55 protein-coding genes and 1 pseudogene (1 of these 56 running past the window's edge) are annotated in these 54,914 nt (G+C 73.1%); 26 read left to right on the top strand and 30 right to left on the bottom strand.

Annotated elements, in window-relative coordinates; all coding sequences use genetic code 11:
- From ACWEV0_RS19035 to ACWEV0_RS19025, 3 genes are all read left to right on the top strand, one after another.
- A protein-coding gene (locus ACWEV0_RS19035; protein WP_453150453.1) for a class I tRNA ligase family protein crosses the window boundary here: on the top strand, positions 1–1,100 show its 3' portion. 466 nt of this gene lie to the left of the window's left edge; only the last 1,100 of its 1,566 coding nucleotides appear in the window; its start codon lies beyond the left edge, outside the window; the stop codon is at positions 1,098–1,100.
- Positions 1,101–1,290: 190 nt separating this feature from the next.
- Entirely contained in the window at positions 1,291–2,568 is a 1,278-nt protein-coding gene (gene mshA, locus ACWEV0_RS19030; RefSeq protein WP_453150463.1) for a D-inositol-3-phosphate glycosyltransferase, read from the top strand.
- A 221-nt stretch (positions 2,569–2,789) separates the two neighbouring features.
- Positions 2,790–2,987 carry a hypothetical protein gene (locus ACWEV0_RS19025; RefSeq protein WP_403799511.1) on the top strand — a complete coding sequence of 66 codons (198 nt, stop codon included), beginning with the start codon at positions 2,790–2,792 and terminating at the stop codon, positions 2,985–2,987.
- Between the two features lie 121 nt (positions 2,988–3,108).
- Here ACWEV0_RS19025 and ACWEV0_RS19020 read toward each other — a convergent pair whose 3' ends face one another.
- The 7 genes from ACWEV0_RS19020 to ACWEV0_RS18990 all read right to left on the bottom strand — a co-directional run bounded on the left by ACWEV0_RS19020 (position 3,109) and on the right by ACWEV0_RS18990 (position 9,132).
- Entirely contained in the window at positions 3,109–4,164 is a 1,056-nt protein-coding gene (locus ACWEV0_RS19020; protein ID WP_453150452.1) for a LuxR C-terminal-related transcriptional regulator, read from the bottom strand.
- Positions 4,165–4,287: 123 nt separating this feature from the next.
- On the bottom strand, positions 4,288–5,328 hold the full coding sequence (locus ACWEV0_RS19015; RefSeq protein ID WP_453150451.1) for a response regulator transcription factor: 1,041 nt from the start codon (positions 5,326–5,328) through the stop codon (positions 4,288–4,290).
- Positions 5,329–5,425: 97 nt separating this feature from the next.
- Positions 5,426–5,866, bottom strand: a complete 441-nt coding sequence (locus ACWEV0_RS19010; RefSeq protein ID WP_453150450.1) for a Fur family transcriptional regulator — start codon at positions 5,864–5,866, stop codon at positions 5,426–5,428.
- 96 nt (positions 5,867–5,962) lie between these two features.
- On the bottom strand, positions 5,963–6,916 hold the full coding sequence (locus ACWEV0_RS19005; RefSeq protein WP_453150449.1) for an SAM-dependent methyltransferase: 954 nt from the start codon (positions 6,914–6,916) through the stop codon (positions 5,963–5,965).
- Positions 6,917–7,173: 257 nt separating this feature from the next.
- Positions 7,174–7,707, bottom strand: a complete 534-nt coding sequence (locus ACWEV0_RS19000) for a GNAT family N-acetyltransferase (protein ID WP_453150448.1) — start codon at positions 7,705–7,707, stop codon at positions 7,174–7,176.
- A gap of 103 nt (positions 7,708–7,810) precedes the next feature.
- Complete coding sequence (locus ACWEV0_RS18995) at positions 7,811–8,722, bottom strand: M56 family metallopeptidase (RefSeq protein ID WP_453150447.1); 912 nt, start codon at positions 8,720–8,722, stop codon at positions 7,811–7,813.
- Positions 8,719–9,132 (bottom strand): BlaI/MecI/CopY family transcriptional regulator, encoded by a 414-nt coding sequence (locus ACWEV0_RS18990; RefSeq protein ID WP_453150462.1) that lies wholly within the window; start codon positions 9,130–9,132, stop codon positions 8,719–8,721. Before ACWEV0_RS18990 ends, ACWEV0_RS18995 begins: the two co-directional genes overlap by 4 nt.
- 85 nt (positions 9,133–9,217) lie before the next feature.
- On the opposite strand from ACWEV0_RS18990, the gene ACWEV0_RS18985 reads away from it, so the two are divergent.
- Positions 9,218–9,373, top strand: a complete 156-nt coding sequence (locus ACWEV0_RS18985; RefSeq protein ID WP_453150446.1) for a hypothetical protein — start codon at positions 9,218–9,220, stop codon at positions 9,371–9,373.
- Positions 9,374–9,468: 95 nt separating this feature from the next.
- Here ACWEV0_RS18985 and ACWEV0_RS18980 read toward each other — a convergent pair whose 3' ends face one another.
- The 3 genes from ACWEV0_RS18980 to ACWEV0_RS18970 all read right to left on the bottom strand — a co-directional run bounded on the left by ACWEV0_RS18980 (position 9,469) and on the right by ACWEV0_RS18970 (position 12,460).
- Positions 9,469–9,750 (bottom strand): metal-sensitive transcriptional regulator, encoded by a 282-nt coding sequence (locus tag ACWEV0_RS18980; RefSeq protein WP_128981368.1) that lies wholly within the window; start codon positions 9,748–9,750, stop codon positions 9,469–9,471.
- 50 nt (positions 9,751–9,800) lie between these two features.
- Positions 9,801–12,068, bottom strand: a complete 2,268-nt coding sequence (locus ACWEV0_RS18975; protein WP_453150445.1) for a heavy metal translocating P-type ATPase — start codon at positions 12,066–12,068, stop codon at positions 9,801–9,803.
- Positions 12,069–12,169: 101 nt separating this feature from the next.
- Entirely contained in the window at positions 12,170–12,460 is a 291-nt protein-coding gene (locus ACWEV0_RS18970) for a heavy-metal-associated domain-containing protein (RefSeq protein ID WP_453150461.1), read from the bottom strand.
- Between the two features lie 207 nt (positions 12,461–12,667).
- On the opposite strand from ACWEV0_RS18970, the gene ACWEV0_RS18965 reads away from it, so the two are divergent.
- Positions 12,668–13,633, top strand: coding sequence for a hypothetical protein (locus ACWEV0_RS18965; RefSeq protein ID WP_453150444.1), 966 nt, complete (start codon positions 12,668–12,670; stop codon positions 13,631–13,633).
- A gap of 75 nt (positions 13,634–13,708) precedes the next feature.
- Positions 13,709–14,398, top strand: a complete 690-nt coding sequence (locus ACWEV0_RS18960; RefSeq protein WP_453150443.1) for a copper homeostasis protein CutC — start codon at positions 13,709–13,711, stop codon at positions 14,396–14,398.
- A 17-nt stretch (positions 14,399–14,415) separates the two neighbouring features.
- Here ACWEV0_RS18960 and ACWEV0_RS18955 read toward each other — a convergent pair whose 3' ends face one another.
- Positions 14,416–15,303 carry a LysR substrate-binding domain-containing protein gene (locus ACWEV0_RS18955; protein WP_453150460.1) on the bottom strand — a complete coding sequence of 296 codons (888 nt, stop codon included), beginning with the start codon at positions 15,301–15,303 and terminating at the stop codon, positions 14,416–14,418.
- A gap of 152 nt (positions 15,304–15,455) precedes the next feature.
- On the opposite strand from ACWEV0_RS18955, the gene ACWEV0_RS18950 reads away from it, so the two are divergent.
- Entirely contained in the window at positions 15,456–16,172 is a 717-nt protein-coding gene (locus ACWEV0_RS18950) for a flavodoxin family protein (RefSeq protein WP_453150442.1), read from the top strand.
- A gap of 17 nt (positions 16,173–16,189) precedes the next feature.
- On the opposite strand, the pseudogene ACWEV0_RS18945 reads toward ACWEV0_RS18950, so the two are convergent.
- From ACWEV0_RS18945 to ACWEV0_RS18925, 5 genes and pseudogenes are all read right to left on the bottom strand, one after another.
- A pseudogene (locus ACWEV0_RS18945) lies at positions 16,190–16,276 on the bottom strand (GNAT family N-acetyltransferase); the annotation flags it as partial.
- A gap of 5 nt (positions 16,277–16,281) precedes the next feature.
- Positions 16,282–16,911: a helix-turn-helix domain-containing protein gene (locus ACWEV0_RS18940; RefSeq protein ID WP_453150441.1), complete on the bottom strand. Its 630-nt coding sequence runs from the start codon at positions 16,909–16,911 to the stop codon at positions 16,282–16,284.
- The gene (locus ACWEV0_RS18935) at positions 16,908–17,123 is read right to left on the bottom strand and encodes a hypothetical protein (RefSeq protein WP_453150440.1); all 216 of its coding nucleotides are present in this window, start codon (positions 17,121–17,123) and stop codon (positions 16,908–16,910) included. The genes ACWEV0_RS18940 and ACWEV0_RS18935 overlap by 4 nt, the downstream gene beginning before the upstream one ends.
- A gap of 268 nt (positions 17,124–17,391) precedes the next feature.
- The gene (locus tag ACWEV0_RS18930) at positions 17,392–17,970 is read right to left on the bottom strand and encodes an HD domain-containing protein (RefSeq protein WP_453150439.1); all 579 of its coding nucleotides are present in this window, start codon (positions 17,968–17,970) and stop codon (positions 17,392–17,394) included.
- 26 nt (positions 17,971–17,996) lie between these two features.
- Entirely contained in the window at positions 17,997–19,334 is a 1,338-nt protein-coding gene (locus tag ACWEV0_RS18925; RefSeq protein WP_453150438.1) for a tetratricopeptide repeat protein, read from the bottom strand.
- Positions 19,335–19,442: 108 nt separating this feature from the next.
- On the opposite strand from ACWEV0_RS18925, the gene ACWEV0_RS18920 reads away from it, so the two are divergent.
- The 3 genes from ACWEV0_RS18920 (at position 19,443) to ACWEV0_RS18910 (ending at position 21,342) form a co-directional block, all read left to right on the top strand.
- Positions 19,443–19,799 (top strand): hypothetical protein, encoded by a 357-nt coding sequence (locus tag ACWEV0_RS18920; protein ID WP_453150437.1) that lies wholly within the window; start codon positions 19,443–19,445, stop codon positions 19,797–19,799.
- Between the two features lie 148 nt (positions 19,800–19,947).
- A complete protein-coding gene (locus tag ACWEV0_RS18915; RefSeq protein WP_453150436.1) occupies positions 19,948–20,814 on the top strand; it encodes an aminoglycoside phosphotransferase family protein in 867 nt (288 codons plus the stop codon).
- Positions 20,815–20,952: 138 nt separating this feature from the next.
- On the top strand, positions 20,953–21,342 hold the full coding sequence (locus ACWEV0_RS18910; RefSeq protein ID WP_453150435.1) for a peptidase inhibitor family I36 protein: 390 nt from the start codon (positions 20,953–20,955) through the stop codon (positions 21,340–21,342).
- Between the two features lie 26 nt (positions 21,343–21,368).
- Here ACWEV0_RS18910 and ACWEV0_RS18905 read toward each other — a convergent pair whose 3' ends face one another.
- Together ACWEV0_RS18905 and ACWEV0_RS18900 are read right to left on the bottom strand one after the other, a co-directional pair.
- Entirely contained in the window at positions 21,369–23,393 is a 2,025-nt protein-coding gene (locus ACWEV0_RS18905; protein ID WP_453150434.1) for a HelD family protein, read from the bottom strand.
- A 280-nt stretch (positions 23,394–23,673) separates the two neighbouring features.
- Positions 23,674–25,317 (bottom strand): DNA repair helicase XPB, encoded by a 1,644-nt coding sequence (locus tag ACWEV0_RS18900; protein WP_453150433.1) that lies wholly within the window; start codon positions 25,315–25,317, stop codon positions 23,674–23,676.
- 142 nt (positions 25,318–25,459) lie between these two features.
- Between ACWEV0_RS18900 and ACWEV0_RS18895 the strand changes: the two genes are divergently transcribed.
- Together ACWEV0_RS18895 and ACWEV0_RS18890 are read left to right on the top strand one after the other, a co-directional pair.
- Positions 25,460–25,738 carry a hypothetical protein gene (locus ACWEV0_RS18895; RefSeq protein WP_403799471.1) on the top strand — a complete coding sequence of 93 codons (279 nt, stop codon included), beginning with the start codon at positions 25,460–25,462 and terminating at the stop codon, positions 25,736–25,738.
- A gap of 2 nt (positions 25,739–25,740) precedes the next feature.
- Entirely contained in the window at positions 25,741–26,082 is a 342-nt protein-coding gene (locus ACWEV0_RS18890; protein ID WP_453150432.1) for a type II toxin-antitoxin system PemK/MazF family toxin, read from the top strand.
- 29 nt (positions 26,083–26,111) lie between these two features.
- Here ACWEV0_RS18890 and ACWEV0_RS18885 read toward each other — a convergent pair whose 3' ends face one another.
- A complete protein-coding gene (locus ACWEV0_RS18885) occupies positions 26,112–26,852 on the bottom strand; it encodes a GntR family transcriptional regulator (protein WP_453150431.1) in 741 nt (246 codons plus the stop codon).
- Between the two features lie 200 nt (positions 26,853–27,052).
- Here ACWEV0_RS18885 and ACWEV0_RS18880 point away from each other — a divergent pair, with 200 nt between their 5' ends.
- From ACWEV0_RS18880 to ACWEV0_RS18860, 5 genes are read left to right on the top strand one after another with little or no spacing between them, the layout of a single operon-like run.
- On the top strand, positions 27,053–28,216 hold the full coding sequence (locus tag ACWEV0_RS18880) for an ABC transporter substrate-binding protein (RefSeq protein WP_453150430.1): 1,164 nt from the start codon (positions 27,053–27,055) through the stop codon (positions 28,214–28,216).
- Positions 28,213–29,115, top strand: coding sequence for an ABC transporter permease (locus tag ACWEV0_RS18875; protein ID WP_453150429.1), 903 nt, complete (start codon positions 28,213–28,215; stop codon positions 29,113–29,115). Before ACWEV0_RS18880 ends, ACWEV0_RS18875 begins: the two co-directional genes overlap by 4 nt.
- Complete coding sequence (locus tag ACWEV0_RS18870; protein ID WP_453150428.1) at positions 29,103–29,933, top strand: ABC transporter permease; 831 nt, start codon at positions 29,103–29,105, stop codon at positions 29,931–29,933. Before ACWEV0_RS18875 ends, ACWEV0_RS18870 begins: the two co-directional genes overlap by 13 nt.
- A 2-nt stretch (positions 29,934–29,935) precedes the next feature.
- Positions 29,936–31,024: an ABC transporter ATP-binding protein gene (locus ACWEV0_RS18865; protein WP_453150427.1), complete on the top strand. Its 1,089-nt coding sequence runs from the start codon at positions 29,936–29,938 to the stop codon at positions 31,022–31,024.
- 11 nt (positions 31,025–31,035) lie between these two features.
- Positions 31,036–32,523: an HAD-IA family hydrolase gene (locus tag ACWEV0_RS18860; RefSeq protein ID WP_453150426.1), complete on the top strand. Its 1,488-nt coding sequence runs from the start codon at positions 31,036–31,038 to the stop codon at positions 32,521–32,523.
- Here the strand turns inward: ACWEV0_RS18860 and ACWEV0_RS18855 are convergent.
- Entirely contained in the window at positions 32,520–35,075 is a 2,556-nt protein-coding gene (locus tag ACWEV0_RS18855) for a helicase-associated domain-containing protein (RefSeq protein ID WP_453150425.1), read from the bottom strand. The two genes, ACWEV0_RS18860 and ACWEV0_RS18855, sit on opposite strands and share 4 nt — an antisense overlap.
- 41 nt (positions 35,076–35,116) lie before the next feature.
- On the opposite strand from ACWEV0_RS18855, the gene ACWEV0_RS18850 reads away from it, so the two are divergent.
- On the top strand, positions 35,117–35,812 hold the full coding sequence (locus ACWEV0_RS18850; RefSeq protein ID WP_453150424.1) for a hypothetical protein: 696 nt from the start codon (positions 35,117–35,119) through the stop codon (positions 35,810–35,812).
- On the opposite strand, the gene ACWEV0_RS18845 is transcribed toward ACWEV0_RS18850, so the two are convergent.
- Positions 35,809–36,141: an ArsR/SmtB family transcription factor gene (locus ACWEV0_RS18845; protein ID WP_453150423.1), complete on the bottom strand. Its 333-nt coding sequence runs from the start codon at positions 36,139–36,141 to the stop codon at positions 35,809–35,811. The two genes, ACWEV0_RS18850 and ACWEV0_RS18845, sit on opposite strands and share 4 nt — an antisense overlap.
- Before the next feature lie 112 nt (positions 36,142–36,253).
- Here ACWEV0_RS18845 and ACWEV0_RS18840 point away from each other — a divergent pair, with 112 nt between their 5' ends.
- Both ACWEV0_RS18840 and ACWEV0_RS18835 read left to right on the top strand, forming a co-directional pair.
- A complete protein-coding gene (locus ACWEV0_RS18840) occupies positions 36,254–37,246 on the top strand; it encodes a quinone oxidoreductase family protein (protein WP_453150422.1) in 993 nt (330 codons plus the stop codon).
- Between the two features lie 98 nt (positions 37,247–37,344).
- Positions 37,345–37,977 (top strand): HAD family hydrolase, encoded by a 633-nt coding sequence (locus tag ACWEV0_RS18835; RefSeq protein ID WP_453150421.1) that lies wholly within the window; start codon positions 37,345–37,347, stop codon positions 37,975–37,977.
- Here ACWEV0_RS18835 and ACWEV0_RS18830 read toward each other — a convergent pair.
- A complete protein-coding gene (locus tag ACWEV0_RS18830; protein WP_453150420.1) occupies positions 37,965–38,255 on the bottom strand; it encodes a hypothetical protein in 291 nt (96 codons plus the stop codon). The two genes, ACWEV0_RS18835 and ACWEV0_RS18830, sit on opposite strands and share 13 nt — an antisense overlap.
- 176 nt (positions 38,256–38,431) lie before the next feature.
- Here ACWEV0_RS18830 and ACWEV0_RS18825 point away from each other — a divergent pair, with 176 nt between their 5' ends.
- On the top strand, positions 38,432–38,815 hold the full coding sequence (locus ACWEV0_RS18825; RefSeq protein WP_389205031.1) for a cold-shock protein: 384 nt from the start codon (positions 38,432–38,434) through the stop codon (positions 38,813–38,815).
- A 237-nt stretch (positions 38,816–39,052) separates the two neighbouring features.
- On the opposite strand, the gene ACWEV0_RS18820 is transcribed toward ACWEV0_RS18825, so the two are convergent.
- The 4 genes from ACWEV0_RS18820 to ACWEV0_RS18805 form a co-directional block, all read right to left on the bottom strand.
- Positions 39,053–39,901, bottom strand: a complete 849-nt coding sequence (locus ACWEV0_RS18820) for a 1,4-dihydroxy-6-naphthoate synthase (RefSeq protein ID WP_453150419.1) — start codon at positions 39,899–39,901, stop codon at positions 39,053–39,055.
- Positions 39,889–40,581 (bottom strand): futalosine hydrolase, encoded by a 693-nt coding sequence (locus ACWEV0_RS18815; RefSeq protein WP_453150418.1) that lies wholly within the window; start codon positions 40,579–40,581, stop codon positions 39,889–39,891. The genes ACWEV0_RS18820 and ACWEV0_RS18815 overlap by 13 nt, the downstream gene beginning before the upstream one ends.
- A gap of 23 nt (positions 40,582–40,604) precedes the next feature.
- On the bottom strand, positions 40,605–41,084 hold the full coding sequence (locus ACWEV0_RS18810; protein WP_451607539.1) for a DUF2771 domain-containing protein: 480 nt from the start codon (positions 41,082–41,084) through the stop codon (positions 40,605–40,607).
- Positions 41,085–41,306: 222 nt separating this feature from the next.
- On the bottom strand, positions 41,307–42,707 hold the full coding sequence (locus ACWEV0_RS18805; RefSeq protein ID WP_453150417.1) for an MFS transporter: 1,401 nt from the start codon (positions 42,705–42,707) through the stop codon (positions 41,307–41,309).
- Between the two features lie 421 nt (positions 42,708–43,128).
- Between ACWEV0_RS18805 and ACWEV0_RS18800 the strand changes: the two genes are divergently transcribed.
- Positions 43,129–44,067 (top strand): DUF3027 domain-containing protein, encoded by a 939-nt coding sequence (locus ACWEV0_RS18800; protein ID WP_453150416.1) that lies wholly within the window; start codon positions 43,129–43,131, stop codon positions 44,065–44,067.
- 136 nt (positions 44,068–44,203) lie between these two features.
- Positions 44,204–47,392 carry a sacsin N-terminal ATP-binding-like domain-containing protein gene (locus tag ACWEV0_RS18795; protein WP_453150415.1) on the top strand — a complete coding sequence of 1,063 codons (3,189 nt, stop codon included), beginning with the start codon at positions 44,204–44,206 and terminating at the stop codon, positions 47,390–47,392.
- Between the two features lie 76 nt (positions 47,393–47,468).
- Here the strand turns inward: ACWEV0_RS18795 and ACWEV0_RS18790 are convergent, their stop codons facing one another.
- Genes ACWEV0_RS18790 through ACWEV0_RS18780 form a run of 3 tightly spaced genes read right to left on the bottom strand, consistent with a single transcriptional unit; the run spans position 47,469 to position 51,117 of the window.
- Positions 47,469–48,377, bottom strand: coding sequence for an SCO6745 family protein (locus ACWEV0_RS18790; RefSeq protein WP_453150414.1), 909 nt, complete (start codon positions 48,375–48,377; stop codon positions 47,469–47,471).
- Between the two features lie 43 nt (positions 48,378–48,420).
- Complete coding sequence (locus ACWEV0_RS18785; RefSeq protein ID WP_453150413.1) at positions 48,421–50,811, bottom strand: HAD-IC family P-type ATPase; 2,391 nt, start codon at positions 50,809–50,811, stop codon at positions 48,421–48,423.
- Between the two features lie 45 nt (positions 50,812–50,856).
- Positions 50,857–51,117, bottom strand: a complete 261-nt coding sequence (locus tag ACWEV0_RS18780) for a DUF2530 domain-containing protein (RefSeq protein WP_453150412.1) — start codon at positions 51,115–51,117, stop codon at positions 50,857–50,859.
- Positions 51,118–51,272: 155 nt separating this feature from the next.
- Between ACWEV0_RS18780 and ACWEV0_RS18775 the strand changes: the two genes are divergently transcribed.
- On the top strand, positions 51,273–52,724 hold the full coding sequence (locus ACWEV0_RS18775) for an NCS2 family permease (protein WP_453150411.1): 1,452 nt from the start codon (positions 51,273–51,275) through the stop codon (positions 52,722–52,724).
- Here ACWEV0_RS18775 and ACWEV0_RS18770 read toward each other — a convergent pair.
- Positions 52,694–52,933, bottom strand: coding sequence for a ribbon-helix-helix protein, CopG family (locus tag ACWEV0_RS18770; RefSeq protein WP_453150410.1), 240 nt, complete (start codon positions 52,931–52,933; stop codon positions 52,694–52,696). The two genes, ACWEV0_RS18775 and ACWEV0_RS18770, sit on opposite strands and share 31 nt — an antisense overlap.
- Before the next feature lie 144 nt (positions 52,934–53,077).
- Here ACWEV0_RS18770 and ACWEV0_RS18765 point away from each other — a divergent pair, with 144 nt between their 5' ends.
- Together ACWEV0_RS18765 and ACWEV0_RS18760 are read left to right on the top strand one after the other, a co-directional pair.
- Complete coding sequence (locus tag ACWEV0_RS18765) at positions 53,078–53,527, top strand: MarR family winged helix-turn-helix transcriptional regulator (RefSeq protein ID WP_403799398.1); 450 nt, start codon at positions 53,078–53,080, stop codon at positions 53,525–53,527.
- Between the two features lie 27 nt (positions 53,528–53,554).
- A partial coding sequence (locus ACWEV0_RS18760) for an MFS transporter (RefSeq protein ID WP_453150409.1) occupies positions 53,555–54,914 on the top strand: 1,360 nt, incomplete at its 3' end.

Below are 54,914 nucleotides of genomic sequence, written 5' to 3'. Positions count from 1 at the left end.
TGTGCCACGAGTGCGCCCGCCCGAACGACGGCGGCGACCTGATCTCGCCGCGCTGCTCGCTGTGCGACACCCCGGCCGTCGCCAAGCGCTGCCGCCGGCTCTACGTGCCCCTGGAGCCGTTCCGCGACCAGTTGTCCGACTACTGGGCGATGGTGGAACTGCCGCCGCGGCTCGCCGCGCTGTGCGAGTCGCTGGTGGAGGACGGGCTGCCGGACATCGCGGTCGGCCACCCGGCCAACTGGGGTCTGGAGGTGCCGGTCGAGGGCTTCCCCGACCACCGGATCGACGCCTGCTTCGAGGCGGCGGCGATGCACCTGTTCGGTTACGACACCAAGGGCCCGCTGCCCCGCCGCACGATCCACTTCTGCGGCTTCGGGCACGCCTTCTGCCATGCCGTGCTGCTGCCGGTGCTGCTGCTCGCGCAGGACATCAAGCTGCCGCAGGAGTTCAACGTCAACGAGTCGTACGTGGTGGAGGAGGGCGTCCGCGAGGGCAACGTGTGGGCGCTCGACCTGCTGACGGAGTACGGCTCCGACACCCTGCGCAGGCATGTGCTGCAGACCCGGCCGACCGGTCGCAGGACCGTCCACCAGCGCGACCGGCTCGCCGCCGCGCGCCTGGAGCTCGACGAGAACTGGAACGCCTGGCTCGGCCGCCTCTTCTCGGCCGTCCGCGAGGAGTGCGACGGGCTGGCGCCGCAGGCGATGCCCGGCGGCACCGGCTGGGCGGTCCTGGAGCGCCGGCTGCACCGGGGCGTGGACGACCTGCGCGAGGCGTACGGCCCCGACGCCTTCGACCCGCGCCGCGCGGTCGCCGTGCTCGACGAGATGGTCCGCTCGGCCGCCGACTTCGGCTACGTCAACGCCCACGAGCGCTGCCGGCCCACCACCTCCTGCCGGCACCTTCCGGCGCTCGCGGCCCAGTTGGCGGTCGCCTCCGCCCTGTCGGCGTGGGCGCGGCCGGTGATGCCGGAGGGCGCGGACCGGCTCGCGTCGGCGCTCCAGGTGGAGCCGGGCCGTGCGGTCGACTGGTCGGCGCTGATCGCTCCGCTGCCGGGCACCCGGCTCGCACCGCCGTCCGGTCCGGTCTTCGGCTTCTGAACCGCCGCTCACGAAGCCCCCTACTTCTAAGCCCCTAAGAAGTCGCGTACTTCGGGTACGCGTCCTTCGAGATCCCCAACCGCGAAACCGCTCCACGCAGCCCGGCACCCCCCCTGCCGCGTGACCGCGCGCCACGCGCAGGGACACGTGGCCCACCCCACAGGAGTCCCACGTGTCCCTGCGCGTCGCCATGCTCAGCGTCCACACCTCCCCGCTCCACCAGCCCGGAACCGGGGACGCCGGCGGGATGAACGTCTACATGGTCGAGCTCTCCCGCGCCCTCGCCGAACAGGGCGTCGAGGTCGACCTGTTCACCCGCTGCCGCGGCGAGGGCCGGCCCGGCCTCGTCGACCTGGAGCCCGGCGTCCGGGTGCGGCACCTGCACGCGGGCCCGCGCCGGGCGCTGCCCAAGGAGGCCATGCCCGACCTGGTCCTGCCGTTCTCGCTGGCCCTGCTGAAGGAGGACCGGCGCTACGACGTGGTCCACTCGCACTACTGGCTGTCCGGGCAGGCCGGCCGGATCGCCTCCTTCGGCTGGGGCATACCGCTCGTGCACACCGCGCACACCCTCGCCCTGGTGAAGAACGCCCACCTCGCCGCCGGCGACACCCCCGAGCCCGAGCTGCGGATCCGCGGCGAGCACCAGATCGCCGCCGACGCCGACCGGCTCATCGCCAACACCACCGACGAGGCGGAGGCGCTGCGCACGCTGTACGGGGCGGAGCCGGCGCGCACCGAGGTCGTACGGCCCGGGGTGTCCCTGCGCACCTTCTCACCGGGCGAGGGACGGGCGGCGGCGCGGGCCAGGCTCGGGCTGCCGGCGGACGCCTTCATCCCGTTGTACGCGGGGCGGATCCAGCCCCTGAAGGGCCCGGACGTGCTCGTCCGGGCGGTCGCCGAACTGCTGCGGATGGCACCGGACCTGCGCCCACGTCTCCTCGTTCCGGTGATCGGCGGGCACTCGGGCGCGACCCGGGAGGGCACCGCCTGGCAGCTGGCGTCGGACCTCGCCGTGACGGACGTGCTGAGGCCGTGCCCGCCGGTGCCGCAGGAGCGGCTCGCCGACTGGTACCGGGCGGCGGACGTGCTCGTCGTGCCGTCGCGCTCGGAGTCGTTCGGCCTGGTGGCGGTGGAGGCGCAGGCGTGCGGAACGCCCGTGCTCGCGGCGGCGGTCGGCGGGCTGCCGACGGCGGTGTGGGACGGGGTGACGGGCCTTCTCGTGCAGGGCCACGATCCGGTGGAGTACGCCCGCCGGCTGCTGTGGCTGGCCCGGCACCCGGAGGCGCGGGTCTCGATGGGGGAGGCGGCGGTGCGGCACGCGCGGGGGATGAGCTGGCGGGCTTCCGCCACGCGGACGATCGACGTGTACGAGGACGCGCTGGCACGGGTGGGGCAAGGGCGGCGGCACGCCCCTGCCCCGGCGGCCTCTCTCTCCTGGAGGAACGAGAAGGCCGTAGCACGAGTCTAGCACCTCTTTTGGTTCGACCAAAGGTTAGAGACGGCCTGGATCGGACAATTCCGTTCCACTGGCGGCGGATTGACGCACACACGCCATGGCAGGTCCACGCATCGGCAATCTATGGATTCGCTCCGGGGGCCCGGACAGAATAGAGATGTCTTCAGGGAACAGCCCGGCGGCACGGGCCCCCGAAAGAAGACGGAATCGATATTCCGACTCCTGGAGGAATCATGTCCGCTGAACAGAACTCCGGAATTCGCCGGGCGGTGCGCCAGCTCGCCCTCGCGCTCGTGGCCTGTCTGGCCGTCGCGGGTGGCGCGGCCGTGGCCGCCGCTCCGGACAAGGAGCCCGCGCAGCTGGAGCAGCACGCGGGTACGGCCGTCGACTGGCCGGGCCCGGCCCCGACGGCCTCGCCGACCACCAACTGACCTTCTGTTCGGCGCATTCGGTCCAAGAAGAAAGTCCCCGTAATCGCTGCCACGATTACGGGGACTTTCTCTTGCCGAGACTTCTGCTTTGTGATTGCGCGGAGCGGGCGCCCGGCGCCGCTCAGTCGATCCATCCCAGGCGAACCGCGCGCACTCCCGCCTCGAACCGGCTCGTCGCGCCCAATTCCTGCATCAGCTCCGAGAGCATCCGGCTCACCGTGCGCAGCGAGACCCCCAGGTTCCGGGCGATCTTCTCGTCCTTCATGCCGCCCGCGAGCATCTGCAGCGCGGCCCGCTGCTGCTCCGAGAGGCCGTCGCCGCCGCGTTCGGGCGCGATGTCGTCCCCGAAGGGCGAGGCCGTGTGCCAGCAGTGCTCGTACAGACTCAGGAACGACCGCACCAGGAGCGGGCCGCTGGCCAGGATGGCGCCCTCCGCCGGCGCCTCCGGGCGCAGCGGGACCAGGGCGTACTGCTCGTCGACGATGACCATCGTCATGGGGAGTTCGGGGGCGATGCGGACCTCCACGCCCAGTTCGGCGCGACGGTTCAGGACCTCCGCCGCCTCCGGCCGGACGGCGTCCCGGTTGCGGTAGATGGCGCGGATCCGCACGCCCTGGTCCAGCTTCCGGCGGTCGCGCTCGAAGATCCGCTCCGGCACCTGCTTGGCCGGTCCGGTCGGGTACATCGAGCAGGAGGTCTCCTGGGTGACGTCGACGATGTCCTCCAGGGCCTGCTGGATGCGCCGGTAGTCGGTGATCGCCTCCACCGCGATCTGGGAGCTCGTGAGCGAACCGGGCCGCAGGAAGGTGCCGGCCAGCGTCTCCAGGGTGCTGTACGCCTGGTCCGCCTCGGCCAGGTACTCGCGCAGCAGGGCCCGCTCGCGGTCCAGGATCCGCAGCAGCGCGATCTCGGGGTCGACGGAGGCGACCGCGTCCGCCTCCGGCCGCCATCCGGCCCTGCTCAGATCGGCGCTCGAGGCATGGGTGCTGGTGGTGGGCACGATGAGACCGAGGGTGATCAGCTCGGCCCGACATCGCTCCTGTTCCTCCGGCGCGAGACCTAACTCGGCGGCCACCTCGGGAAAGTTCGAGACGCCTCTCTTGCGCAGTTCCTGGTAGAGGGCCACCAGCTGACCATGGATCCGGCCGTCCCCCGTCGCACCGCCCGCCGTGCTCATGGTCAGGCTCCCCCTTCTCCTCGCACTCGACCCGCTCCCCGCGCCTGCTCGCCGTGCGTGATCCACGTGTTCCACGTACGGGCTCCCCGCACAAGTTCCCGGCGCGAGGAGTCGGTTCGCGTCCTAGGTCGCCTGCTCGTACGACTCGCCGTCGAGCAGCCCGAGCCGGGCCGCCTTCACGCCCGCCTCGAAGCGGCTGGCGGCGTCCAGTTCGTGCATGACCTCGGAGATCAGCCGGCTGACCGTGCGCAGGGAGACACCGAGGTTGCGGGCCACCTGCTCGTCCTTCACGCCCGAGGCCAGCATGCGCAGCGCGGCCCGCTGCTGCTCGGTGAGGCCGTCGCCGCCGTTCTCGGCCGGCTCCTCGTGGCCGTACGGGGTGGCCGCGTACCAGCAGTACTCGTACAGGGCCCGGTAGGAGCGCACCAGGCCCGGGCCGCGGGCCAGGATCGTGGCGGAGTCCGGGTCGCGCGGATCGGTCGGGAGCAGCGCGAAGTTCTCGTCGGCGAGGACCATGTTCATCGGGACGACGGGGGAGAGCCGGATCTCCACGCCGAGCGCGCTCCGCTCGGCCAGGTGCTGCACCATCTCGGGCACCTGGCCGACCCGGTGGCTGTACATGGCCTGGACGGAGACCCCGCGTTCGATGCGTTCGCGGTCCCGGTCGAGTTCGAGGACCGTCTCCTCGCGGCGCACGGATCCGGTCAGCATCGACTGGAACGAGCCGCGCACGGAGTGCGTCAGGTCGGACAGCTCGCGCCGGATGCGGGCCGGGTCGTCGACGATCTCGACCTCGACCTCGGAGCCGGGCTCCAGGCCGCCCCGCAGGAACGGTCCGGCGAGGGTTTCGAGCGCGGTGTGGGCCCGGCTGGTCTCGGCCAGCCGGCTCTCCAGACGGTCGCGTTCGTGCTGGAGGAGACGGAGGAGGGCGACGTCCGGGGCGACGACGGAAGCCGCGGCGTCGACGACGTCCGCGCCCCCTGCGGTCGGCTCGACGAGGCCGAGGGCGAGCAACTCCTCGCGGCAGCGGTCCCGTTCGGCGCCGGTCAGCTCGATCCGCTCGGCGACCTTGTGGAAGGGCTCGCCCGGGGAGCTGCGGAGTTCCTGGTAGAGGGCGAGGGCCTGGTCGCTTCCCGTACGCGCTCCGACGGCGTTTTTGGACACGGCGCAGCAGACTCCCCTCGGATCGCGCGGATCCTGTTGAAACGCCCCGCTAGACCCTGCCACAAATTCGAACGCGTCGCACGATGTTCACGTTCATTCAGCGCGCGGAGGGCTCTTCGTCGCAGTCGGGGCAAAGGCCCTTGAAGACCACCTCGGCATCGCTCACGCGCCACTTCGGCAGACTGCCGGCGGGCGGGGCGGGGGCGGTCGCGGTCACGTTCTCCACGCGGCCGCAGTGCAGGCACAGGGCGTGCTGGTGGGGCGGGCCGGCGATCTCGAAGACGGCCGGCAGGCCGGGCCGGTCGAACTTGCTGACCAGTCCGGTCTCCTGGAAGTGCCGCAGCATCTCGTAGACGGCCTGGCTGGTGAGCGTGCCGAGCCGCTCGCGGGCGGTGGCGGTGATCGCCTCGACGTCGAGATGGCCGCCGGCGGCGAGCACCGTGAGCACCTCCAGGCGCGGACCGGTGACCCGCAGGCCGACGTCACGCAGGCGCTGGATCACCGCCTCGCGGCCCGTCAGCTCTTCCACGACTGCCATCTTCTCCGCCCGCCACCCGCCGCCTGGTCGGCCCAAACTTTTGTGGGCATCGTACCTCTTGGCCGTCCCGGCCGTCAGTGGACCGTCCCGGCCGTCTCAGTCTTCCGTCCGGCATACGAGCAGCACGCTCTCGGTCCGCTCGTCGATCCGGTGCCGGCGGCGGCCCTCGATGTGCAGGCCCGCGGAGTGCAGCTCGGCCGCGAGCAGCTCGCCGTCCACGATCCACTTGTCGGTGGTGAGCACGACCCGCTCGGTGGAGAGCTTGCCGGTGCGCGCGGTGTGGTACGTGATCCGCTCGCTCATCGAGCGCAGGTCGAACTCCTGCCGGGCGACCACCCACTCGTCGAGACCGTCGAACCGCGGCACCTGGAACGCCCAGGTCCGCTGCGGCTCGGCGACCAGTCCCGGCACCAGGTGCGAGGTGTAGTCGAGCGCCAGCGCTCCGCCCGCCCCCAGGTGCGTGGCGATCTCGCGCAGCAGCCGGGGCCGCGCCTGCGGCGGCACGGCGGAGACCATCGCGCCCGCGAGCAGCGCGAGCCGGTAGTCGCCGTCGAGCCGCAGCTCGGTGAGGTCGGCCCGGGTGGTCACGATCAGCCCGGCGACCTGCGGACCGATTCGCCGGGCCCAGTTCTCGAGGCGTTCCAGGGCGGGGCCGTCCCGGTCCACGGCCTCCACGGCGAAGCCGTGCCGGGCGAAGGGGACGGCGAGCCGTCCGGCGCCGGAGCCGAGATCGAGAACGGGGCCGCCGGTGGACCGGGCGAGGGAGAGGTACCGGACGATGTCGGCGCTGTGCGGGCCGAGGAGCGCGTCGTGCAGCCAGACCGAGTCCTCGTCGCCGGGCGAGACGGTCTCGAGTCCGGGAAGGGAGTCGGACGTGAGCCGGATGCCGGCGCCGGGGGCGGGCAGTTCGAGAGGGCCGGAGAACTCCGGCCGATGGGGGTGGTGGGGCTGGTGCGGCCCCCGCGGATGGGCCCGCTCGTATCGGGACGGCAGGACCGGCGCGAGCGCTGCGGGCACGACGGGCAGGGAAGTGCCGCTCGGTGTGTGCATCGCTCCTCCAGGGGCTCGCCGGTCCGTGCCGTCCGAGGGCGAGGAGCCCGTGCCGCCGGGTCCGCGCCGCTGTGCTCCATCCTGACCTGCGGCGGATGGCCGGTTCCAGCGGATCCGGGGGCGTGAACACGCGATGGCGTGTGTCTGCCACGCTCGGGTGTTCGGGGGAGAGATGTACGAGGCGGAGTCGCGGGACGCGGCTCGGAAGGGACTGCTCGGAGGGGCCGCTCGGAAGGGGCCGGCTCAGGGGAGGAGGTTCAGAGGGGGCGGTTCAGCCGGGTCCCGGCCCTTCGGGCCGACGTGGCTGTCCCGGCCGTCCCGGCCGTCGGGGCGAGCGGGGCGAGCGGGGCGAAGCCCACGTGCTCGTAGAACGAGAGTGACGGATCGCGGTCCGCCGGCAGCGTCACCCGCTGCTCGGTCGCGCCGAACGCCCGCATCCGCTTGCTCGTCGCTTCGAGCAGCGCCGATCCGACGCCGCCGCGCCGCGAGTCCGGGCACACCGCGAGCGCGTACAGCTCGCCCTCTCCCGGTACGGGCACGCCGCCCGCGACCGCGCCGATCACGGCGCCGTCCGGTCCGGTGGCGACCAGCCAGCCGAGCCAGCCGGGGGCGCCGCCGGGAATTTCAATTTCCGCGCGGATACGGGGAAGTGCGCATTGCGTCGAGACGAGACGTCGGGTGGGGATTTCGCCGAGTATTTCCGAATAGCTGCCCCGAATGGCTTCAGCCAGCAGCCTGGATATCGTCGTCGCGTCCGCGGCTTCCGCCGCCCGCACGTCAGCCAGCTGCATTGGTCCGTACCCTTCGACGTGTCGAGCTGAACGCCAACATACCCACGATAGCCGGGAATTCAGACGAGCGTGACCGACATGAAATCTACGAATTCTCTTAGTATTAATTCGGGAACGAGCAGCAGGCGATGATCAGTGGAGCCGCCGCGAGGCCCGCCGCCGCGATCGTGAGCAGTCCGCGCAGCACCGGATGTCCGGCGGCCTGCGGAGTGAGGATGCGCCGCATGCGGAGCGCCGCCGAGGGGCCGCCCGCCGCGAACGCCTCGCGCGGTGCCTTTCCGGAGGCGAGCGCGTAGAGCGCGGTGGCGAGCGCGTCGCGCGAGCAGCGGCGCAACGCCCGGTCGTCCGCGGCCATTTCGAGGAGCAGGGGTACCGCGGCGCCGCCGTGCCGGGCGAGCGGGAGGTGCGGGAAGACGCCGGCGAACGACTCCGTCGCCGCGACGAGCAGATGGTGCCGCCCGGAGATGTGCGCCCGCTCGTGCGCGAGCGCCGCGTCCAGTTGCGGGGCGGTGAGGGTGGTGAGCGCCCCGGAGGAGACCACGACCCGGCGCGAGCGGCCCGGCAGGCAGTAGACGGCCGGCCGCTCGTGGTCCAGGACGGTGGCGCCGAGCGTCGCGTCGTACCGCCCGACGAGCCGCAGGGTCGCGGCATGACGACGCCGGCTCCGCCGGGCCCTGAGCAGGGCGCGGGCGAAGCCGGCGACGGGTGCGGCGAGCACGGCGAGGGCGACGGCGAAGGCCGCCCACTCCCGCTCCGAAAGGTGCGACCACTCCTCGTAGGGCGGGAGTTGGAGCGCGAAGAGGGCGTCGCTCAGCCGGTGGCCGGTCCGGCTCGGCAGGACGAGCTGGGCGGAGAGGAGGGCGGCCGAGCCGGCGAACAGCGCCCCGCTCGCCGCCCACACCGTGAGCGCGAGCCGTGGCACCTGCTGTGCCCAGCGGGCCCGGACGAGCAGCCAGGGCACCAGGAAGCCGGTACAGAGGATGATTCCGAGCGGGGGCAGGGTGTGGTGGTTCATCGCGCCACGCCGTATCCGCCGTATCCGCCGGCTCCGCCGTCCTCGCCGCCGGGTGCGCGCCGGGCGGTGCGCAGGGCCGCGTCGAGGGCGGCCATGTCCTCGTCGGAGATGGTCTCCACGAAGCGCAGCAGCGCGGCCGGCCGGTCCTGGCTGTCGCCGAGCGCGTCCTGCATGAGCCCGGCGGTGTACTCCTCGCGGCTGCGGACCGGTTCGTACAGCCAGGCGCGCCCCGATTTCTCGCGGCGCAGCCAGCCCTTGCGGTGGAGTATGTCGGCGACGGTCATCACCGTCGTGTACGCGACCGGGCGTCCCCGGTTGATGTCGTCGACGATTTCGCGGACCGTCGCGGGCCGCTGCCAGGCCCACAGCCGGTCCATGATCTCGGCCTCCAGCTCTCCCAGCCGGCGCACGTGCATCCCCTCCCCGCTCACGGGCGGCTCATCGTACGGGCCGCCGATCCTGCTCAGGTATACCCCCCAGGGGTACGATGTCAGGATGACGACCTCTATGGCGAACCGCCCCTGCGCGAAGGTCTGTGGCCCCGGTCTGCCCGGTTCGATGGAACTGGTGCTCCTCCGTCAGGTGCTCGGCCTGTGTCTTCGGCTGAGCGTCCGGCTGACCGCGGACTGCCCTTCGCGCAAGGGCGGCTGATTCCCTGTTCAGTTGTCTTCGACGCGAGTCCGTCAGATCCGGTTCTGATCGGCTTTCGGGGCCGGGCCGAAAGGCCCGGCCCCGAAGACTTTTCGTCAGGTGCGGATCAGGCGGGCGATCGCCTTGGACGCCTCGCCGACCTTGACCTTGGCCTGGTCTCCGCCGGCCTCGATGGCCTCCGTGACGCAGCAGCTGAGGTGCTCGTCCAGGAGGGCCACCGCGCAGGACTGCAGCGCCGCGTTGATGGCGGAGACCTGGGTCAGGACGTCGATGCAGTAGACGTCCTCGTCGACCATCCGCTGCACCCCCCGGACCTGGCCCTCGATGCGGCGCAGGCGTCTGATGATGTCTTCCTTGTGCTGTACGTAACCGGCCACGGCGGCCTCCTTGTTTCGGACAGTTACAGCAGGCGGTGGTGGACGGGCGGTTACCTGTCGGCGGCCTGGAAGCCCCGGAGGCGCAGGCTGTTGCCGACCACGAAGACCGAGGAGAAGGCCATCGCGGCACCGGCGATCATCGGGTTGAGCAGTCCGGCCGCGGCGAGCGGCAGGGCGGCCACGTTGTAGGCGAAGGCCCAGAAGAGGTTCGAGCGGATGGTGCCGAGGGTCTTGCGGGAGAGCCGGATGGCGTCGGCCGCGGCCCGCAGGTCGCCCCGTACGAGGGTCAGGTCGCCGGCCTCGATGGCCGCGTCCGTACCGGTGCCCATCGCCAGGCCCAGGTCGGCCTGGGCGAGCGCGGCGGCGTCGTTGACACCGTCGCCGACCATGGCGACCGAACGTCCCTCGCCCTGCAGTCGCTTGACCACGTCCACCTTGTCCTGCGGCATGACCTCGGCGATGACCTCGTCGATGCCGACCTCGGCGGCGACGGCCTCGGCGACCGCCTTGTTGTCACCGGTGAGCAGGATCGGGGTGAGGCCGAGGGCGCGCAGCCGCCGGATGGCCTCGGGGCTGGTCTCCTTGATCGCGTCGGCGACCTCCAGGACCGCGCGGGCCTGGCCGTCCCAGGCGACCGCGATGGCGGTCTTGCCGGCCTTCTCGGCCGCTTCCTTGGCGGCCTTGAGGGAGGGGGTGAGCTCCATGGCCCACTCCTGGAGCAGCTTCTCGCGGCCGACGAGGACGGCGTGGCCCTCGACGACGCCCTGGACGCCGAGTCCGGGGATGTTGGCGAAGTCCTCGGGGGTGGGCAGGGTGCCGACCCTGGCGGCGGCGCCGGTGGCGACGGCCTGGGCGATCGGGTGCTCGGAGGAGTGCTCCAGGGCGCCGGCGAGGCGCAGCACGTCGGTCTCGTCCGTGCCGGCGGCGGTGTGGACCTTGATCAGGGTCATCCGGCCGGTGGTGACGGTGCCGGTCTTGTCCAGGACGATGGTGTCGACCTTGCGGGTGGTCTCCAGGACCTCGGGGCCCTTGATCAGGATGCCGAGCTGGGCGCCGCGGCCGGTGCCGACCATGAGGGCGGTCGGGGTGGCGAGGCCGAGGGCGCACGGGCAGGCGATGATCAGGACGGCGACGGCCGCGGTGAAGGCGGAGGTCAGCTCCTGCCCCGTACCCAGCCAGAAGCCGAGGGTGCCGAGCGAGAGCGCGATGACGATCGGCACGAAGACCGCGGAGATCTTGTCGGCGAGGCGCTGTGCGGCCGCCTTGCCGTTCTGGGCGTCCTCGACGAGCTTGGCCATGCGGGCGAGCTGGGTGTCGGCGCCGACGCGGGTGGCCTCGACGACGAGCCGGCCGCCGGCGTTCAGGGTGGCGCCGGTGACGGCGTCGCCGACGGAGACCTCGACGGGCACGGACTCGCCGGTGAGCATCGAGGCGTCGACGGCCGAGGAGCCCTCGACGACGATGCCGTCGGTCGCGATCTTCTCGCCCGGGCGGACCAGGAAGCGGTCGCCGACCTGGAGTTCGGCGGTCGGCACGGTGACCTCGCGCCCGTCGCGCAGGACCGTGACCTCCTTGGCGCCGAGCTGCATCAGCGCCTTGAGCGCGGCGCCCGCCTTGCGCTTCGAGCGGGCCTCGAAGTAGCGGCCGGCCAGGATGAAGGCGGTGACGCCGGCGGCGGCCTCCAGGTAGATGTTCCCGGCGCCGTCGGTGCGGGCGATGGTGAACTCGAAGGCGTGCGTCATGCCGGGCGTGCCGGCGGTGCCGAAGAACAGGGCCCACAGCGACCACAGGAACGCGGCGATGGTGCCGACCGAGATCAGCGTGTCCATCGTCGCGGCGCCGTGCTTCGCGTTGGTCCAGGCTGCCTTGTGGAAGGGCCAGGCGGCGTAGGTGACGACCGGGGCGGTGAGCGTGAGGCTCAGCCACTGCCAGTACTCGATCTGCAGGGCCGGGACCATCGCCATCGCGATGACCGGCACGGCGAGCGCGACGGCGGTGGTCAGGCGCTGGCGCAGCGGGCGCAGCTCCTCGTCGGCCTTCTCCTCGTCGGAGGGGCCCTCGGGGGCTCCGGCGGCGGCCGGGCGCTCGGGCTCGGGCTCCTTGGCGGTGTAGCCGGTGGCCTCGACGGTGGCGATGAGGTCGGCGACGTCGATGTCGGCGTCGAAGGTGACCTTCGCCTTCTCGGTCGCGTAGTTGACGGTGGCCTCGACCCCGTCCATGCGGTTGAGCTTCTTCTCGATGCGGGCCGCGCACGAGGCGCAGGTCATGCCGCCGATGGCGAGCTCGACCTGGGCGGTGCCCGGAGTGGTCGTGGTCATTTCCTGCTCCTCGGTGTAGCGGGGTTCGGGGGCCGGGGCCCGGGCGTGGTGGGCGAGCCCCGGCGGCCGGTTGACGCGGCTGCCTGAAGCGGCCGGGTCGGTCAGGCGCGGCCGGTCAGCTCGTAGCCCGCGTCGTCGACCGCCGCGGTGATGGCGGCCTCGTCGGGCTCGCCGCCGGTGACGACGGTGACCTTGCCGGCGGCGACGTCGACGTCGACGGAGATGACGCCGTCGAGGGCGCTGACGGAGTTGGTGATCGCGGTCTTGCAGTGGCCGCAGGTCATGCCGGAGACGGCGTACACCGTGGTGGTGGTGTCGGCGACGGCGGTGGTCGTCGAGATCTCGACGGTGTTGGTGGAGCAGCTGTTGTCGGGGGTGCAGCAGGAACCCATGTCGTCCTCCATCAGGCGGGGCCTTCGGATACCCTCGGGGGGTATCGGTTACGAGATATGTATACCCCCCGGTGGTATCTCACGCAAGTGCCGACCCGACTTGACTTGATACCCCCCAGGGGTATGGTGAAGTGCAGTTGAGGCCGCAGTTGAGGCCGCAGTTGAGATCCACGACTGACCCAGCCACCCATGTACGGGAGAGCAGCCATGAACACCGGAGTGAAGATCACTGCCTTTGCCGCCGCGCTCGCCGCGACCTTCGGGACCGCGTACGGGGTCGGCAAGGGCGTCGGCCCGATCGGCGAGCCGGCGAAGTCGGAGCACAGCGGCCACGCGGAGGCCACGCCCGAGGGTGGCGGCCACGGCGGCCACGAGGGCCACGCGGAGGCGGCGAACGCGCCCGCGGCCGGCGGCCTCCAGGTCTCCGAGAACGGCTACACCCTCGCGCTCGACACCCCGACCCCCAAGGTCGGCAGGAGCACGCTGAAGTTCTCGATCAAGGACGCGAACGGCAGGAAGGTCACCGCGTTCACCACGGAGCACGGCAAGGAGCTCCACTTCATCGTCGCCTCGCGCGACCTCACCGTCTTCCGCCACCTCCACCCGGTCAGGGCCGCCGACGGCACCTGGTCGGTCGACGCGGACCTGCCGGCGGCGGGCGCGTACAAGGCCTTCGCCGACTTCAAGCCGGCCGCGGCGGGCGCCAAGGGCGTCACGCTGGGCGCGGACCTGTCGGTGCCGGGGGCGTACGCGCCGAAGCCGCTGCCGCCGGTCGCGCCGGTCGCCGACGTCGACGGCTACCAGGTCCGCCTCGGCGGCACGCTCGACCCGGGCAAGGCGGGCGAGCTGCGGCTCACGGTCACCAAGGCGGGCAAGCCGGTGACGGACCTCCAGCCGTACCTGGGCGCGTACGGACACCTGGTCGCGCTGCGCGAGGGCGACCTGGCGTACCTGCACGTGCACCCGAACGAGGGCGGCCCGGGCCCGGACGTCTCGTTCACGGCGACGGCGCCGAGCACCGGCACGTACCGGCTGTTCCTCGACTTCCAGCACGAGGGGAAGGTGCGGACGGCGGCGTTCACCGTGCGGACGGGCGCGGCGGCTCCCGGCGCCGCGCCCTCGGCCGACACCTCTGGCGCGGGACACGATGCGGGAGGCCACGCGCACGGCTAGTCTTGGCCACAGTCAGTGGACTAGACCTTTCGGCCTCTGGGGGCCGGCCGTGCGATCCGTGGAGGAATGGGCTCGATGAGCAACCGTGCAGTGCTGGAGGTGATCGCCCTCGACGAGGCGGACGCGGTCGCCGCCCAGGCCGGTGGGGCGGACCGCCTGGAGCTGGTCACCGACATGGCGGCGGACGGGCTCACCCCGTCCACGACCGGCTTCGCGGCGATCCGCGCCGCGGTGGACATCCCGCTGCGCGTGATGCTGAGGCTGACGGACGGTTTCGCGGCCGGCGACATCGAGGCGCTGGTGGCCCGGGCGTCGGAGCTGCGGGCGGCGGGCGCGGATGAGTTCGTCCTGGGCTTCCTGACGCCCGACGGCGACGCGGACCTGGTGGCGGTCGAGCGCCTGACGGCCGTCCTGGAAGGCTGCCGCTGGACCTTTCACCGCGCCATCGACCGCGCCGCCGACCGCGACGCCCTCCGCAAGCAGCTCGCCGACCTCCCGGGCCTCGACACCTACCTCACCGCCGGCGCCGCCACCGGCGTCGACGACGGCCTCCCCGTCCTGGCCGCGGAGGCCGCCCGCGCGGGCGAGCCCGGCTACGAACCCCGGATCCTCGTCGGCGGCGGCCTCCGCCTCGACCACCTCCCCGCCCTGCGCGCCGCCGGCCTCACCGCCTTCCACATCGGCGGCGCCGCCCGCCCCCAGGGCTGGACGGCACCGGTGTCGGCGGACGCCGTACGGACCTGGCGCGAGGCGATCGACGCGTAGCCGCCCACGGCGGGCCGTCAGCGGCCGGCGGCGTCGAGCAGCAGCTCGCGCAGGGCCGTCGCGGTCTCCGAGGGCTCGGCAGGGGTGAGGACGACCTGGTCGGCGGTGGTCGAGGGGCCGGCGAGCGGGATGACGCGCAGGCCCGGCGGCTGGTGGTCGAGAGCGGACTCCACCGTGATGCCGATGCCCGTACCCGCGGCGACATGCGCGGCGATGGCGTGCACGCTGTCGGCGGTCCTGATGATGCGCAGGTCGGCGCCGCCGATCCGGAAGGCGGACAGGAGCCGGTCGCACAGGCCGCTGTTGATCTGGTGCGGCCAGGTGAGCAGCTCGGCGGTGGACAGCTCGGCGGCGCTCAGCTCGGCGTGACCGGCCAGCGGATGGGCCGCGGGGACGAGCGCCACGAACCGCTCGGTCGACAGCACCCGCGCCCGTACGCCGGTGACGTCGCCCGTCGCCCAGCCGATGCCGAGACCGACCGTCTCCGCGCGCAGGGCGGTGAGCTGGGCCGTGGTCGGCATCGCCTCCGGCACGACCGTCACGCCGGGAAAGCGGTCGCGCAGCCGCGGCAGGCAGCGCAACAGCAGCTGCTGGTCGGTGTATTCGGCGTGCGCGACGACGAGCGTGGCGCCGGTGTGGTCACCGGCCGCGAGCGAGCGTCCGCGCTGCTGGAAGCGGCGCAGCTGGGCCAGGGCGGCGTGCGCGTCGGGCAGCAGCGCCGTGCCGAGCTCGGTCAGTGCCACGCGGCGGCTGGTGCGGTGGAACAACCGCCCGCCCAGGCTGCTTTCGAGCCGTCTCACGGCGTCGCTGACGGTGGGCTGCCCACGGTGCAGCCGCGCGGCGGCGCGGCCGAAGTGGAGCTCTTCCGCGACCGCGACGAAGGCTTCGAGCTCCATCAGTTCCATCCTGTCCACGGGCTCAGGCTAGTGCGATCGATCGGTGTGACCGATCGCTGCGGTCCGGAGATCGGCGTTGATGCCTGGTCGTGCCCGGGCTGAGATGGCTGGGCAAGCAAGGCCTTCCCAGCCTTTCCAGCGATCGGAAGCAGCGAAGAGACATGACAGCCATTGAAGTTGAGCGTGGCGACCACGACGCCCCGACGGCCACGGTGACGGTGGTCTACCACTCGGTCCACGGACACACCCGGGTCCTCGCCGAGCACCTCGCCGACGGGGCGCGGCAGGTGCCGGGCACCCGGGTGCACCTCGTCGAGATCCGGGCCGAGGACGTCACCGCCGGCCGCTGGCACGACGCGGAGGCGCTGGCGCTGCTCGACCGCTCCGACGCGATCGTCCTCGGCTGCCCGACCCTGATGGGCAGCGTGTCGGCGGTGTTCAAGGCGTTCATGGAGGCGGCCTTCACCCCGTTCGTCACCCAGGCGTGGAAGGACAAGCTGGCCGGCGGCTTCACGATGTCCGCCTCGCAGAGCGGCGACAAGCTGGCCGTACTGGAACAACTGGCGGTCTTCGCGGCCCAGTTGGGAATGCAGTGGATCGGCGTCGGCGACATGCCCGGCAACAACTGGAGCGGCGGCTCCCGCGACGACGTCAACCGCCTGGGCTCCTGGCTGGGCCTGATGAGCCAGAGCCACGCCGACCAGGGCCCGGAACACGCCGGCTCCCGCGGCGACCTGATCACCGCCGAGCGGTACGGCGAGCGCATCGCCCGCCTCACCCAGCGCTGGGTCAACGCCGTCCCGTACGACACCCCGCGCATGACCGAACACGAGGCCCGCGCCCTGTCGGCGTCTCTCAGGGAGCCGGCCGACGCCTGACACGGGCCCCGGGTGACTTACGGGGCCGGCTTCCACTCCTGGGCGAGGAGCCCGAGCAGCACCTCGTCCAGGATCTCGCCCGGCATCCAGGCCGAGGAGCGAGCGGGCCTCAGGCCGCCGCCGCTCTGCAGTCGGCGCACATCGGCTTCTCGTCGTACGTCCGGATCGCCCGCTCGCAGCCGTCACAACTCACCAGCGGCGGCCGCGCGGGAGGCGTCGGCTCGGGCGTCTCCGGCACTTCGGCGGGCAGTGGTGGCGGCAGCATGGCGTCGAGCCGGTACGCGAGGAAGCGGGCCGGCTGGTGAATGGGCACGTGCTCGGGCGGCAGCGCGGCCGTCAGCGTCCGCGTGACCTGGTCGGGCCGCACTCCCTGTCCGAGCCACTTGTCGACGCTCGGCGCCAGCTCGCGCACGTCCCGCCAGGACAGCAGCAGGCGCGGGTCGACGGTGCGCAACCGCGCCAGAACGGCGGTGGCGACCTCGGAGGCGGGCGGTGGCGGTGGCGTCGACGGAGGCTTTACGGGCGCGGGCGCGGGCTTCTCTCGTACGGGTGCGGGCGCGGTGGCGTCGGAACCAGCCGCCCCCGGCCGGTCGTACGAGATCACCCGGGTGGCGAACCGGCCGCCCCCGAGCGCCACCCGCCGCCGCTCCAAGTACCCGGCTGCGACCAGCTCGTTGAGCGCGCGCCGTACGGTGGTCTCGCCTTCCCGGAAGCGCAGCGTGAGCCGCTTCACGGTCACGTCGGCGCCGTCGGGAGCGACTGGATGTACACGCCGATGCCGATCGCCGCGGCGGACAGCTTCGGGTGCTGGGCGAGGTGATTGCCGACGACGGTGAACCGGTCGCGGTGCCGGTGTCGTACGCGGATCACTCCTGCGCGTGGCGCGTCGGCGGGGATGTCGAACGGAACGGGATGCGCGGACACGGCCGCGTTAGACTGCGGATCAGCCATCTGGAAGCTTCGCTCTTCCTGATCGGTAGGCCCTCGTCAGGATTGCCGTCCTGCCGGGGGCCGAGTTGCATATGCCGTTGTTGCGGCCGACCGTACCGCATCCGTCCGCGTTCCGGACGATCTGTCACCCGATCGTGTATTCAACCCGGTTGGGCCATGAAGAGGCCCCACGACGGGGGACGGAGGGGGTGGGTTGGGAAGGTTCTCTCCCGACGTCCTTACAGGGCGTCGAGCAAGACCGGGGCGTGGCGGGCCGCGCCCCGGAGACTCAGCGCAGGAAGGTCCGCCGCCACTCCAGCGGCGACATCGTCAGCGCCGCCTCGGCCAGCTCCCGCGCGGACGCCGTCTTCAGGCTGCTCAGCGACGTGTCGATCCAGTCCTGGACCAGCGTGTTCCCCTGCGCCCGGTACTCCACGGCCTGCACCAGACACTCCAGCTTGTCCGCGTCCCGCGCCACGACCGCCTCGGGCGACTCCTTCGCCTCGTACTCCTCGACCACCCGCTGCACTCCGTCCCGCACGGCCGGATGCGCGGCGGAGACCTGGTCGGCGGTGACGGTCTGGTTGGTGGCGGCGTCGATGTAGCGACGGCCGATGTGCGGGATGTCGCCGATCCGTGTCTCCTGCGTGTCGTGGAACAGGCACATCAGCGCGACCCGCGCCGGATCCACTCCCTCCATCATGGCCAGTACGGCACCGATGATCCCCACGCGGAACGAGTGCTCGGCGATCGACTCGGGGTTGTTGTTCCCGGTGAACCACCATCCGGTGCGCTTGGCGTTCTTGAGCACACCCATCTCGAAGAGGAACCCGGCCGTGCCTTCGGCGTACGCGCTGTCGTCTGCCATGCGGTGACCTCCGGTGTCGGGTGCCATCACGCACCGCCGGTCCGCAGCATAGGGCGCCCGCGCTCGTAGACCTCGCGGGCATACGCGTTGCCGAGGTGTGGGCGGAGTGCGGCGAGCATGATGCGGACACGGTCGTCGCAGCGGCCGGACTGGACGTGCGGGTAGTCGTCCAGGACGTGGTGCCAGTCGGCGCACGCCTCCTCCAGACGGCCGATCTGCAGCTTCCGTTCCGCGAGCATCGCGTTGTAGCGCACCCGGGTGCGGCGGTAGGTCGGTTCACGCAGACGGTCGGCCAGTTCCAGCGACTCGATGCCTCCGGCTATGTCGCCGAGCTCGTAACGCACCTGTCCGACGTGGTAGTTGAGAGTCGAAGGATCGTACGAGCCGAACGCCTTCGCCCTCGATTCGGCTTTGGCCATCGCCTGCTCCGCCTCCTTGATGCGGAGCAGCGCGCCCGTCCGGTCTCCCGACTGCGCGGCGGCGTGCGCCTGCTGCCCTGCGAGGAACGCGAGCATGCGCGGGCCGGCCTGTGGCGAGGCGGCGGCAGCGGCGTCGGCCAGACGCAGGGCGAGGGCGCCGTGGCCGAGGTCGACGGCCTGCACGCTCATGCCCCGCAGGGTGGTGCAGTAGGTCAGGTGGTCGCCCGCCGACCCGGCGAGTTCGAGCGCCTTGGTGTAGTAGCGCTGGGCCAGGCCGTCCTTTCGTTCGTCCATCGCCATGTAGCCGGTCAGGTAGCAGTGATCGGCTGCCGCCGTGCGGAGGGCGTTCTTCACCTCGTCGGAGGCCGTCGCCCGTAGCGCCGGGACGATGGTGTTCACGAGGAAGGCCGCGGCCATCGGGCGTGCCATTCGCCCACCGAACTTGTCGTCGAGATGGCTCACGTGCTCAGTCATCGCGATGACCGCCTCGACCTCGGCCCGCCCGATCCGCGTGTGCGGATCGGCCCGCACCTTCTCGAGCCGGTCCCGCACGTCCGGCCACCCGGGAATCACCGCAGCGGCCGAGAACAGCCCCGCGCCGAGCACGCCCCTGCGTGATGGATCCATGTCCGCACTCCCGAGGTCGACCAGCCCAGCCACCGTATCCGGCGTGTCGTCCGACGGGTCGGGGGATGTCGCGAAGCCTGCCGCATACCCGCTGATGGGCCGACCGAGCTTGCGCGCGAGGGCTTCGAGAATCAGCGGCCGGACCGGCTTCCTCGGCATGCTGCCAGCGATCCAGTGCGGTACGGCGGACTCGTCGTACCCGAACGGGATACCGACCTCGGTGCCCACGCGAGCGATGGCGCGGATGAACTGTCCGCGCGACCATCCGGTCTCCTCGAAGAGCGCCGCCAGCGAGGTGTTCGGTGTGCGTGACGTCATGGCGCCCCCTGAACTTTCACGGCTTTCACGGTCCCGTGCCGCTTCAACGGTACTCACGTTCCGTGCCGATCGGTTCACTGAGCATCACTTATCTGAAGGGAGCCACGCATGACCATCCCCGATCCACCACCCGGCGCCCCGAGCCGCGCCCTCCGCCTCCGGGCGGCCGCGGGCTGGGAGCGGTTCATGCGCCGCGCCGAGGCGCAGGCCGCGTACCAGGTCGGGTCGGACGGGTACGAGCAGCACCCGCTGTTGCGCACACGCGTCCGCGACACCGCCAGCGGGGCGGAGGGCGAGCTCACTGCCGTCACGCACCAACTGCACGGCGACGGCCGGGTGGTCCGCATCGCGCACATCCGGGCCGGGAACGGCGTCGAGTGGACGGCCGCGGCCGACAACATCCAGGCGGCCCACCAGCCGACCGGCACACACGATGAACGCGGCGGAAGCACCGGTAGCGCATGACCGCGCACGGTGTCACACCTTGGCTGGACGAACCCGGATGCCGTCTTCGCCGGGCACGGTGACGGCGGGGAGAAGGCCGGGAGAGCCGCGTGAACGGCGCCGCAAACTCCGTCGCGGTGCGGCCCTCGCCGTCGTTAGCCTCCCGTGCATGCAGCAGACCCTCATCCACACCGCGCTCGTACGCCGCCTCGTCGCCGCCCAGTTCCCCCAGTGGGCCGATCTGGAGGTCCGGGAGGTCGCCTCCGCCGGGACCGACAACGCGATGTTCCGGCTCGGGGACGGGCTCGTCGTGCGGCTGCCGAAGGCGGAGTGGGCCGCCGGGCAGGTGGAGAAGGAGGGGCGGTGGCTGCCGCGGCTGGCCGCGGGGTTGCCGCTGGAGGTGCCGGTGCCCGTGGGGGTCGGGGTGGCGGGGGAGGTGTTCGGGCTGGCGTGGGGCGTGTACGAGTGGCTGGACGGGGCCGACGCGTACGAGGCACCCGTACGGGATCTGGCGCACGCGGCCGTCGCGCTCGGGCGGTTCGGGGTGGCGCTGCGGGCGGCGGACGCGGCCGGGGCGCCGGTGTCGTTCCGGGGCGGGCCGGTGACCGCGTGGGAGGACGGGGCCATGGCGGGGGCGCTGCGCGACCTCGGCTCCGCGCAGGCGTCCGCCGCCTGGGAGGAGGTGCTGGCCCTGCCGCAGTGGGAGGGCGAGCCGGTGTGGGTGCACGGCGACCTGCTGCCCGGCAATCTGCTCACCCGTGACGGCCGGCTCAGCGCCGTCATCGACTTCGGCGGCCTCGGCACCGGCGACCCGGCCTGCGACATGATGGCCGGCTGGACCCTCCTCACCCCCGAGACCCGCCCGCTCTTCCGCGAGGCGGCCCAAGTCGACGACGCGACCTGGGCCCGCGGCCGGGGCTGGGCGCTGTGCTGGGGCATCGTGACCGAGCACTACTACCGGGAGAAGAACCCGGTGCTGGCAGCCGTCGCACACCGCGCCTGGAGCGAGGCGCTGCCGGAGTACGACACCGTGTGAGGGACCGGCGCGTGCGCGGGGGCGCGCGACCCGGCCGCCGGTGATCCCGGCAGGTCCGTCCGGCGGGTTCGCACGGTCGTGTCCGGGGGGCATGTGTCACGGGGACCCCATCAGCCCCGCTACTCGCAGGAGCCACTCGTGTCCCGTCCCCGCCCCGGCCTCCGACCCTTCCTCGAGCGCCTCGCGCCGCCCGCCGCGGCGCTCGCGCTGCTCCTGTCGACCGGTTCGGCCGCCGCCGCCGCGCCTCGCGGCTACGACCGGTGCCCCAGCGGGCACTTCTGCCTGTTCAGCGAGTACGACGGCAACGGCGCCATCGCGACCTTCCGCTTCGGCAGCCCCAACCTCGCCCTGCAGAACTTCGACGACCTGGGCCTCTCGTACGCCAACAACACCGACAGCGTGTGGTGCACCTACGGCGACTACAACTACAGCAAGGAGCAGCTGTACGGCTCGTGGGAGGCGAACACCGCGGACAGCCTCGGCGAGCTGCACTCCTTCGTCAGCTCGGTGCGCAAGGGGGAATGCTGACGGCGGTCCGTCCCCCCGCGGACTCCTCAGCCCAGCTGTTCCGGCAGGTCCGACGCGTGCACCACCGTCAGGCCCGAGACCGCACGGGTCAGCGCCACGTACAGCCGTCGCAGCCCCGTGCGCTCGTCCGGCTCGCCGTCCACCACCGCCGCCGGCTCGTCCAGGACCACGTAGTCGTACTCCAGGCCCTTCGCGAGCGACGCCGGGACGAGCGTGAGGCGCGACTCGGCCGTGGTCTCCTCGCCCGGGGAGAGGTACGCGAGGCCCGCCGCGTCCAGGGCCGCCGCCAGCGGGGCGATGCGGGCGTCGGCGGCGATCAGGCCGATGGAGCCCTCGTGGCGCAGGGACTCCACGCACGCGGCCACCACGTCCGCGTCGAGGTCCTCCGTACGCCGGATGATCAGCGAACCCGGGTTCTCCCGCACCGACCTCACCTCCGCGAGCCCCGGCGACATGTGCGGCAGCAGCCGCGACGCGTACGCGATCACCTCGCGCGGCACGCGGAAGCCCGCCGTCAGCTCCTCGACGTGCGCCTCCGGCTTGCCCAGGTGCGTGAGGGCCTGCGCCCAGCTCTCCGTCGCCCACGGGGTGGTGCCCTGCGCGAGGTCGCCGAGGACCGTCGCCGAGCCGGTCGAGCAGCGCCGGCCCACCGCGCGGTACTGCATCGGCGACAGGTCCTGGGCCTCGTCGACGACGACGTGGCCGAGCGAGTGCGTCCGCTCGATCAGGTCCCGGGCCTCGTCGATGAGGACCGCGTCCGCCGCCGACCACTTCGCCGACTTCACGCTGCGGTACGGCTTGGCCCACAGCAGCGCCTTCTGCTCGTCCTCGTCGAGGATCCCGGCGGCGTGCTCGGCCAGGAAGTCGGCGTCGCCGAGCAGCCGCAGCACCAGCTTGGCCGGGTCGACGGCCGGCCAGCACTCCTTCACCACGGCCTTCACGGCCGCGTTGCGCGCGACCGCGTTCTGGACCCGGTCGTCCGGGGCCTCGCCGGCCTGCTCCATCCGTACGAGCACGGCATGCGCGACGCGCTGCGGCAGGGCCTCGCGGGCCGCGCCGTAGCGGATGTCACGGTCGGTCAACTCCCGGACGATCTCCTCGATCTCGTACGCCGGGACGCGCCAGCGCCGCGAACCGCGCACCACCATCAGCGGCTCCGTCGGCAGCGTCACGTGCGACCACACCGCGCGCCGCAGCACCTCCGCCATCCGGGCGTCGCCCTTGACGACGGCGGTGGCCGCCTCGTCCGTACCGCGCACCTCGACGTGGGCGACGAGGTCGTCGACCGTCGCCTGCTGCACCTCCAGCTCGCCGAGGGCGGGCAGCACCTGCTCGATGTAGTGGAGGAAGGAACGGTTCGGCCCGATGACGAGGGTGCCGGTGCGGGCGAGGCGCTCGCGGTGCGCGTAGAGGAGGTACGCGACGCGGTGCAGGCCGACGGCGGTCTTTCCGGTGCCGGGGCCGCCCTGCACGCACACCGTGCCGGACAGGTCGGACCGGACGATCTCGTCCTGCTCGGGCTGGATCGTCGCCACGATGTCGCGCATGGGGCCGACGCGCGGTCGCTCGATCTCCGCCTGGAGCAGGCGGCTGGTCTGTTCCAGCTCGGCGGGGTCGGAGAGGTGCTCGTCCTCGTACGCGGTGAGGTCGCCGCCCGTGTAGCCGAAGCGGCGGCGCAGGCCGACGTCCTGCGGGTCCTTCTTCGACGCCCGGTAGAACGGCTGCGAGACCGGCGCACGCCAGTCGATCACCATCGGGTCGCCGTCGGCGTCGTGGACGTGCCGGCGGCCGATGTAGAACCGCTGGCCTTCCTGGGTGGTGTGCAGGTAGTCGAGCCGGCCGAAGAAGAGCGGCGTGTCGGCGAGGTCGGCGAGCGCCTTGATGCGGTCCTCGATCTGGCGGGTGAGGATGACCGCGTTCACCCAGTTCGCGGTGACGTCCTTGATGTCGAGCGACTCCACGTCCTCGCGCATCGCCCGCAGGGCGGCGCGGGAGGCGCTGAGGTGCGCGCGCTCGCGCGCGAGGAAGTCGTCGGGGACGTCTGCGGACATGGTGAAGCCTCCGGGTCGGGTACGCGGACACGTCGAGGTGGCCGCCGGTTTCCGACCGGACGGCGGCGCTCCACGCACGGAGTCGTGCACGGGAGGCGGGGAAGCTGGCGAGTGTAATGCCGGGCGGGGGCCGGGGGCGAATGATTTTCACCCCCGCGGGTCCGGGCCGCGGCGGGGGTGAGCGGCCTGCCCCCGCCCCGCGCCCTCGCGCCCCCGCGGGTGCCGGGCGCGGCCGGGGCGAGGGGCCGGTCCCGGCCGCCCCCGCCCCGCCCCGCTCACGTCACTCGCTCGTGAGCAGCTCGCTCGCGTCCACGATCCGGTACGCGTATCCCTGCTCCGCCAGGAACCGCTGGCGGTGGGCCGCGAAGTCCTGGTCGATGGTGTCGCGGGCGACCACCGAGTAGAAGTGGGCCTGGTGGCCGTCGGCCTTCGGGCGCAGGACGCGGCCGAGGCGCTGGGCCTCCTCCTGGCGGGAGCCGAAGGTGCCGGAGACCTGGATGGCGACGGTGGCCTCGGGCAGGTCGATGGAGAAGTTGGCGACCTTGGACACGACGAGGACGTTGAGCTCGCCGTTGCGGAAGGCGTCGAAGAGCTTCTCGCGCTGCGCGTTCGAGGTCTCGCCCTTGATCACCGGGGCGTCGAGGTGGGCGCCGAGCTCGTCGAGCTGGTCGATGTACTGGCCGATGACCAGGATCTGCTGCCCGGCGAACTTCTTCACCAGGGCCTCGGTGACCTTCCGCTTGGTCGCCGTCGTGGCGCAGAAGCGGTACTTCTCCTCCGCCTCGGCCGTCGCGTACGCGAGCCGCTCGGAGTCGGTCAGGTCGACCCGTACCTCGACGCAGTCGGCGGGCGCGATGTAGCCCTGTGCCTCGATCTCCTTCCACGGCGCGTCGAAGCGCTTCGGGCCGATGAGGGAGAAGACGTCGGACTCGCGGCCGTCCTCGCGGACGAGCGTCGCCGTGAGGCCGAGGCGGCGGCGGGCCTGGAGGTCGGCGGTGAACTTGAAGACGGGCGCCGGCAGCAGGTGCACCTCGTCGTAGACGATCAGGCCCCAGTCGCGGGAGTCGAAGAGCTCCAGGTGCGGGTAGATGCCCTTCCGCTTGGTGGTGAGGACCTGGTACGTGGCGATGGTGACCGGGCGGATCTCCTTCTTCGCGCCGCTGTACTCGCCGATCTCGTCCTCGGTGAGCGAGGTCCGCTTCACCAGCTCGTGCTTCCACTGGCGGGCGGAGACGGTGTTCGTGACGAGGATCAGCGTGGTCGCCTTGGCCTTGGCCATCGCACCGGCACCGACCAGCGTCTTGCCCGCGCCGCAGGGCAGCACGACGACGCCGGAGCCGCCGTGCCAGAAGCCCTCGACGGCCTGCTGCTGGTACGGGCGCAGGCTCCAGCCGTCCTCGGCGAGGTCGATCCGGTGCGCCTCGCCGTCCACGTAACCGGCGAGGTCCTCGGCCGGCCAGCCCAGCTTGAGCAGCGTCTGCTTGATCTGGCCGCGCTCGGAGGGGTGCACGGCCACGGTGTCGGCGTCGATCCGCTCGCCGACCAGCGGCTGGACCTTCTTCGACCGCAGGATCTCCTCGAGGACCGGGCGGTCGGTGGTGGTGAGGACGAGCCCGTGGGTGGGGTGCTTGCTGAGCGTGAGGCGGCCGTAGCGCGCCATGGTCTCGGCGACGTCCACGAGCAGGGCGTGCGGGACGGGGTAGCGGGAGTACTCCACCAGAGCGTCCACGACCTGCTCGGCGTCGTGCCCGGCCGCCCGCGCGTTCCACAGCCCGAGCGGCGTCACCCGGTACGTGTGGATGTGCTCCGGCGCCCGCTCCAGCTCGGCGAACGCCGCGATCGCCCGCCGGCAGGCGTCGGCCTGCTCGTGGTCGACCTCCAGGAGGAGCGTCTTGTCGCTTTGAACGATGAGTGGACCATTCACGTGCTGTGGATCCCCTTCCGTGCGGCCAAACATCCAGTCTGCCGCATCGGGCGCCGGTACGGGGCGGGGTATGGGATGCTCGTAAGACAGCTGTCATACGTGTACGGCTTCGCGTACGCGTGGTACGAGTGCGAGGTGAGCCATGGCTGGACGTTCGGCCGAGTCGGCAGGCACCCCTGCCCAGGTCAGGCTGTCCCGGCAGGACTGGGCGGACCTTCGGGAGACCATGGCCATACTGCGCCTGGAATCCACGTCGGACGCCTTGCGGGAGGCCATCCGTCTGCTGCACCGGGAGGCGCGACAGATCGAGGCGGCCCGGAACATCGCGCGCTTCTACGGCGAGGGCGGAGCCCCGCGCCCCCTCCTCGACGAGCTGGTCACCGAGGCGGACCTCGCGGCGGCCGACGCGGCGGAGTTCTAGGCGTGGTGACAGTGCCGATGCCCCCGCTGCGGGGGCAGGTGTGGGTCTGCGCCTTTCCGCAGCCGATCGGCCCCCATCCCGTCGTCGTGCTGACGGCCAACCGGATCTCCCGCCGTCTGTCGGGGATCACCGTCGCTCTGGTCACGGGCACGTCGGGGCCCGCCGAGACCCATGTCGCAGTCGGCCCGGAGGGCGGGCTGAAGAAGTACGTGGAGTCGTACGTCGACTGCACCGAGCTGCACACGGTCGGCAAACCGCGCCTGCGCCGCATGCTCGGCCTGCTCGCGCCCTCCGAGCTCGCCGCGGTCGAGGCGCGGGTGCGGGTCGTGCTCGAACTGGACTGAGGTTCAACGCTCGGAAGCCCGGCCGGAGCTCACCCCGCCGTCGTCCGCACCAGCGCGTTGTGTCCGATCGCGTTGTGCACCGTGAAGCTCACCGCGTCCGGGCGGTAGCGGTCGTCCGACCACTCCACCGGGCGGCCGTCGTGGGTGGTGGTCACGCGGCGGACGCGCAGGAGGGGGCTGGTGCGGCGGACGGTGAGGAGGGTGGCGTCCTGGGCGCCGGCGGCGATCGCGTCGATGACGTGCTCGCCGTGGGCGAAGACGAGGCCCGTGTCGTCGTAGAGGCGCTGGGTGACCGAGGCGCAGTCGGGGTCTATGGCGGCGACGGCGGGGGAGATCCAGTCGGCGTAGACGCTGCGTTCGACGAGGACCGGTTCGCCGTCCAGGCCGCGCACGCGCAGGACGCCCAACACCGGAGTGCCGACGGGGAGTTGGAGGCGGGATGCGTCCTCGGCGGTGGCCGGGTGGTACTCCTGGCTGATGACCTGGCCGGTGGCGGTGCGGCCCATCGCCTGGGCCCACTGGGCGAAGCTGCGCAGTTCGGCGAAGCTCTGGCTGCGGCGGCCGGCCAGGACGACGCGGCGGGCGCCCTGGCGGGAGCCGATGAGGCCCTCGGCGGTGAGGGCGGCGACGGCCTGGCGGACGGTGCCGCGGGAGACGCCGTACTGGGCGGCGAGTTCCGCCTCGGAGGGCAGCCGGGAGCCGACCGCGTACTCCTCGCGCTGGATCGCGCGCCGCAGCTCGGCGGCGATCTGCTCGTGACGGGCCGTCATGAACCCTCCTGGTGCTGTGTGCAGGGACAGCAGCGTAAACGACGGTTTCGCCCGTACTCCACTGGCTGAAAAGCGCCGCCAATGTGCAGGGAATCGCGGGCCACCGTTCCGTCCCCGTTCACTTTCACGACACCGACTCCGGGCGTACTGAAGCCAACTTGTTCAGACAAGTTGATCCCCCGACCTCCCTGGAGAAGCTCGTGTCCGTCCCCGCGACCCTCCCGAGAAAGGCCGCCCTCGGCGGCTCCCTCGCCCTCGTCGCCGCGCTCGCCCTCACCGCCTGCGGCGCCGCCCCCGAGAACGGCACCACCACCCCCGACGGCAAGAACGCCGCCACCGCCACCTCCGCCGCCGACCTCGGCGGCATGGACGCGCTCGTCACCGCGGCCAAGAAGGAGGGCACGCTGCACGCCATCGCGCTGCCCCGCGACTGGGCCAACTACGGCGCGATCATCGACGGGTTCCAGAAGAAGTACGGCATCAAGGTGGAGGTCGAGAACCCCGACGCCTCCAGCCAGGACGAGATCAACGCCGTCACCTCCCGCAAGGGCCAGGACCGCGCCCCCGACGTCCTCGACCTCGGCAGCTCCTTCGCGCTGAGCGGCGCCCAGCAGGGCCTGTTCGCCCCGTACAAGGTCGCGAACTACGCGGACATCCCCGAGGGCCAGAAGGACGCGCAGGCCCGCTGGTACAACGACTACGGCGGCTACGTCTCCATCGGCTGCGACGCCGGGCGCGTCAAGAACTGCCCCACCACCTTCAAGGACCTCCTCAAGCCGGAGTACAAGGGCCAGGTCGCCCTCAACGGCAACCCCACCAAGTCCGGCTCCGCCTTCGCCGGCGTCTACGCGGCCTCCCTCGCCCAGGGCGGCTCCTTCGACGACATCCAGCCCGGCCTCGACTTCTTCGCCCAGCTGAAGAAGAACGGCAACTACACGCCCGTCGAGTCCACCCCGGCCACCGTCGAGAAGGGCGAGACGCCCATCTCCATCGACTGGGACTACCTCAACGCCGGTTACGCCCAGGAGTTCAAGACCAAGGGCCTCGACTGGAAGGTCGCCGTCCCCACCGACGGCCGCTACGCCATGTACTACTCGCAGGCGATCAACAAGGACGCCCCGCACCCGGCGGCCGCCCGCCTGTGGCAGGAGTACGTCTACAGCGCCGAGGGCCAGAACCTGTGGCTCAAGGGCTTCGCCCGTCCGGCCCTGATGCCCGCCATGGACAAGGCCGGCACCCTCGACAAGGACGCCTCCCTGAAGCTGCCCGCCGTCTCCGGCGTCCCGTCCTTCCCGACCGAGGCCCAGCAGGCCAAGGCCAAGACGACCCTCGCGCAGGGCTGGGGCAAGGCCGTCTCCGGATGACCAGTGACACCCTCGCGGTGACCGCCGCCGCCGGGCCCACCGGGGCCCGGCGGCGGGGCCGCCGGGCCCCCGCCTGGCTCGCCGCCGTCCCGCTGCTCGCCTTCGTCGCGATCGCCTTCGGCATCCCCGCCGTGGCCATGCTCGGCGGCGCCCTCACCGTCGACGACCCGGCCACCGGCGCGAGCTCGTACGGTACGGGGAACCTGGCCGCCTCCCTCCAGGGCGCGTACCTCACCGCCCTGCTCGGCAGCGTCAAGCTCTCCGCGACCGCCGCCGGGCTGGCCGCCCTGCTCGGCCTGCCGCTCGCCCAGGCCATCGTGTCGTCCGGCTCCCGTGCCCTGCGCGAGGCCGTGCTGACCGCCTCCGGCGTGCTCGCGAACTTCGGCGGCGTCCCGCTCGCCTTTGCGTTCGTCGCCACCCTCGGCAACTCCGGCGTCCTCACCGTGCACCTGGGCCTCGCCGACAAGGGCTGGAGCCTCTACAGCTTCTGGGGCCTGGTCCTGGTCTACCTGTACTTCCTGATCCCGCTCATGGTGCTCACCATCACCCCGGCGCTCGACGGCCTGCGCACCCAGTGGCGCGAGGCCGCCCGCAACAACGGCGCCACCGCCTTCCAGTACTGGCGCCACGTGGCCCTGCCGGTGCTGCTGCCCAGCCTGCTCGGCGGTCTCGTGCTGCTCTTCGGCAGCGCCTTCGCCGCGTACGCCACCGCCGCCGCGATGGTCGGCAGCGCCGTCCCGCTGGTCACCCTGCAGATCTCCGACGCCATCTCCGGCAACGTCCTCGTCGGCCAGGAGAACGTGGCGCTCGCCCTCAGCGTCGACATGGTCGTCATCGCCGGGCTCGTCATGGCGGTCTATCTGCCCCTGCAACGCCGGAGCACCCGATGGCTCGCCTGAACCGTACGAACAACGCGTGGCGGCCGCTGGTCCTCGGACTCGCCGGTCTCTACTTCCTGGTGCCGCTCGCCGCCTCGGTGATCTTCACCGTCGACGTGCCCGGCCAGGGCGTCACCTTCGACGCGTACACGAAGATCGTCACCACCGAGGGCTTCACCACCAGCCTGCTGCTCTCGCTCGGGCTGGCCGCGGTCACCATCGTCGTCGTGCTGCTCCTGATGGTCCCCGCCATGGTCGCCCTGCGGCTCGGCGCGCCCCGGCTGAAGCCCGTCGTCGAGGCGGTCTGCTCGCTGCCGCTGGTGGTGCCGCCGATCGCGTTCGTCGCCGCCATCGGCACGGTCCTGAAGTGGGGCCCGGAGCACCTCTCCCGCACGCCGCTCTTCCAGACCTTCGTGGCGCTGCAGAACCCCGACTTCCCCGTCGTGCTCGTCCTCGCGTACGTGGTGATGGCGCTGCCCTTCGTCTACCGCGCGCTCGACGCGGGCCTCCGGGCCGTCGACGTCCGCACCCTCGTCGAGGCCGCCCGCAGCTGCGGCGCGAACCGGTCCCAGGCGCTCGTCAGGGCCGTCCTGCCCAACCTGCGCGGCGCGCTGATGAACGCCTGCTTCCTCACCCTGGCCCTGGTCCTAGGCGAGTACACGGTCGCCCAGCTGCTCGGCTTCCGGCCGTTCGCCGTGTGGATCGTGAACATCAGCGGCTCCCAGGCCCAGATGTCCGTGGCCGTCTCCGTCCTCAGCCTCCTGGTCACCTGGGTGCTGCTCCTGGCCCTCTCCGGGGCCGGCGGACGCTCCCCGCGGACCCGTAACACCAAGGGATAACCATGACCGTCCTCACCGCCGAGGCCACCGGCGCCGCCACCGGGGCCGCCACCGTCGAGTTCCGCGGCCTGCGCCGCCGGTTCGGCGCCACCACCGCCCTCGACGGGCTCGACCTGACCGTCGCGCCCGGCGAACTCCTCGCGCTGCTCGGCCCGTCCGGCTGCGGCAAGACCACCGCCCTGCGCATGCTGGCCGGCTTCGAGCACCCGGACTCCGGCGCCGTGCTCGTCGACGGCAAGGACATCACCGAGGTGCCCGCGCACCGTCGCGACGCCGGCATGGTCTTCCAGTCGTACAGCCTCTTCCCGCACCTCAGCGTCCTCGACAACATCGCCTTCGGGCTGCGCATGCGCAAGGTCGGCAAGGCCGAACGGCGCGCCACCTCAGCCGAGTTGCTGGAACTCGTCGGCCTCGGCGACAAGGGCGACCGCTTCCCCCACCAGCTGTCCGGCGGTCAGCAGCAGCGCATCGCCCTCGCCCGCGCCCTCGCCCTCCGGCCGCGCGTGCTGCTCCTCGACGAGCCGCTCTCGGCGCTCGACGCCAAGGTGCGGCTCACGCTCCGCGACGAGATCCGCCGCATCCAGCGGGAACTCGGCATCACCACGCTCTTCGTGACGCACGATCAGGAGGAGGCGCTGTCCATGGCCGACCGGGTCGCCGTCATGCGCGCCGGCCGTCTGGAGCAGTGCGCCCCGCCCGCCGAGCTGTACGGGCGGCCCGCGACCGCCTTCGTCGCCGAGTTCGTCGGCACCATGAGCCGCGTCCCCGGGCGCCTGGACGGCAGCACCGGCAGCCTTGTCGAGGTACTCGGGCAGCGGCTGCCCGTCGACGGCGAGACGCCCGAGGGGACGAAGGACGTGGACGTGCTCGCACGGCCGGAGGACGTGCGGGTGACGACGGACGGCGCGTGCGCGGCCCGGATCGTCGCGACGGCCTTCCTCGGCGCGACCACCCGGCTCACCGTCCGGCTCGCCGACGCCACCGAGGTCAAGGCCGACCTGCCCACGCACGAGGCGGCCGCCCTCGCGACGGGGGATGCTGTGACGGTGACCCTGCGCGAGCGCCCGGTCCTCGTCGCCGTACGCAAGTAGAAGAAGAGAAAGTGACGCTGACGCACGTGAATCCCGAACTCTCCCTCCACGCCGTCCTGTTCGACATGGATGGCACGCTCGTCGACACCGAGGGCCTGTGGTGGGAGGCCGTGGAACAGGTCGCGGGCCGGCCGCTGACCGACGCCGACCGGCCCGACGTCCTCGGCCGGCCCGTCGAGCACACGGCCGACTGGCTCGCCGCCGAGAACGGCCGTGACGCGGCGGCGCTGGCCGCCGAGCTGCACCGGGAGTTCGCCGACCGGGTCCACGCCGGCGTCGTGCCCCGGCCCGGCGCGCTCGACCTGCTGACCGCGCTGGCCGGCGCGGGCGTCCCCACCGCCCTCGTCACCGCCTCGCCCCGCGCCGTCGCCGACACCGTCATCGCCGCGCTCACCGCTCTCGGCGCGCCCGGGTTCGCGGTCTCGGTCACCGCGGACGACACCGGGACGACCAAGCCCGAGCCCGAGCCGTACCTCGCCGCCTGCCGCGCGCTCGGTGTCGAGCCCGCGCACTGCGCGGCCGTCGAGGACACCCCGACCGGAGTCGCCTCGGCGGAGGCCGCGGGCTGCGCCGTGCTCGCCGTGCCGTCGCTCGTGGCGATGGACCCGGCGCCCGGGCGGACCGTGCGGGACAGCCTGGCCGGTGTCACGCCGGAGTTCCTCGCCTCCCTGATCAACCGCCGACTCACCGTCATGAGCTGGAACCTGTGGCTCGGCGGCGGTCTGGTCGAGGACTACCGGGCCAAGCAGCTGGTCGTCATCCGGGCCTCCGGCGCCGACGTCATCGGCTTCCAGGAGACCGGGCGGACCGCCACCCAGGAGCTGGCCGCCGCACTCGGCTGGCACCACCACGCGGCGGGCGAGAACCTCGGCATCCTCAGCCGCCACCCGATCGTGGCCCGGCTCGGCGACCCGGAGGTCGGCTTCTACGGGGCGGCGGGCGTCCGCGTACGGACCGGCGAGGGGCGCGAGGTCGACATCTGGACGGCGCACCTGCACTACACCCCGTACGGGCCGTACGAGGCCGCCTTCGACGGGCTCCCGGCGGACGAGCTGATCGCCCACGAGGAGGTCCGGCTCGCCCAGATCCAGGACACCCTGGAGCGCGTCCGCAAGGAGGCGGGGGAGGACCGGGCCGTCGTCGTCGTCGGCGACTTCAACGCGCCCTCGCACCTCGACTGGCCCGACGTCAGCTGGCCGGTGACCAGGGCCGCCGAGGACGCCGGGCTCCGCGACTCCTACCGCGAGGCCCACCCCGACCCGGTACGCGACCCGGGCCACACCTGGTCGCCGATCCACCCGGTCCACCCGGAGGAGGGCGAGCAGGCCGGCCGCCCCGAGCCGCAGGACCGCATCGACTACGTCCTGCACAACGGGCGCGGCCTGCGCGTCCTCGACTCGCGCACCCTGGTCACGGGCACCCCCCGCCCCTGGCCGGACGTCGCCGCCAACGAGTGGCCGTCCGACCACGCGGCGGTGATCACCACCTTCGCGCTCTAGATCTCCTCGTCGGCGAGCTCCGCCACGCCCGTGATCCGGTGCAGCGGATACGTGCGGACCTCGTCGGCGGTGTGGTCGTAGCCGGTCACGAAGCCGCCCTCGACCCGCACGGGCGCGATGACCCGCTGGCTCGCCGCGCCGTCGGCGTTGACGTAGCCGATCCACACCGCCGAGCCGGTGAGCGCGGCGGCCTGCACCGTGGCGAGGGTCTCGGCGGCGGAGGTGCGGGGCAGGGAACCGGCCGCGACGGGGGTGGCGGCCGGCTCCTTGCGCACCACCGTCGCCGCCCGGTCGCCCGCGCGGATCGCCTTCACCGCGGCCGTCAGCATCGTCGCGTCCGGCACCGGCGGCCCGTCCGGCACCGGCGCGGGCGCGGTCCGGTCCGGCGTCCGGTAGGCGTCGGCGCGGGTGATCAGCACGTCGCCCTCCGCCGACTCGGCCGCCGGCGCGTACCCCATCGCCCGCAGCCCCTCCAGGAGCGCCGACGGATCCGACTGCGCGGCCAGGACCGTCGGCGCGAGGCGGCGCAGGCCGAGCCCGGCCGCCCGCTTGTCCACGAGGATCTCGCCGAGCATCGCGTCGTCGTCGCAGCGCACGTACGAGGACGCCGCCCCGACCCGCAGGTGCCCGTGCCTGCGGGCCACGTCGTCGATGAGGTACGCGAGCGGCTGCGGTACGGGGGTGCGCGAGTGCGCCGTCAGGAAGTCGTGCAGGTCGGACGCGCTGCGCCCGGCGTCGAGCGCCCGGCGTACGGAGGCGGGCGTGAAGCGGTACACGGTGGCGCCGCCCTTGGACTCCACGTCGGCGAGCACCGACAGCGTCTCGGCGAGCGGCCGCCGCAGCGGCCCGGGCGCGACGGCCGTCAGGTCCGCCTGGAGCAGCACGTGGTCCACGGCCTCGGGAAGGAGGGGCGCGAGGAGCGTCGCGGCGCGGGAGGCGGCGACGGCCGGCTCGCAGTCGCCGGGATGCCCGGTCGCGGGCGCGGCCTCCGCGAGCGGCAGGTTGAGCAGTGCCCGGGCGGGCGTGGCGAGCGCGCCGCGCCCGGTGATGCCGAGCTGCTCGGCCTCCTCCAGGGTCCATACGGCGATGCGCTCGCGCAGGTCGGCCGCGCCCGTACCGGTACCCGCCGCGCCGCGCAGCGGGCGGTCCCAGCGCAGTCGCGCGAGCACTGACTCCCGGTCGGCCGCGGCCCCCGGCGGCAGCGTGGCGAGCAGGGCGAGCACCCGCCGGCGCACCTCCGGCGCCGCGCCGCGGTCCAGGCCCGGGCCGAGGGCGGCCAGGGTGCGGCCCTTGGCGTCCTGGGCGCCGACGAGGCCGGGGGCGCGGGTGGCGGCGAGCCAGGTGGCGGCGAGGCGGGACCAGCGCTCGGCGGCCGGGAGGTCGAGCCAGTCGTCGTACGCGGGGGTGGGGGCGTACCGCTCGTCCGCCTCGCCGTCGGACGCGAGCAGCCCGGCCCCGTACGCCAGCTCCAGCCAGAAGGCGGCGGTCGGCTCCGGCACGTCGAGGGCGGCGGCGGTGCGCTTGAGGTCGCGCACGGCGAGGCCGCCGGCGCGCAGCACCTGCGGGCCGCCCTGGTTCCAGGACTTCAGCAGTTCCTCGACCGTGGCGAGCGCCGCGTACGCCTGCCCGGCTGCCGCGTTGTCCACCACCTGTGGACGGTAGTCGCGGGTGACCGTGACCTCCGGAGCCACCGGCTCCGGCGCCGCGTGCACGCGTCCGCCGCGCAGATGCAGGGCCGCCTCGCGCGGCAGGACGACGGTCCGGGCCGAGACGGGCAGCAGCAGGCCCCGGTCGCGCAGCCAGCGCACCGGCGCCGCCGGGTCGGGCGTGACCTCGCCGTAGGGCGGGCCCCAGACCAGCCGGTCGAGGACCGTCAGCGCCTCGGACGGCGCCGTGTCGAGCAGCGCCGCCATCCGCGTGCGGTCCGTGAAGAGCTCCGTCAGCGCCGCCACCGCCGACACCGGGTCGTGCGTCGTCGGCAGCCCGGCCGCCGCGATGATCTCCTGCAGCCGGCCAGGCGACATCCCGGCCGTCGCCTCCGCGACCGTCGGGCCGAGGCCGGTCGGGGAGGGGTGCTGCGCCGACGGCGCGAGCAGCTCGCGCGCGGTCCGCACGAGCCGCAGCCGTTCGTCGTCGCCCCAGACGAGCGCCTGCTCGCGCAGCAGGGCGACGGCGCGGGGCAGCGCCGCCTCGATCTCCGGGTCGCCGCCGTCGCCGGCCACCAGACCGAGGAGCACGGGGTACGGGGCGGGGTCCGGCGCCACGGCGAGGGCCTCGGCGGCCTGGAGCGCGAAGCGGTCGAGCCGTTCGAGCGCCCGGACGACCGAGGCGCGCGTGCCGGCCCGGGTGGCCAGCTGCGTCAGGTCGTTCGGGACCGGCGCGAGCAGGTCCGGGCGGGCCCGCAGCAGGGCGGTGAGCGTGTCGTCGCCGCCGGCGCGCAGCGCCTCCGCGAGGGTGCGCGGCGCGCCCGCGCCGACGCCGGTCCCGCCACCCGTCCCTGCGCCTGATCCTTCGGGCACGTGCGCCTCCCGGTCGAGCTCACCGATCCCCATCCGGACCACGTTAGCCCCTGTCCAGGCGCTAACGTCGTGCCGTGGGGACCGAGGGGATCGAGAACGACCGAGAGAGCGGGCGCCGCCAGGACGTCAGGGGCGAGGCGGTGCCGGGGACGCCGCCGGGCATCCCGGGCGAGCCGGGTACGCCGGACGGGGCGGCGGAGCCGGCGGCCCGGGCGACGCCGCCGGGCGTCCCGGAACCGCGCCCGGCGGACTGGTGGCGGGCTGACGCCATGGTCACCGGGGCCACGGCCACCGGGCAGGTCCCGGGCTTCGTCGGCGGCGTGGAGATCCCCGAGATACTGCGGCCGCCGGCCGCCGAGGAGGAGTCGGAAGAGGAGCCGGAGGCCGACGGCGCCGAGGCCCCGGAACCGCCTCGTCCCGCCCGGCTCCGCGCGCTCCCGCGCTTCGGCAGCCCGCTGCTCCTGGTCTCGGCGGCGCTGCTGCTCGCGGGCGCCGCCCTCGGCTCCCTCGTCCCGCTCGCGGCCGGCTGGCTCGTCGCGTACTTCTCCCGCGAGCGCCGCGGCGCCGTCTTCGTCGCACCCGGCCTCGCCGTGGCCGCCGGGGTCGGCTGGCTGTGGGGCCGGGTGGAGGGCCGCTGGGGCGCTCCGGTCCCGGCGGGCAGCACGGGCATGGGCGCGGCGATCGGCGACACCTGGCCGTGGACCCTGCGGGCCGCGGCCGTCGCCTCGGCGCTGTTCCTGCTCTGGCGCGCGCGGCGCCGGGCCTCCTAGCCCTGCTGTTCGTCGCGCAGTACGAGGTCGAGCAGGCCCGGGAAACGGGCGTCGAACTCGGCGCGGCGCAGCCGGTTGACCCGCTTGGGCCCCTGGTCGCGCTGTTCGACGAGGCCGGCCGCGCGCAGGACGGCGAAGTGGTGGCTGAGGGCCGCCTTGCCGACGGGCACGTCGAAGCCGCCGCAGGCACGGGTCCACTCCTCCGACCCGGCGAGCTCGCGCACGAGGGCGAGGCGTACGGGGTCGGCGAGGGCGGCGAGGGCGGTGAGGACGGGGACGTCGTCGGGGTGGGTGTGCTCGGGCGCGGCCCGGTGGCGGGGCGTCGTCACGCTGTCCTCCCGATCGGGGTTTCGTACTTGCGGAGTGTTCGATCCAGATCATACAGTCGCCAGTGTTCGCTTTTCGTTGAACAGTCGAGAACTGTCGAGCCGGAGGTGCGGCATGCGTGCGATCGAATTCGGTGAGTACGGCGGTCCCGAGGTCCTGAAGACGGTGGACGCCGACGTCCCCGCCCCCGGGCCCGGACAGGTGAGCATCGACGTGGCGTACGCGGGGGTGAACTTCGCCGACCTCAAGGCGCGCTCCGAGGGCTACCGCGTCGAGGCCCTGCCCTTCCGCCCCGGCCTTGAGGTCTCCGGCCGGGTCCGGGCACTCGGCGCGGGTGTCACCGGCCTCGCCGTCGGCCAGGAGGTGGCCGCCCTGACCGACGGCGGCGGCTACGCCGAGGTGGCCGTGGCCGACGCCGCGACCGTCTTCCCGGTCCCGGCCGGCGTCGACCTGCGGACCGCCGCCACCCTCCCCACCGTCCTGCCCACCGCCCAGGCGCTCGTCCACGCGGTCGGCCGGCTCCAGCCCGGCGAGACCGTCCTCGTGCACGGCGCCGCCGGCGGCATCGGCACGGCCGTCGGCCAGCTCGCGAAGGCGGCCGGCGCGGGCGCGGTGTACGGCACGGTGTCGTCGGCCGCCAAGGCCGAGTACGCCCGCGGCCACGGCTACGACGAGCTGTTCGTCGGCGACTTCGAGCGCGACCCGCGCGCCCTGGAGAAGGCGGTCCGCGCGGCGACCGGCGAGCGCGGCGTCGACCTCGCCCTCGACCCCGTCGGCGGCGAGACCTTCAAGGCCACGCTCGCCTCCCTCGCCGTCTTCGGCCGGCTCGTCTCCTTCGGCAACGCCGGCTCCGCCGAGCCGTGGCGGGTCGGCCAGCCCGAGCTCTACCCCACCGGGCTCGCCGTCTCGGGCTTCTCCATCCTGACGCTCGCGAAGACCGGTCCCGACGCCCTGCGCGCCCTCGCCGACCGGGCCTTCGCCAAGGTCGCCGAGGGCACGGTCACGCTCCCCGTCACCGCCGAGTTCCCGCTCGCGGACGCGGCTGAGGCGCACCGACTGATGGGCTCCCGCACGAGCACCGGAAAGCTCCTGCTCAAGGTCGCCTGAGGCGGCGCCTGGTGCCGCCTGACGTGCCGCCTGACGTGCCGCCTGACGTTCCTCCGGGCGTCGGCGGCGCGTTTCGAACACCTGGGCAGAATGGCCGCATGGATTCCCGTAGCGGCGCTCCCACGGTCGGCTTCGACCTCGACCTGACCCTCCTCGACACCCGCCCCGGCATCAAGGCCGCCTTCGAGGCCTTCTCCGCCGACGTCGGCGTCCCGATCGACGCCGACCTGGTCGTCACCCGGCTCGGCCCGCCGCTGGCGCAGGAGCTCGCGCACTGGTTCCCGGAGGAGCGGGTTCCGGAGATGGTGGTGCGCTACCGCGAGTTCTACGGGCAGTACGCCATCGAGCCGACCGTCCCGATGCCCGGCGCGCGGGACGCGATCCAGGCCGTGTCCGAGGCCGGCGGCCGCACCATCGTCGTCACCGCCAAGAACGCGCCGCACGCCAAGCGGCACCTCACCCACCTCGGCATGGAGCCGGACGCCCTCGCCGGCGACCTGTGGGCCGAGGGCAAGGCGGAGGCGCTGCGCGCCCACGGCGCGAAGGTGTACGTGGGTGACCACGTCGGCGACGTGCGCGGGGCCCGTACCGCCGGCGCGTTCTCGGTCGCCGTCGCCACCGGCCCGTGCGCCCCCGAGGAGCTGCGCGCGGCCGGCGCGGACGTCGTCCTCACCGACCTGACGGACTTCCGGGCCTGGTGGCAGGGGTACCTGGCCGGCTACCGCGGCTGACCGGCCGCCGCCTGGACGGCCCGCGCCCGGCGGCGCTGCGCGGCGATCGACCGCAGCACGCCGGCCGCGGCGACCAGGAAACCGACGCCCATCAGCATCGAGACGAGGTACGCGACCGTCGGGAACGGCGAGGTCCCGAGGAACAGCGGAGCCACCGTGACCAGGGTCGCGACCGCGCCGATGATGAAGAGGACCGCACCGGCCCGGACCAGACCGTCACCCGGAGCGGGTTCGTCCGTCGGGGCCGAAGTCGGAGCCGAAGGGGTTTCACTACGCATTCGGCCAGGGTAGTTCCCTGGCCGGGAGGAACGGACCGGAGACGGCTTGTCACCGGGCCGGGGCCCATTAGCCTTGGTGCACCGCGGGCAGGTGACCCGCTGTATCTCTTTCAGAGCCACGGGTTGTTCACGGTGCAGCCCCGGCGCACCCATCGAGTACGAGGACGAGGACGGACGTGCCTACCGGCAAGGTCAAATGGTTCAACAGCGAGAAGGGCTTCGGCTTTCTCTCCCGTGACGACGGCGGCGACGTCTTCGTGCACTCGTCGGTGCTCCCCGCCGGAGTCGACGCCCTCAAGCCGGGGCAGCGCGTGGAATTCGGCGTCGTCGCCGGTCAGCGCGGTGACCAGGCGCTCTCCGTGGTCGTCCTCGACCCGACCCCGTCCGTCGCCGCGGCGCAGCGCCGCAAGCCCGACGAACTGGCGTCCATCGTCCAGGACCTGACCACGCTCCTGGAGAACATCACGCCGATGCTGGAGCGCGGCCGCTACCCCGAGAAGGTCCACGGCAAGAAGATCGCGGGCCTGCTGCGCGCGGTCGCCGACCAGCTCGACGTATGAGCCGCACGGCTCCCCGCTAGGGGAATCCCGGCGCGTCCGAAGTGGTCGGGCCGCCTTACGGGAATCGCAGCGCGTCCGGGCCGAGGGGCGGGACCAGCCCTTCGGCCGCCGCGCGGGTGAGGAGCCCCCGCACGGCCGCGGCAGTGTTTTTCGGCCGCCCTCGCACTGCTTCGCAGGCTTCGGGCGGCTGCCGGACTCCGTCCGGCGTCCGGGCGCGTCCGAAGTGGTCGGGCCGCCTTACGGGAATCGCAGCGCGTCCGGGCCGAGGGGCGGGACCAGCCCTTCAGCCGCCGCGCGGGTGAGGAGCCCCCGCACGGCCGCGTAACCGGTCTCGCCGAGGTCGGCGGTGAACTCGTTGACGTAGAGACCGATGTGCTGGTCGACGACCTTCGGGTCCATCTCCTGCGCGTGCTCGAGTACGTACGGGCGCGAGACGGACGGGTCGTCCCAGCCCATTCGGACCGATGCCCGCGCCGACTCGGCGAGCAGACGCAGCGTGTCCTCGCCGAGCGAGCGCTTCGCGACGATCGCGCCGAGCGGGATCGGAAGACCGGTGGTGTGCTCCCAGTGCTCGCCCATGTCGGCGAGCGCGTGCAGCCCGTAGTTCATGTACGTGAAGCGGGCCTCGTGGATGACGAGCCCGGCGTCCACCTTGCCGTCCCGCACGGCCGGCATGATCTCGTGGAACGGCAGCACGACGATCTCGCCGACGCCGCCCGGGACGGTGTCCGCCGCCCACAGCCGGAACAGCAGGTACGCGGTCGAACGCTCGCTCGGCACCGCGACCGTCTTGCCGGTGAGATCCAGCCCGGCCTCCCGGGTCAGCACGAGCGGCCCGCAGCCGCGCCCCAGGGCACCGCCGCAGGGCAGCAGGGCGTACTCGTCGAGGATCCACGGCAGCACGGCGTACGAGACCTTCAGGACGTCGTACGGGGCGTCGCCGTCCGCCGCCCAGCCGTTGGTCAGGTCGATGTCGGCGAAGGTCACGTCCAGGCGCGGGGCGCCGGGGACGCGGCCGTGGGCCCACGCGTCGAAGACGAAGGTGTCGTTCGGGCAGGGCGAGTAGGCGATCTTCAGCTTGGGCATGACGGGAGCTCCACGAATGCGGTGCGGCTGAGCTGCTGGAAGGCGCCGCGCAGGGCGGCCAGGGCCTCGCCGATCCGCCAGGCGGCGCGGTCGCGCGGGCCGACCGCGTTGGACACGGCCCGGATCTCGACGACGGGCACGCCGTGCGCGGCGGCGGCCTCCGCCACCCCGAAGCCCTCCATCGCCTCGGCGACGGCGCCCGGATGACGCTCCGCCAGCTCGGCGGCGCGGCCGGCGGTGCCGGTGACGGTGGAGACGGTGAGGACGGGTCCGACGACGGCGTCCGGCAGGGCGGCCGCGATCAGGTCCCTGAGGGGCTTCGCCACGCGGTGCGCGGACCGCCCGAAGCCGAGCTCCTCGACGGCCAGGTAGCCGTCGGGCGTCTGCGCCCCGAGGTCCGCCGCGACGACGGCGTCGGAGACCACGACGCTCCCGAGCGGCGCGAGCGGCTGGAACCCGCCGGCGATCCCGGCGGAGACGACCAGGCCGTACGCACAGGTCGCCAGGGCCGTGGCGGCCGCGACGGCGGCCGCGGCCGGTCCCACCCCGGCGGCGAGGACGTCCACGTCTCCGTGCCGGCGCAGCACGAAGCCGCCGGGCAGCGGGACCTCGGTCTGCCCGGCCTCAGCGTGGCCGAGACCCGCGGCGACGGAGTCGGCCTCCGCCGCCACGGCCGTCACGACCAGGATGCGAGGGGACGGGGTCAGGACTTCTTCTTGAGGTTGAAGTGCCAGATGCCGGTCACGGACTTGCCGCCGCTCTCGACGATGGTGACCTGGGTCTGGTCCGGCGCGGCGCCCATCTGGCTGGAGAAGAACGCGCTGGCCGGGATGGTCCGGTAGGTCTTCTTGAACGGCTCCGGCTCGGCGTTCTGGCCGTTCAGGAAGATCGTCCAGCCCTTGTCGGCGATGTCCGGGTCGACGCCGAAGCGGATCTTGTCCGACGGGTCGACGGAGATCGACTTCTCGGCCTTCTTGTTGAGGCAGGCGGGGATCTGCTTCTCCTCGATGGCCTTGCCGTCGTTGTAGCAGGCGGCCTGGGAGTTCACCGACGAGGACCCGACCGTCACGGTCGCGAGCGGGGTCGGCTTTTCGCAGGCGGAGAGGACGAGGAGCCCCGCGGAGACAGCCCCGAGGGCCACGGCGGCCCGGCGGCGCTTGGAGGTGAGGAACGCAACGGTCATGGCCCGAAGGCTATCGGTCCGCCGCGCTCATGCCACGCGGGGGTACGGCGTGCCGCCGCGTTGCGGCCATTCGCCCGGTTCCGGCCCCCGCGCCGGGCCTCCTGGCCGGGCCCGCGGCTAAGCCCCGCGCCGGGCCACCTGGCCGGGCGCGGCACCCGCACCGGGCCTCCTGGCCGGGCCCGCGGCTATGCCCCGCACCGGGCCACCCGGCCGGGCGCGCGGTTACGCCGCCCGCGCCTTCGTGGAGGTGCCCTTGCGCCGGCCGCGCTTCCGCGCGGCGCCGATCAGGCCCCGTACCGAGAGCAGCCAGCCGACGCCCAGGATGCCCGCCGCCACCGACATCCCCACCGTGCCGTTCAGCGGCAGCACGATGCCGATCGCGCCGCCCACCACCCACGCCATCTGCAGGGCCGTCTCGGACCGGGCGAAGGCCGAGGTGCGCACCAGCTCCGGCACGTCGCGCTGGATCAGGGCGTCGAGGGACAGCTTGGACAGGGCCTGCGTCAGGCCCGCCACGGCGGTGAGGACGGCCACCATCAGGCCGCCGAAGAAGATCGCCGTGCACACCGCCGCCGCGAGGACGAGGGACAGCATGGCGGCGATGATCACCTCGGGCCCGTGGCCCCGGTCCTTCAGGAGCGAGCCGACCGCCGTCCCGCACGCGTTGCCGACGCCCGCCGCCACCGCCACCATGCCGAGCGAGACGGCCGCGCTCTGCCCGGGCAGCGGGTGGACCCGCAGCAGGAAGGCCAGGAAGAAGATCAGGAAACCGGACAGCATGCGCTGCGAGGCGTTCGCCTCCAGGCCGTGCAGGACGGACGGGCCGACCGTCCGCAGGCTCGGTTTCTTCTCGCCGTGGGTCAGCAGGTGGGCCCGCCGCTCGCCCTTCGCCGAGTCCACCTTGGGCGGCAGCCGCAGCGCCCAGAACGTACCGAGGAGGAAGAGCGCGCACGCGCCGTACAGCGACGCGGCCGAGTCGAGCCGTTGCAGTCCGGCGCCGACGGGCGCGGCGATGCCCGTGGCGAGCAGACCCGCGAGGGTGACGCGCGAGTTCGCCTTGACGAGCGAGAAGTTCGGCGGGAGCAGGCGCGGCACGACGGCGCTGCGCACCACCCCGTACGCCTTGGAGGCGACCAGTACGCCGAGTGCCGCCGGATAGAGCTGCAGGCCGCCGGTGGCGACCGCGCCGGACATCAGGAGGGCGAGCACGGCGCGGGTGAGCATCGCGCCCGCCATGGCCGCGCGGCGGCCGTGCGGGAGGCGGTCGAGGAGCGGGCCGATGACGGGCGCCAGGAGGGTGAACGGGGCCATCGTGACGGCCAGGTAGAGCGCGACCCGGCCGCGTGCCTCGTCGGTCGGGACGGAGAAGAAGATGGTGGAGGCGAGGGCGACGGTGATCATGACGTCGCCGGCGCCGTTCACGGCGTGCAGCTCGATCAGCTTGCCGAGCCCGGATTCGCCCGCGCCGTGCGCGTGGGTGGCCTTGCGGATGCCCTTCGCGGTCCCGGTGAGCGGAATGTGCAGGGCGCGGCCGACCTTCCGGCCCGCTCGGCGGAGCGGCCCGGCCCGGTCCCCACGATGACGATGATCGTGGGATCGTACGGGAGACCGCGCGGCTGCCACTCCGTCATAGTGCCCCAGTACGGGCCGCGGGGGCGGCTGACGGGGCCCGGCGGGTCCGCTTCGACGTGTGACGAAACCCGTGGCGGGTCCCTTTCGACCGCCCGCCGACCGCCCGCCGACCGCCTGTTGACCGCCTGCCGACCCTCCGCCGATCGTCCGCGATGCGGGCCACTTGGGGCGGGCAGGTGGGCTGAGCGCGGCGAACGGGGTAGCGTGCGTAGCGCGCCACCGGCGGATGTTCTCGGCCGCGCGCCTCTTCGGCATCCCGCAGAATGGATGACGATAGGTGTGCCCGAGACATGCGAGACATCGTCGGGCGTGGACGTCGATGCGGCCCTCTGGTCCGCTCCGCTCACTGCCCGGAACCTCCCGCTCCTCGGCCGGCGCACCCGTGAGACGGCGTAGGAGAAGAGCGAGACCTGTGAGTGCTGCGACGACGCGAAGCCGTACCCCGCGAGCCACGCGTACCCCGCGAGCCGCGCGTACCCCAGACCGTCTCTGCGCCGAGGCGGTAGACCTGGCGAGGGAGGCCGCCGAGGAGGCGGCCGCGCCCGGCATCGTCGGCGAACACGTGGAGCTCGTCGCCGAGGGCGACCGGGTGGTCACCCACTTCTTCGAGTGCAAGGAACCCGGCTACCGCGGCTGGCGCTGGGCCGTGACCGTCACCCGCGCCTCCCGCGCGAAGAACGTCACGCTCGACGAAACCGTCCTGCTGCCCGGCCCCGACGCCCTCCTCGCCCCCGAGTGGGTGCCGTGGAGCGAGCGGCTGCGCCCCGGCGACATGGGCCCCGGCGACCTGCTCCCCACCGAGCAGGACGACCTGCGCCTGGAGCCCGGCTACTCGGGCGAGGACGCGCCGCCGCCGAACTCCGTGGTCTCGGAGGAGATGGCCGACCACCTCGACGCCGAGGACGCCGAGATCACCCAGCGCGCCACCTCGCGCGGCGCGATCGCGGCCGTCGCCGAGGAACTCGGCATGCGCCGCGCGCGGGTCCTCTCCCGCTACGGGCTCCACCAGGCCGCCGACCGCTGGGACGAGGCGTTCGGCGCGAACACGCCGATGGCCCAGGCCGCGCCCGCGACCTGCGTCTCCTGCGCCTTCCTGGTCCCGCTCGCCGGTTCGCTGAAGCAGGGCTTCGGCGTCTGCGCCAACCAGTTCTCCCCGGCGGACGGCCGGGTCGTGTCGCTGTCGTACGGCTGCGGCGGCCACTCCGAAGCCGCCGTCATGCCGAAGCCGCCGCGCCCGGCGGCCCCCGTCCTCGACTCGATCTCGGCGGACGAGTTCCCGCTCCGCCCGGCGGCGGACTCGGGCTCGACAACGGAACCGGACGGCGCGTCGGAGGACCTGGGCCACTCTTAGGAGGCGACGGGACGGGCGTCGACCGGCGCGGACGCGCCCCCGCGCGCCCCCTGTGGGGGGACGTGCCCCCGCCGTCGGGGTGGGGGCGGGCGCGGTACCTTCGGGCACCGGCCAGATACCCGCACCGCACCTCAGAGTGGAGTCAGACGTGAGCGTCAGCGTCAGGACGTCGACCGACGGAACCGACCCCTTCGGTACCGCACGGCTCCGGAGGGGCGTGCTCGACGCGTGGGCGGCGGGGCCGGCCAGGTTCCGGGAGGACGCGAACGCCGAGGAGGACCTGGTCCTCGGCGGCTACCGGGACCGGCTCGTCGTGGAGCTCGCGCAGAACGCCGCCGACGCCGCCCGCCGCGCCGGCGTCACCGGCCGGCTGCGCCTGACGCTGCACCCGGCGGACGCCGACGGCCCGGCGGTGCTCGCCGCCGCGAACACCGGCGCCCCGCTCGACGCCGCCGGCGTCGAGTCGCTGTCCACCCTCCGCGCCTCCGCCAAGCGCACGGAGCGCGACACCGGCGCCGTCGGCCGCTTCGGCGTCGGCTTCGCCGCCGTGCTCGCCGTCTCCGACGAGCCGGCCGTCCTCGGCCGCCACGGCGGCGTCCGCTGGTCCCTCGCGGAGGCCCGCGAGCTGGCCGCGGACGTGGCCCGGCACAGCCCGGGCCTGGGCGACGAGCTGCGCCGCCGTGACGGCCACGTGCCGCTCCTGCGCCTCCCGCTGCCCGCCGAGGGCACCGCGCCCGACGGCTACGACACGGTCGTGGTCCTGCCGCTGCGCGACGCGGCCGCCGTCGACCTGGCCGAGCGGCTGCTGGACTCCGTCGACGACGCCCTGCTGCTCACTCTCCCGGGTCTCACCGAGGTCGTCGTCGAGACGGCCGGCGGCACGGCCCGCACCCTCACCCGCGCGGAACGCGACGGCTACGTCCACGTCACCGACTCCGCGACCGGCAGCCACCGCTGGCGGACCGTCAGCCACACCGGCCCGCTCGCCGCGGACCTGCTCAAGGACCGTCCGACCGAGGAGCGCCTGCGCCCGCACTGGTCGGTGACCTGGGCCGTGCCCGTGGACGCCGACGGCGCGCCGCAGTACCCGGGTACCGACGCCGTGGTCCACGCCCCGACCCCGACCGACGAGCCCCTCGGCATCCCGGCCCTGCTCATCGCGTCCTTCCCGCTGGACACCGCGCGCCGCCACCCGGCGCCGGGGCCGCTGACCGACTTCCTGGTGGAGCGGGCCGGGGAGGCGTACGCCGAGCTGCTCGCCGACTGGCAGCCGGTGACGACCGGCACGCTCGACCTCGTACCGGGCCCGCTGGGCAAGGGCGCGCTCGACGGGGCGCTGCGGGCGGCGATCCTGGAGCGGCTGCCGCGCGTGGCGTTCCTGGCGCCGGCGGCCGCCTCGGAGGAGCTGCCGGCGCTGCGGCCGATCGAGGCGGAGGTCGTGGAGGGCGCGGGCGCGGAGACGGTCGCGGTGCTCGCGGAGGTGTTCCCGACGCTGCTGCCGGCGGGCCTGGAGCGCCGGGTGGAGCTGCGCACGCTCGGCGTGGGCCGGCTGCCGCTGACGGAGGCGATCGACCGGCTCGCGGGCGTGCACCGGACGCCGGGGTGGTGGTGGCGGCTGTACGACTCCCTCGCCGGCGTCGACCCGGACCGGCTGACCGGGCTGCCCGTCCCGCTGCTGGGCACGGAGTCCGACGCGGAGCCGTACGAGGGTGAGGAGGAGGGTCCGGCGGGGCCCCGCGTCCGCACCACCATCGGCCCGCGCCAGGTCCTCCTGCCGCAGGACCACACCCCCGCCGACCTGGCCCGCCTCGGCCTGAAGGTGGCGCACCCGGACGCCGCCCACCCCATCCTGGAGAAGCTCGGCGCCGTGCCGGCGACCCCGCGCGCGGTGCTGACCACGCCCCAGGTGCGGGCCGCGGTGGCCGGCTCCCTCGACGCGGGGGAGATCTGGGACGAGGACGGCGACGCCCTGGACGCGGAGGAGCTCGCCGAGACCGTCCTCGCGCTCGTGCGGGACGCGGACCTGGCGCCCGGCGACGAGCCGTGGCTCGGCGCGCTCGCGCTGCCCGACGAGGACGGCGAGCTGGCCCCGGCGGGCGAACTCGTCCTGCCCGGCTCGCCGTTCGCCGCCGTGATGCGCGAGGGCGAACTGGCGCTCGTCGACGCCGACCTGGCGGCGCGCTGGGGCGAGCAGCCGCTCGCCGCCGTCGGCGTCCTGGCCGGCTTCCAGCTGGTCCGCGCCACCGACCTGGTCCTCGACCCCGACGAACTCGACCCGCGCGAGGGCGACTTCGCCGAGCCGGACGACGCCGGGCTGCTCGACGCCGTCGACGTGTGGTGCGAGGACGTCCTGGACCGGCTGCCCGAAACCCCGGTGCCGCCGGTGGCGACCGAGATCGTCGCCGTACGGGACCTGGACCTGGTCGACGACGACGCCTGGCCGCAGGCGCTCGCCCTGCTCGCGCAGCCGCCGCTGCGGGACGCGCTGACCCAGCCGGTGCGGGTGCTGCTGCCGGACGGCACGACCGAGACCGTACGGTCGTACACCGCCTGGTGGCTGCGCGACCACCCCGTCCTGGACGGCCGGCGCCCCGCCGGACTGCGCGCGGCCGGCACGGACCCGCTGCTCATCGGCCTGTACGACTCCGCCGACGCGACCGGCTTCGAGGACGAGCAGGTGCTGCGGGCGCTCGGCGTACGCACCTCGGTGCGGGCCCTGCTCGACGAGCCGGGCGGCGCCGCCGAGCTCCTGGCCCGGCTCGCCGACCCGGCCCGCGAGGTGTCCGGCGCCCAGCTCCACGCCCTCTACACCGCCCTGGCCGACCTCGACCCCGAGCAGGTCACGCTTCCCGACGAGCTGCGCGCGGTCGTGGACGGCGCCCTGGTCGTCGTCGACGCCGCCGACGCCCTCGTCGCCGACGCGCCCGACCTGCTCCCGCTCACCGCTGGCCTGCCGCTCCTCCCGGTCGCCCCGGCCCGCGCCGCCGACCTGGCGGAGCTGTTCCAGGTGCGGCGGCTGAGCGAGGCGGTCGAGGCGGAGGTGACGACGGTCGGCGAGGAGCACGAGGTCCCGCTGTCGGTCCACGCCCTTCTCGGCCCGGCCACCCCGGCCACGTACATCGAGCACGACGAGCTGCGCGCGGCGGGCGTCGAGCTGGACTGGCGCCGCACCCCGGACGGTGTCATCCACGCCGCCACGCTGGAGGGCGTGGCGGCGGGCCTGGCCTGGGCGGCGGGCCAGTGGCCGCGCCGCTTCGAGGTGGCGGCGCTCCTGGAGGACCCGTCGCGGACGGCGGAGCTGGCCCGGGACCGCTGGTTCGACTGACCCGGTGCGCTGCTTCCCGCGGGTGGGGTCCGCCTGCGGGAGGCGGCGCCGGCGGCCCCATGGGCCCGGGGTCTGCTCACGCCTGTCGCGCCGGCAGCCCCATCGGGTTCGGGAAGGGGATCGTCCCCGAGTCCAGGACCTCGCCGGCCAGCGGCCCGAGGACGGCCGTCACCCGGTCCGCCTCCGCCGCCGAGAGGGCGGCGCGGTACGGGCGTACGGCCAGGGCGTCCGTCCGGGTCTCGATGTGGGCGCGAAGGCCGCGCCCGTCGCGGGACAGGAGCCCGTCGGCGTCGAGCAGCCCGCGCGCGGTGAGCCGGTCCGCGGCCGCCCGCCAGTCGTCCTCCGTCCAGCCGCGGTTCTCGCGGAGCGTCGCCGTCGGCGCGCCGCCCTCCGCCGCGGCGAAGAGCACGTGGACCTCGCAGCCGTCCAGGCCCTCGGCGGCGAGGAGGGCGACGTGGCCGTCGCCGCGGTGCTCCCGCAGGGCCGTCGTGGCCTGCCAGAGCGCGCCCACCGGGTCCTCGGGAGCGGCCACGCCCCGGTTCGCCGCGAACAGCGGCCGCCCGGCACCGTCCGCCGCCTCGATCACCCGCGCGAGCAGCGGCAGCAGCTCCGCGGCCGCCTCCGCCGCCGACGGCGCGACCCGCCGCAGCGCCGCCGTCGCCGCCTCCGTGCGGGCCTTCAGCACCGCCCCGGGCGCCGCGAAGCCCCACGCGTCGGGGACGGCCCGCCGGACCATCGCCGGATGGAAGTTGTAGAACGCGGCCTCCACCACCCCGGCGGACACCGCCCCCAGCGGCGCGGCCCGGGCCGCGAAGTAGCCCATCCAGAAGCCGCGCAGGCCGGCTTCGCGGTTGGCCTCGCGGCTCTCGGGCGCGAAGTAGGTGACGGCGTGCACGGGTTCCATGACCTGCCAGACCGTACGGGCGTATCCGGCGCCGGGTGCGTTGTCCGCCTCGTATGCCTTGTCCTCGTATGCCTTGTCCACGCCCGTCATGGTGCCAGTCGGCCGGCCCGCGAACGGGGGAGTTTCAGGCCGGGAACCGCCGTCCCACCCACCGCCACGCGACCTCCAGGACCGCCGACGCCACCACCGCGATCCCCACCGCCGCCCACGGCACCGTCACGCCCACCAGCTTCAGCGCGAAGAAGTGCTGGAGCGACGGCACGACGAGGACGAGGAGGAACGCCGCGCCCATCGCCGCGACCAGGGCGATCCGCCACCAGGTGTAGGGGCGGGCGATGATCGCGAGGACCCACATGGAGACGAGGAAGAGGGTGAGGGTGGCGGCGCTGGTCTCGGCGTCGAGGGCGCCGGGGCCGGTGTAGTGGTGGCGGGCCAGCAGGTACGTGGCGAAGGTGGCCGCGCCCGCGATGACGCCGGCGGGGATCGCGTACCGCATGACCCGCCGTACGAAGTGGGGTCTGGCGCGCTCCTTGTTGGGGGCGAGGGCCAGGAAGAAGGCGGGGACGCCGATGGTGAGGGTGGACAGCAGGGTGAGGTGGCGGGGCAGGAACGGGTACTCGACCTGGCTGACCACGACCAGGATCGCGAGCAGCACCGAGTAGACCGTCTTCGTCAGGAAGAGGGTCGCGACGCGCGTGATGTTGCCGATGACCCGGCGGCCCTCGGCGACGACCGACGGGAGGGTCGAGAAGGAGTTGTTGAGGAGGACGATCTGGGCGACGGCCCGGGTGGCCTCGGAGCCGGAGCCCATGGAGACGCCGATGTCGGCGTCCTTCAGGGCCAGCACGTCGTTGACGCCGTCGCCCGTCATGGCGACGGTGTGGCCGCGGGACTGGAGCGCGGCGACCATGTCGCGCTTCTGCTGCGGGGTGACCCGGCCGAAGACCGCGTTCGCGTCGAGGGCCTTCGCCATCGCGTCGCGCTCGGCGGGCAGGTTGCGGGCGTCGACGGTGTTCGCGGCGCCGGGCAGGCCCAGCTTGCCGGCGACGGCGCCGACGGAGACCGCGTTGTCGCCGGAGATGACCTTGGCGGAGACGTTCTGCTCGCCGAAGTACGCGAGGGTGTCGGCGGCGTCGGGCCGCAGCCGCTGCTCCAGGACGACGAGCGCGGTGGCGAGGGCGCCGGCGGCCACGTCGGGGGAGTCGAGGTCGGTCGCGGCCCGGGCGAGCAGCAGCACCCGCAGGCCCTGCTCGTTGAGCCGGTCGACCTCGCCGAGCGCCGGGTCCCCGGCCGGCAGCAGCACGTCGGGCGCGCCGAGCAGCCAGGTGGAGTCCTCGCCGTCGCCCTCGCTGAACGCGGCGCCGCTGTACTTGCGCGCCGAGGAGAACGGCAGCGACTCGGTGCACCGCCAGTCCACCGCGTCCGGGTACGCGTCGATGACGGCCTGGAGCGAGGCGTTGGGCCGCGGGTCGGACTCGCCGAGGGCGCCGAGCACCTTCCGTACGTACGACTCGTCGGCGCCGTTCAGCATCCGCAGCTCGGTGACGTCCATGCCGCCCTCGGTCAGCGTGCCCGTCTTGTCGAGGCAGACGACGTCGACGCGGGCGAGGCCCTCGATCGCCGGCAGCTCCTGCACGAGGCACTGCCTGCGCCCGAGCCGGATCACGCCGATCGCGAAGGCGACGGAGGTCAGGAGGACGAGCCCCTCGGGGATCATCGGGACGATGCCGCCGACGGTCCGGGCGACGGACTCCTTGAAGTCGTTGTCCTTGACGACGAGCTGGCTGATGACGAGCCCGAGCGCGGTCGGGATCATCATCCACGTCACGTACTTGAGGATCGTGGAGATGCCGCTGCGCAGCTCGGAGTGGACGAGCGTGAAGCGGGACGCCTCCTCGGCGAGCTGGGCCGCGTACGCCTCGCGCCCGACCTTGGTGGCGGTGAAGCCGCCGCCGCCCGCGACGACGAACGACCCGGACATCACCGGGTCGCCGGGCCGTTTCAGGACGGGATCGGCCTCGCCGGTGAGCAGCGACTCGTCGATCTCCATGCCGTCGGCCTCGGCGACCACGCCGTCGACGACGACCTTGTCGCCCGGTCCGAGCTCGATCAGGTCGCCGAGGACGATCCCGGAGGTGGAGATCTCGGCGGCGACGCCGTCGCGCCGGACGGTGGGTCTGGCCTCGCCGATGACGGCGAGCCCGTCGAGGGTCTTCTTGGCGCGGAGTTCCTGGATGATGCCGATGCCGGTGTTGGCGATGATCACGAAGCCGAAGAGGCTGTCCTGGATCGGCGCGACGAAGAGCATGATCAGCCACAGCACGCCGATGATCGCGTTGAAGCGGGTGAAGACGTTGGCGCGGACGATGTCGGCGGTGGAGCGGGAACTGCGGACGGGGACGTCGTTGACCTCGCCGCGCGCGACGCGTTCGGCGACCTCGGCGGAGGTGAGGCCGGCGGGGCGGTGCACGACGGGGGGCGTGTCGCGGGTGTCGGTCTGCGTCCGCTCAGTCATGTTCTCGACGGTACGACCGTATGCGTCCGGTCACCTGCCGAGAAGTCACTCCTGCGCTGCCCCTGCCTGGTGGCGCTTGATCGCCGCGTCCCGCTTGCGTACGTACCAGATGCCGATGAGCCCGAGGCCCGCGCCGGCCAGGCAGGTCCACACCCACGACGTCGCGTTGTGGTCGGCGAACCAGCCGTAGAAGGGGACCTGGACGAGGAACAGGACGAACCAGAGGATCGTGCCGCCGGTGATGGTGGCGACGACGGGCCCCTCAAGGGGCTCGGGTGCCTCGTGCTTCGGTGTCCACTTCGCCATGCCCGTCAGTCTAGGTGGCGGGTTTCGCTATCTACGCGCGGAGATGGACTCACGTTCGTTCATGTGTTCATACTGAAACGGTTTGCCTCTGGCAGGTTCCCTTCGTATGAACCGCCAAAAGGGACGCATTTTCTCTCGAAGAGGAACCCACCCCCATGAGTACGACGGCCACCGCCAAGGCCACGGCCCCCGAGGATCAGCTCCCCACGGGTCCCGTCTCCGGCCTCGACCGTTTCTTCAAGATCACGGAGCGCGGCTCCACTGTAGCCCGTGAAGTCCGCGGCGGTTTCGCCACCTTCTTCGCGATGGCCTACATCATCGTGCTGAACCCGATCATCCTCGGCAGCGCCAAGGACATGTACGGGCACCAGCTCGACGGTGGCCAGCTCGTCACCGCGACCGTCCTGAGCGCGGCCCTCACCACGCTCCTCATGGGCGTCATCGGCAACGTGCCGATCGCGCTCGCCGCCGGCCTCGGCGTCAACACGGTCGTCGCGCTCCAGCTCGCGCCGAAGATGTCCTGGCCGGACGCCATGGGCATGGTCGTCCTCGCCGGCCTCGTCGTGATGCTGCTCGTCGCGACCGGTCTGCGCGAGCGCGTCATGAACGCGGTCCCGGCCGGGCTGCGCAAGGGCATCGCGATCGGCATCGGCCTGTTCATCATGCTGATCGGCCTCGTCGACTCGGGCTTCGTCTCCCGCATCCCCGACGCCGCGCACACCACGGTCCCGCTCCAGCTCGGCGGCACCGGTCACCTCAGCGGCTGGCCCGTGCTGATCTTCATCCTGGGCACGCTGCTCACGCTCGCGCTGATCGTCCGCAAGGTGCCGGGCGCGATCCTGATCTCCATCGTCGCGATGACCATCGTGGCGATGGTGGTCAACGCCGTCGTCGACGTCCCGTCCTGGGGTCTGACCACCCCGGAGTGGCCCGGCAACCCGGTCGCCAGCCCCGACTTCGGCCTGTTCGGCTCGTTCAGCCTGTTCGGCGGTTTCCACAAGGTCGGCGTCCTGACGGGTGTGCTCTTCGTCTTCACCGTCCTGCTGTCCTGCTTCTTCGACGCCATGGGCACGATCCTCGGCGTCGGTGACGAGGCCAAGCTGATGGACAAGGACGGCAACTTCCCGGGCATCAACAAGGTCCTGCTCGTCGACGGCTTCGCCGTCGCCACCGGCGGTGCCACCTCCTCCTCCGCCACCACCTGCTTCGTGGAGTCCACGGCCGGTGTCGGCGAGGGCGCCCGCACGGGCCTCGCCTCGGTGGTGACCGGCGCGCTGTTCTCGGTCGCGCTGTTCCTCACGCCGCTCGCCACGATGGTGCCGTCGCAGGCGGCCACGCCCGCGCTGCTCGCGGTGGGCTTCCTGATCCTGGCCGGGTCGGTCAAGGAGATCGACTGGAGTGACCACACCATCGCCATGCCGGCCTTCCTGGCCATGGTGATGATGCCGTTCACGTACTCGATCACCAACGGCATCGGCATCGGCTTCATCGCCTTCACCCTGCTGCGGCTCGCGGCCGGGCGGGGCCGTGAGGTCCCGGTCGCGATGTACGTCGTGTCGGCGGTCTTCGTCTTCTACTACGCGATGCCGGCGCTGGGCCTGACCTGATCCCGGTCCATCCGGTCCCGGGGCGCGTCGGAGGCCCCGTAGAACTTCTCCGTCTCCTCGACCGCGGTCTTGAACCGCTCGTCGAAATCCTCGCGAATGAGCGTCCGGGCGACATAGTCCTGGACGCTCATTCCGCGTCTGGCGGCGTGTCCGCGGAGCCGTTCGAGCAGCTCTCCGTCGATGCGCAGGCTGAGCACGGTCGATTCCATGCCCGTCAGGTTCGCGCCAGGGAAGGGCCCCGCGCGTCACTTTCCGGATCGCTCTCACTCATTTGGGTGACAGATTGCGACACGGCGTTCTCACCCCGGCCCCTCGATTGGTCTTTAGGAAGAGTAATGAGTTACGCTAAGGACATGCCTGACCTGTCCCATGGCGACGTCACCGCAGACGACGCCGCGGCCGTGAACGCGATCCGCAGTGCCGTCATGCGGCTGAGCCGGCGCCTGAAGCACCAGCGCGTCGACGAATCGCTGAGCCCGACCGAGATGTCGGTGCTCGGCACCCTGTCGCTCTGCGGCTCGGCCACCCCCGGTGAGCTGGCCCGCAAGGAGCACGTCCAGCCGCCGTCGATGACCCGCATCGTCGCGCTGCTCGAAGCCAAGGGCCTGGTCAGACTGGAGCCGCATCCCGACGACCGGCGGCAGAAGGTGGTCAGGCAGACCGAGCAGGCGGAGTCCATGCTGGAAGAGTCCCGCCGCAAACGGAACGCCTGGCTCGCCACCCTCGCCGAAGGTCTGGACGAGGACGAGTGGGCCAAGCTTCGCGCGGCCGCCCCGGTCCTGGAGAAGCTCGCACACCTCTAGCACCGATGGCCGAGGAGGCGACGCACTTTGAGTACGGGACCCGGAGCAGACTCCGCACCCGTCCATAAACCCGCACACTATTCGCGGGCGAGCGGAGGGGCCCGCAAGGGAACCTTCTCCTCGCTCGGGATCCGGAACTACCGGCTGTTCTTCAGTGGGGCGATCGTCTCCAACACCGGTACGTGGATGGCCCGGATCACCCAGGACTGGCTGGTCCTGAGCCTCACCGGCTCCGCCGCGGCCGTCGGCATCACGACGGCGCTCCAGTTCCTGCCGATGCTGCTGTTCGGCCTGTACGGCGGCGTCATCGCCGACCGCTACCCGAAGCGCCGCATCCTCCTCGCCAGCCAGACCGCGCTCGGCCTGTGCGGACTGACCCTGGCCCTGCTGACCCTGACCGGCCAGGTCCAGGTCTGGCACGTGTACCTGATCGCCTTCCTGCTCGGCATGGTCACCGTGGTCGACAACCCGACCCGGCAGTCCTTCGTCTCCGAGATGGTCGGCCCGGCGCAGCTGCGCAACGCGGTCTCGCTGAACTCGGCCAACTTCCAGTCCGCCCGGCTCGTCGGCCCCGCCGTCGCCGGTGTGCTGATCTCCACGGTGGGCAGCGGCTGGGCGTTCCTCATCAACGCGCTGTCCTTCCTCGCGCCGATCGCCGGCCTGCTGCTGATGCGGACGAGCGAACTCCACAAGGTGGAGCGCGCCCCGCGCGGCAAGGGCCAGCTGCGGGAGGGGCTGAAGTACGTGGCCGGGCGCCCGGACCTGATCTGGCCGATCGTCCTCGTCGGCTTCGTCGGCACCTTCGGGTTCAACTTCCCGATCTGGCTGACCGCCTTCTCCGGCGAGGTCTTCCACGTCGGCGCCGGTACGTACGGCTTCCTGAACACCCTCATGGCCGCCGGCTCCCTCGCCGCCGCCCTCCTCGCGGCGCGCCGCGGCTCGACCCGGCTGCGCATGCTGGTCGTCGCGGCGGGCGTCTTCGGCGTCCTGGAGATCGCGGCGGCCCTGTCGCCCGCGTTCTGGCTGTTCGCGCTGCTGCTCGTCCCGATCGGCATGATCGGCCTCACGGTCAACATCAGCGCCAACTCCGCCGTCCAGATGGCGACGGACCCGGTCATGCGCGGCCGCGTGATGAGCCTCTACATGATGGTCTTCGCCGGCGGCACCCCGATCGGCGCGCCGCTCCTCGGCTGGGTGACCGACACCTACGGCGCGCGCGTCGGCTTCGCGACGGGCGGCCTGGTCTCCCTGCTCGCGGCGGCCGCCATCGGCCTGGTCCTGGCGCGGGTGGGCGGCCTGCTGGCCTTCAACACCCTCTACATCACGATCGTCCTCCGCGCCTTCCACGAGCGCACCCGCGAGACCCGGGTCACGTGGGGCCTGCTCG

The organism is Streptomyces sp. NPDC003943 (genome assembly GCF_053605265.1).
The sequence above is the reverse complement of the archived record's forward strand: the minus strand, read 5'-3'. Positions and strand labels throughout refer to the sequence as shown.

Bases quoted from the DNA above. Each gene is read 5' to 3' on its own strand.
- ACWEV0_RS18925 (WP_453150438.1), bottom strand. From the start codon at position 19,334: ATGACGTCACGCACACCGAACACCTCGCTGGCGGCGCTCTTCGAGGAG.
- ACWEV0_RS18765 (WP_403799398.1), top strand. From the start codon at position 53,078: ATGCCTGACCTGTCCCATGGCGACGTCACCGCAGACGACGCCGCGGCC.
- ACWEV0_RS18915 (WP_453150436.1), top strand. From the start codon at position 19,948: ATGCAGCAGACCCTCATCCACACCGCGCTCGTACGCCGCCTCGTCGCC.
- ACWEV0_RS18830 (WP_453150420.1), bottom strand. From the start codon at position 38,255: ATGCGTAGTGAAACCCCTTCGGCTCCGACTTCGGCCCCGACGGACGAA.
- ACWEV0_RS18955 (WP_453150460.1), bottom strand. From the start codon at position 15,303: ATGGAACTGATGGAGCTCGAAGCCTTCGTCGCGGTCGCGGAAGAGCTC.
- ACWEV0_RS19005 (WP_453150449.1), bottom strand. From the start codon at position 6,916: ATGCACACACCGAGCGGCACTTCCCTGCCCGTCGTGCCCGCAGCGCTC.
- ACWEV0_RS18970 (WP_453150461.1), bottom strand. From the start codon at position 12,460: ATGGGTTCCTGCTGCACCCCCGACAACAGCTGCTCCACCAACACCGTC.
- ACWEV0_RS19020 (WP_453150452.1), bottom strand. From the start codon at position 4,164: ATGAGCACGGCGGGCGGTGCGACGGGGGACGGCCGGATCCATGGTCAG.
- ACWEV0_RS18835 (WP_453150421.1), top strand. From the start codon at position 37,345: ATGGATTCCCGTAGCGGCGCTCCCACGGTCGGCTTCGACCTCGACCTG.
- ACWEV0_RS18960 (WP_453150443.1), top strand. From the start codon at position 13,709: ATGAGCAACCGTGCAGTGCTGGAGGTGATCGCCCTCGACGAGGCGGAC.
- ACWEV0_RS18935 (WP_453150440.1), bottom strand. From the start codon at position 17,123: ATGGCTGATCCGCAGTCTAACGCGGCCGTGTCCGCGCATCCCGTTCCG.
- ACWEV0_RS18995 (WP_453150447.1), bottom strand. From the start codon at position 8,722: ATGAACCACCACACCCTGCCCCCGCTCGGAATCATCCTCTGTACCGGC.
- ACWEV0_RS18895 (WP_403799471.1), top strand. From the start codon at position 25,460: ATGGCTGGACGTTCGGCCGAGTCGGCAGGCACCCCTGCCCAGGTCAGG.
- ACWEV0_RS18885 (WP_453150431.1), bottom strand. From the start codon at position 26,852: ATGACGGCCCGTCACGAGCAGATCGCCGCCGAGCTGCGGCGCGCGATC.
- mshA (WP_453150463.1), top strand. From the start codon at position 1,291: ATGCTCAGCGTCCACACCTCCCCGCTCCACCAGCCCGGAACCGGGGAC.
- ACWEV0_RS19025 (WP_403799511.1), top strand. From the start codon at position 2,790: ATGTCCGCTGAACAGAACTCCGGAATTCGCCGGGCGGTGCGCCAGCTC.
- ACWEV0_RS18820 (WP_453150419.1), bottom strand. From the start codon at position 39,901: ATGCCCAAGCTGAAGATCGCCTACTCGCCCTGCCCGAACGACACCTTC.
- ACWEV0_RS18965 (WP_453150444.1), top strand. From the start codon at position 12,668: ATGAACACCGGAGTGAAGATCACTGCCTTTGCCGCCGCGCTCGCCGCG.
- ACWEV0_RS18865 (WP_453150427.1), top strand. From the start codon at position 29,936: ATGACCGTCCTCACCGCCGAGGCCACCGGCGCCGCCACCGGGGCCGCC.
- ACWEV0_RS18775 (WP_453150411.1), top strand. From the start codon at position 51,273: ATGAGTACGACGGCCACCGCCAAGGCCACGGCCCCCGAGGATCAGCTC.
- ACWEV0_RS18950 (WP_453150442.1), top strand. From the start codon at position 15,456: ATGACAGCCATTGAAGTTGAGCGTGGCGACCACGACGCCCCGACGGCC.
- ACWEV0_RS18975 (WP_453150445.1), bottom strand. From the start codon at position 12,068: ATGACCACGACCACTCCGGGCACCGCCCAGGTCGAGCTCGCCATCGGC.
- ACWEV0_RS18875 (WP_453150429.1), top strand. From the start codon at position 28,213: ATGACCAGTGACACCCTCGCGGTGACCGCCGCCGCCGGGCCCACCGGG.
- ACWEV0_RS18780 (WP_453150412.1), bottom strand. From the start codon at position 51,117: ATGGCGAAGTGGACACCGAAGCACGAGGCACCCGAGCCCCTTGAGGGG.
- ACWEV0_RS18855 (WP_453150425.1), bottom strand. From the start codon at position 35,075: ATGGGGATCGGTGAGCTCGACCGGGAGGCGCACGTGCCCGAAGGATCA.
- ACWEV0_RS18770 (WP_453150410.1), bottom strand. From the start codon at position 52,933: ATGGAATCGACCGTGCTCAGCCTGCGCATCGACGGAGAGCTGCTCGAA.
- ACWEV0_RS19000 (WP_453150448.1), bottom strand. From the start codon at position 7,707: ATGCAGCTGGCTGACGTGCGGGCGGCGGAAGCCGCGGACGCGACGACG.
- ACWEV0_RS18985 (WP_453150446.1), top strand. From the start codon at position 9,218: ATGACGACCTCTATGGCGAACCGCCCCTGCGCGAAGGTCTGTGGCCCC.
- ACWEV0_RS18920 (WP_453150437.1), top strand. From the start codon at position 19,443: ATGACCATCCCCGATCCACCACCCGGCGCCCCGAGCCGCGCCCTCCGC.
- ACWEV0_RS18840 (WP_453150422.1), top strand. From the start codon at position 36,254: ATGCGTGCGATCGAATTCGGTGAGTACGGCGGTCCCGAGGTCCTGAAG.
- ACWEV0_RS18785 (WP_453150413.1), bottom strand. From the start codon at position 50,811: ATGACTGAGCGGACGCAGACCGACACCCGCGACACGCCCCCCGTCGTG.
- ACWEV0_RS18930 (WP_453150439.1), bottom strand. From the start codon at position 17,970: ATGGCAGACGACAGCGCGTACGCCGAAGGCACGGCCGGGTTCCTCTTC.
- ACWEV0_RS19010 (WP_453150450.1), bottom strand. From the start codon at position 5,866: ATGGCAGTCGTGGAAGAGCTGACGGGCCGCGAGGCGGTGATCCAGCGC.
- ACWEV0_RS18870 (WP_453150428.1), top strand. From the start codon at position 29,103: ATGGCTCGCCTGAACCGTACGAACAACGCGTGGCGGCCGCTGGTCCTC.
- ACWEV0_RS18810 (WP_451607539.1), bottom strand. From the start codon at position 41,084: ATGACCGTTGCGTTCCTCACCTCCAAGCGCCGCCGGGCCGCCGTGGCC.
- ACWEV0_RS18905 (WP_453150434.1), bottom strand. From the start codon at position 23,393: ATGTCCGCAGACGTCCCCGACGACTTCCTCGCGCGCGAGCGCGCGCAC.